The organism is Sphingobacterium psychroaquaticum (assembly GCF_900177625.1).
Taxonomy (GTDB): Bacteria; Bacteroidota; Bacteroidia; order Sphingobacteriales; family Sphingobacteriaceae; genus Sphingobacterium; species Sphingobacterium psychroaquaticum.
Genome location: NZ_FXAU01000001.1, coordinates 1,193,686 through 1,251,356, shown reverse-complemented (window position 1 = coordinate 1,251,356; position 57,671 = coordinate 1,193,686). Strand labels below are relative to the sequence as shown.

51 protein-coding genes (2 of these 51 only partly in view) are annotated in these 57,671 nt (G+C 40.4%); 39 read left to right on the top strand and 12 right to left on the bottom strand.

Annotated features, from left to right (window positions below; genetic code table 11):
* Window positions 1–2,084: the 3' portion of a mechanosensitive ion channel family protein gene (locus B9Y69_RS05150; protein WP_085471895.1), read on the top strand. The gene continues 370 nt to the left of window position 1, outside the view; 2,084 of the gene's 2,454 nt are visible here — the last part of the coding sequence; the start codon falls outside the window, past its left edge; it ends in the stop codon at window positions 2,082–2,084.
* A 1-nt stretch (window position 2,085) separates the two neighbouring features.
* On the opposite strand, the gene B9Y69_RS05145 is transcribed toward B9Y69_RS05150, so the two are convergent.
* On the bottom strand, window positions 2,086–2,484 hold the full coding sequence (locus B9Y69_RS05145) for a hypothetical protein (RefSeq protein ID WP_085471894.1): 399 nt from the start codon (window positions 2,482–2,484) through the stop codon (window positions 2,086–2,088).
* A gap of 96 nt (window positions 2,485–2,580) precedes the next feature.
* On the opposite strand from B9Y69_RS05145, the gene B9Y69_RS05140 reads away from it, so the two are divergent.
* Complete coding sequence (locus B9Y69_RS05140; RefSeq protein ID WP_085471893.1) at window positions 2,581–2,937, top strand: PKD domain-containing protein; 357 nt, start codon at window positions 2,581–2,583, stop codon at window positions 2,935–2,937.
* A 29-nt stretch (window positions 2,938–2,966) separates the two neighbouring features.
* Here B9Y69_RS05140 and B9Y69_RS05135 read toward each other — a convergent pair whose 3' ends face one another.
* Complete coding sequence (locus B9Y69_RS05135) at window positions 2,967–4,025, bottom strand: alpha/beta fold hydrolase (RefSeq protein WP_159451817.1); 1,059 nt, start codon at window positions 4,023–4,025, stop codon at window positions 2,967–2,969.
* A 167-nt stretch (window positions 4,026–4,192) separates the two neighbouring features.
* Here B9Y69_RS05135 and B9Y69_RS05130 point away from each other — a divergent pair, with 167 nt between their 5' ends.
* The 13 genes from B9Y69_RS05130 (at window position 4,193) to B9Y69_RS05070 (ending at window position 22,776) form a co-directional block, all read left to right on the top strand.
* Window positions 4,193–4,795: an RNA polymerase sigma-70 factor gene (locus B9Y69_RS05130; protein ID WP_085471891.1), complete on the top strand. Its 603-nt coding sequence runs from the start codon at window positions 4,193–4,195 to the stop codon at window positions 4,793–4,795.
* A 109-nt stretch (window positions 4,796–4,904) separates the two neighbouring features.
* Window positions 4,905–6,071, top strand: coding sequence for a FecR family protein (locus B9Y69_RS05125; protein ID WP_085471890.1), 1,167 nt, complete (start codon window positions 4,905–4,907; stop codon window positions 6,069–6,071).
* Between the two features lie 317 nt (window positions 6,072–6,388).
* Entirely contained in the window at window positions 6,389–9,763 is a 3,375-nt protein-coding gene (locus B9Y69_RS05120; RefSeq protein ID WP_159451816.1) for a SusC/RagA family TonB-linked outer membrane protein, read from the top strand.
* A 28-nt stretch (window positions 9,764–9,791) separates the two neighbouring features.
* Window positions 9,792–11,198 carry a RagB/SusD family nutrient uptake outer membrane protein gene (locus tag B9Y69_RS05115; RefSeq protein ID WP_085471888.1) on the top strand — a complete coding sequence of 469 codons (1,407 nt, stop codon included), beginning with the start codon at window positions 9,792–9,794 and terminating at the stop codon, window positions 11,196–11,198.
* A 14-nt stretch (window positions 11,199–11,212) separates the two neighbouring features.
* Window positions 11,213–11,983 (top strand): DUF4843 domain-containing protein, encoded by a 771-nt coding sequence (locus B9Y69_RS05110; RefSeq protein ID WP_085471887.1) that lies wholly within the window; start codon window positions 11,213–11,215, stop codon window positions 11,981–11,983.
* Window positions 11,984–12,002: 19 nt separating this feature from the next.
* Window positions 12,003–13,496 carry a PKD-like family lipoprotein gene (locus tag B9Y69_RS05105; protein WP_085471886.1) on the top strand — a complete coding sequence of 498 codons (1,494 nt, stop codon included), beginning with the start codon at window positions 12,003–12,005 and terminating at the stop codon, window positions 13,494–13,496.
* Between the two features lie 10 nt (window positions 13,497–13,506).
* Window positions 13,507–14,781: a thioredoxin family protein gene (locus tag B9Y69_RS05100; RefSeq protein WP_085471885.1), complete on the top strand. Its 1,275-nt coding sequence runs from the start codon at window positions 13,507–13,509 to the stop codon at window positions 14,779–14,781.
* Between the two features lies 1 nt (window position 14,782).
* On the top strand, window positions 14,783–15,703 hold the full coding sequence (locus tag B9Y69_RS05095; protein ID WP_085471884.1) for an aspartyl protease family protein: 921 nt from the start codon (window positions 14,783–14,785) through the stop codon (window positions 15,701–15,703).
* A gap of 216 nt (window positions 15,704–15,919) precedes the next feature.
* Window positions 15,920–16,138: a hypothetical protein gene (locus B9Y69_RS05090; protein ID WP_085471883.1), complete on the top strand. Its 219-nt coding sequence runs from the start codon at window positions 15,920–15,922 to the stop codon at window positions 16,136–16,138.
* A gap of 138 nt (window positions 16,139–16,276) precedes the next feature.
* On the top strand, window positions 16,277–16,855 hold the full coding sequence (locus B9Y69_RS05085) for an RNA polymerase sigma-70 factor (RefSeq protein ID WP_317042131.1): 579 nt from the start codon (window positions 16,277–16,279) through the stop codon (window positions 16,853–16,855).
* 68 nt (window positions 16,856–16,923) lie between these two features.
* Window positions 16,924–17,871 carry a FecR domain-containing protein gene (locus B9Y69_RS05080; protein ID WP_159451815.1) on the top strand — a complete coding sequence of 316 codons (948 nt, stop codon included), beginning with the start codon at window positions 16,924–16,926 and terminating at the stop codon, window positions 17,869–17,871.
* A gap of 4 nt (window positions 17,872–17,875) precedes the next feature.
* On the top strand, window positions 17,876–21,223 hold the full coding sequence (locus B9Y69_RS05075) for a SusC/RagA family TonB-linked outer membrane protein (RefSeq protein ID WP_085471881.1): 3,348 nt from the start codon (window positions 17,876–17,878) through the stop codon (window positions 21,221–21,223).
* A gap of 26 nt (window positions 21,224–21,249) precedes the next feature.
* Window positions 21,250–22,776: a SusD/RagB family nutrient-binding outer membrane lipoprotein gene (locus B9Y69_RS05070; protein WP_234991100.1), complete on the top strand. Its 1,527-nt coding sequence runs from the start codon at window positions 21,250–21,252 to the stop codon at window positions 22,774–22,776.
* A 35-nt stretch (window positions 22,777–22,811) separates the two neighbouring features.
* On the opposite strand, the gene B9Y69_RS05065 is transcribed toward B9Y69_RS05070, so the two are convergent.
* Window positions 22,812–23,288, bottom strand: a complete 477-nt coding sequence (locus tag B9Y69_RS05065; RefSeq protein ID WP_085471879.1) for a YdeI/OmpD-associated family protein — start codon at window positions 23,286–23,288, stop codon at window positions 22,812–22,814.
* A 143-nt stretch (window positions 23,289–23,431) separates the two neighbouring features.
* A complete protein-coding gene (locus tag B9Y69_RS05060; protein ID WP_085471878.1) occupies window positions 23,432–24,070 on the bottom strand; it encodes a hypothetical protein in 639 nt (212 codons plus the stop codon).
* A gap of 186 nt (window positions 24,071–24,256) precedes the next feature.
* Here B9Y69_RS05060 and B9Y69_RS05055 point away from each other — a divergent pair, with 186 nt between their 5' ends.
* Complete coding sequence (locus tag B9Y69_RS05055; RefSeq protein ID WP_085471877.1) at window positions 24,257–24,451, top strand: CsbD family protein; 195 nt, start codon at window positions 24,257–24,259, stop codon at window positions 24,449–24,451.
* Between the two features lie 89 nt (window positions 24,452–24,540).
* Here B9Y69_RS05055 and B9Y69_RS05050 read toward each other — a convergent pair whose 3' ends face one another.
* Window positions 24,541–25,134, bottom strand: coding sequence for a Crp/Fnr family transcriptional regulator (locus B9Y69_RS05050; RefSeq protein WP_159451814.1), 594 nt, complete (start codon window positions 25,132–25,134; stop codon window positions 24,541–24,543).
* A 283-nt stretch (window positions 25,135–25,417) separates the two neighbouring features.
* Between B9Y69_RS05050 and B9Y69_RS05045 the strand changes: the two genes are divergently transcribed.
* The 11 genes from B9Y69_RS05045 (at window position 25,418) to B9Y69_RS04995 (ending at window position 35,293) form a co-directional block, all read left to right on the top strand.
* Window positions 25,418–25,897 carry a c-type cytochrome gene (locus B9Y69_RS05045; RefSeq protein ID WP_085471875.1) on the top strand — a complete coding sequence of 160 codons (480 nt, stop codon included), beginning with the start codon at window positions 25,418–25,420 and terminating at the stop codon, window positions 25,895–25,897.
* Window positions 25,898–25,954: 57 nt separating this feature from the next.
* Window positions 25,955–27,934 carry a Sec-dependent nitrous-oxide reductase gene (gene nosZ / locus B9Y69_RS05040; protein ID WP_085471874.1) on the top strand — a complete coding sequence of 660 codons (1,980 nt, stop codon included), beginning with the start codon at window positions 25,955–25,957 and terminating at the stop codon, window positions 27,932–27,934.
* A 7-nt stretch (window positions 27,935–27,941) separates the two neighbouring features.
* Window positions 27,942–28,535: a hypothetical protein gene (locus B9Y69_RS05035; RefSeq protein WP_085471873.1), complete on the top strand. Its 594-nt coding sequence runs from the start codon at window positions 27,942–27,944 to the stop codon at window positions 28,533–28,535.
* A 2-nt stretch (window positions 28,536–28,537) separates the two neighbouring features.
* Complete coding sequence (locus B9Y69_RS05030; protein ID WP_159451813.1) at window positions 28,538–28,981, top strand: nitrous oxide reductase accessory protein NosL; 444 nt, start codon at window positions 28,538–28,540, stop codon at window positions 28,979–28,981.
* Between the two features lie 5 nt (window positions 28,982–28,986).
* Window positions 28,987–30,237 carry a nitrous oxide reductase family maturation protein NosD gene (locus B9Y69_RS05025; RefSeq protein ID WP_085471871.1) on the top strand — a complete coding sequence of 417 codons (1,251 nt, stop codon included), beginning with the start codon at window positions 28,987–28,989 and terminating at the stop codon, window positions 30,235–30,237.
* Complete coding sequence (locus B9Y69_RS05020) at window positions 30,234–30,959, top strand: ABC transporter ATP-binding protein (RefSeq protein ID WP_085471870.1); 726 nt, start codon at window positions 30,234–30,236, stop codon at window positions 30,957–30,959. The genes B9Y69_RS05025 and B9Y69_RS05020 overlap by 4 nt, the downstream gene beginning before the upstream one ends.
* Complete coding sequence (locus B9Y69_RS05015) at window positions 30,952–31,719, top strand: ABC transporter permease (protein ID WP_085471869.1); 768 nt, start codon at window positions 30,952–30,954, stop codon at window positions 31,717–31,719. Before B9Y69_RS05020 ends, B9Y69_RS05015 begins: the two co-directional genes overlap by 8 nt.
* A gap of 155 nt (window positions 31,720–31,874) precedes the next feature.
* Window positions 31,875–32,795: an iron-sulfur cluster repair di-iron protein gene (ric, locus tag B9Y69_RS05010; protein WP_085471868.1), complete on the top strand. Its 921-nt coding sequence runs from the start codon at window positions 31,875–31,877 to the stop codon at window positions 32,793–32,795.
* Window positions 32,796–32,806: 11 nt separating this feature from the next.
* Complete coding sequence (locus tag B9Y69_RS05005) at window positions 32,807–33,691, top strand: DUF2249 domain-containing protein (RefSeq protein ID WP_085471867.1); 885 nt, start codon at window positions 32,807–32,809, stop codon at window positions 33,689–33,691.
* Between the two features lie 10 nt (window positions 33,692–33,701).
* The gene (locus tag B9Y69_RS05000) at window positions 33,702–34,967 is read left to right on the top strand and encodes a hypothetical protein (RefSeq protein ID WP_134432646.1); all 1,266 of its coding nucleotides are present in this window, start codon (window positions 33,702–33,704) and stop codon (window positions 34,965–34,967) included.
* Window positions 34,964–35,293 (top strand): metal-sulfur cluster assembly factor, encoded by a 330-nt coding sequence (locus B9Y69_RS04995; RefSeq protein ID WP_085471865.1) that lies wholly within the window; start codon window positions 34,964–34,966, stop codon window positions 35,291–35,293. The genes B9Y69_RS05000 and B9Y69_RS04995 overlap by 4 nt, the downstream gene beginning before the upstream one ends.
* Window positions 35,294–35,319: 26 nt before the next feature.
* Here B9Y69_RS04995 and B9Y69_RS04990 read toward each other — a convergent pair whose 3' ends face one another.
* From B9Y69_RS04990 to B9Y69_RS04970, 5 genes are all read right to left on the bottom strand, one after another.
* On the bottom strand, window positions 35,320–36,342 hold the full coding sequence (locus tag B9Y69_RS04990) for a cytochrome-c peroxidase (RefSeq protein WP_085471864.1): 1,023 nt from the start codon (window positions 36,340–36,342) through the stop codon (window positions 35,320–35,322).
* Window positions 36,343–36,405: 63 nt separating this feature from the next.
* The gene (locus B9Y69_RS04985; protein ID WP_085471863.1) at window positions 36,406–37,263 is read right to left on the bottom strand and encodes an MbnP family protein; all 858 of its coding nucleotides are present in this window, start codon (window positions 37,261–37,263) and stop codon (window positions 36,406–36,408) included.
* A 39-nt stretch (window positions 37,264–37,302) separates the two neighbouring features.
* Window positions 37,303–39,294: a TonB-dependent receptor plug domain-containing protein gene (locus B9Y69_RS04980; protein ID WP_085471862.1), complete on the bottom strand. Its 1,992-nt coding sequence runs from the start codon at window positions 39,292–39,294 to the stop codon at window positions 37,303–37,305.
* Window positions 39,295–39,299: 5 nt separating this feature from the next.
* A complete protein-coding gene (locus B9Y69_RS04975) occupies window positions 39,300–40,220 on the bottom strand; it encodes a hypothetical protein (RefSeq protein WP_085471861.1) in 921 nt (306 codons plus the stop codon).
* A 392-nt stretch (window positions 40,221–40,612) separates the two neighbouring features.
* The gene (locus B9Y69_RS04970; protein ID WP_085471860.1) at window positions 40,613–40,912 is read right to left on the bottom strand and encodes a hypothetical protein; all 300 of its coding nucleotides are present in this window, start codon (window positions 40,910–40,912) and stop codon (window positions 40,613–40,615) included.
* Between the two features lie 281 nt (window positions 40,913–41,193).
* Between B9Y69_RS04970 and B9Y69_RS04965 the strand changes: the two genes are divergently transcribed.
* From B9Y69_RS04965 to B9Y69_RS04955, 3 genes are read left to right on the top strand one after another with little or no spacing between them, the layout of a single operon-like run.
* Window positions 41,194–43,299, top strand: coding sequence for a ribonucleoside triphosphate reductase (locus B9Y69_RS04965; RefSeq protein ID WP_085471859.1), 2,106 nt, complete (start codon window positions 41,194–41,196; stop codon window positions 43,297–43,299).
* The gene (nrdD, locus tag B9Y69_RS19365; protein ID WP_085471858.1) at window positions 43,296–43,481 is read left to right on the top strand and encodes an anaerobic ribonucleoside-triphosphate reductase; all 186 of its coding nucleotides are present in this window, start codon (window positions 43,296–43,298) and stop codon (window positions 43,479–43,481) included. The genes B9Y69_RS04965 and nrdD overlap by 4 nt, the downstream gene beginning before the upstream one ends.
* Window positions 43,456–44,136: an anaerobic ribonucleoside-triphosphate reductase activating protein gene (locus B9Y69_RS04955; protein ID WP_085471857.1), complete on the top strand. Its 681-nt coding sequence runs from the start codon at window positions 43,456–43,458 to the stop codon at window positions 44,134–44,136. Before nrdD ends, B9Y69_RS04955 begins: the two co-directional genes overlap by 26 nt.
* A gap of 70 nt (window positions 44,137–44,206) precedes the next feature.
* Here B9Y69_RS04955 and hmpA read toward each other — a convergent pair whose 3' ends face one another.
* Window positions 44,207–45,409: an NO-inducible flavohemoprotein gene (hmpA, locus tag B9Y69_RS04950; protein ID WP_085471856.1), complete on the bottom strand. Its 1,203-nt coding sequence runs from the start codon at window positions 45,407–45,409 to the stop codon at window positions 44,207–44,209.
* A 31-nt stretch (window positions 45,410–45,440) separates the two neighbouring features.
* Window positions 45,441–46,685 (bottom strand): hypothetical protein, encoded by a 1,245-nt coding sequence (locus B9Y69_RS04945; protein ID WP_085471855.1) that lies wholly within the window; start codon window positions 46,683–46,685, stop codon window positions 45,441–45,443.
* 132 nt (window positions 46,686–46,817) lie between these two features.
* Between B9Y69_RS04945 and pepF the strand changes: the two genes are divergently transcribed.
* The 9 genes from pepF to B9Y69_RS04900 all read left to right on the top strand — a co-directional run.
* Window positions 46,818–48,692 carry an oligoendopeptidase F gene (pepF, locus tag B9Y69_RS04940; RefSeq protein WP_085471854.1) on the top strand — a complete coding sequence of 625 codons (1,875 nt, stop codon included), beginning with the start codon at window positions 46,818–46,820 and terminating at the stop codon, window positions 48,690–48,692.
* A gap of 252 nt (window positions 48,693–48,944) precedes the next feature.
* Window positions 48,945–49,166 (top strand): (4Fe-4S)-binding protein, encoded by a 222-nt coding sequence (locus tag B9Y69_RS04935; RefSeq protein ID WP_085471853.1) that lies wholly within the window; start codon window positions 48,945–48,947, stop codon window positions 49,164–49,166.
* A gap of 87 nt (window positions 49,167–49,253) precedes the next feature.
* On the top strand, window positions 49,254–49,853 hold the full coding sequence (locus tag B9Y69_RS04930) for an RNA polymerase sigma factor (RefSeq protein WP_085471852.1): 600 nt from the start codon (window positions 49,254–49,256) through the stop codon (window positions 49,851–49,853).
* A 65-nt stretch (window positions 49,854–49,918) separates the two neighbouring features.
* Window positions 49,919–50,662 (top strand): helix-turn-helix domain-containing protein, encoded by a 744-nt coding sequence (locus tag B9Y69_RS04925; RefSeq protein ID WP_085471851.1) that lies wholly within the window; start codon window positions 49,919–49,921, stop codon window positions 50,660–50,662.
* A gap of 60 nt (window positions 50,663–50,722) precedes the next feature.
* Window positions 50,723–51,451 (top strand): transglutaminase-like domain-containing protein, encoded by a 729-nt coding sequence (locus B9Y69_RS04920; RefSeq protein WP_085471850.1) that lies wholly within the window; start codon window positions 50,723–50,725, stop codon window positions 51,449–51,451.
* A 61-nt stretch (window positions 51,452–51,512) separates the two neighbouring features.
* A complete protein-coding gene (locus tag B9Y69_RS04915; protein ID WP_085471849.1) occupies window positions 51,513–52,733 on the top strand; it encodes a FecR family protein in 1,221 nt (406 codons plus the stop codon).
* A gap of 91 nt (window positions 52,734–52,824) precedes the next feature.
* Entirely contained in the window at window positions 52,825–56,049 is a 3,225-nt protein-coding gene (locus B9Y69_RS04910) for a SusC/RagA family TonB-linked outer membrane protein (protein WP_159451812.1), read from the top strand.
* 12 nt (window positions 56,050–56,061) lie between these two features.
* Complete coding sequence (locus tag B9Y69_RS04905) at window positions 56,062–57,486, top strand: RagB/SusD family nutrient uptake outer membrane protein (RefSeq protein WP_085471847.1); 1,425 nt, start codon at window positions 56,062–56,064, stop codon at window positions 57,484–57,486.
* Window positions 57,487–57,490: 4 nt separating this feature from the next.
* On the top strand, window positions 57,491–57,671 hold the start of the coding sequence (locus B9Y69_RS04900) for a DUF4843 domain-containing protein (RefSeq protein ID WP_085471846.1). Its footprint extends 536 nt past the window's final position; only the first 181 of its 717 coding nucleotides appear in the window; it begins with the start codon at window positions 57,491–57,493; its stop codon lies beyond the right edge, outside the window.

The following is a 57,671-nucleotide window of genomic DNA, read 5'->3' as shown; positions in this document are numbered from 1 at the left end:
ATACCGCACGAAACCTAACAACGACATATCATATCTTTGAGGCTTTACGAAACCAAGGGATTGTCTATAAAAAAAGAGTCGATGCCTATATGGATCAGCTTGTTAAATACCGTTTTGAAATAGATTCTTTGAGCAATGATAAATCTTTATTTATATTATCAAGTGATTCGTTAGAGATCGCTCAATATGTACATAAATTAAAGGTTCTGGCTATTGAGATAGCTCCCGTAACGCAACAGCTCAAAAATAGTATCAATAGTACACAGTCTTTACAAAATGCGATAAATTTAGAGCTTTTAAAGCTTGAAACGGGGATGGAGGAAATTCTATACCTGCAGGATCAAGTAGGAGATCGAACATTCAAAAAGGAGTTTGCACCACTGTGGCAAGAAAGTGCCTACAATAGGCCATTCAGCGAAATTGTGGCCATTTCGTATACGAAAGCGACATTAGTTCTTAGTTACTACATCAAAGGACATGTCGGAAAACTGTTTGTGGTATTATTGGTATTAGGGCTTGTTGTAGGTTATATCTATAGCTTACGATCAGCGCTCCAAAATAATCATCTCGAATTTCGTGATGCCATGCTCCTGAACAGACCTTTAGTTGCTGGATTAGCAATTAGCATCAGCGTGGCGCAGTTTCTATTTCCTAATCCTCCCTTTATTTTCACTGCAGCGGTATTGATCACGCTTGGGATCCTCGTAACTATCCTTTTGCATGGTTTCATAAAACCCTACTGGATGTCTGTTTGGGTAACGATATTTCTTCTTTTTGTAGCCGCTGCTGTCGATAACCTTATACTTCAAGCTTCGCGTCCTGAGAGATGGTTTATTCTGTGGATTTCAGGTACAGCTTCTGCTGTGGGCCTTTTTGTGTTATTTCATAAAAGGAAGCATGTGGAGCTGCAGGAGCGATGGATTCTTGTGCCTATCGGATTGATGACCTTACTGGTAATCGTATCCACATTTCTCAATATATTGGGCTTGTATAATACGGCCAAGGTGTTGCTGGTATCCGGTTTGTTAAATGTCGTTGTCGCTATTATTTTTCTATGGGTTTTACGTTTAGTCAATGAAGGGTTATCTTTTGCTTCTGAGCTTTATAAAAAACAAGAAAGTAGACTCTTCTATATTAATTATAATCGGGTAGGACAGCGCGCTCCGAGCTTTTTTTATGCTATTCTTATAGTGGGTTGGTTTGTTTTATTCGGACGTAATTTTTACGAATTTAAGTTGCTTTCTGAACCACTGCGCGAGTTCTTTCAAAGTGAACACCAATTGGGAAGTTTCACCTTTTCTATTAACAATATTTTGATCTTCATGCTTATCATGGTGAGTGCGACGGTGCTCTCCAAGATCGTTTCCTATTTTGCAACAGATACACAATGGAATGGACATAGTGAGAAACAAGAACGTAAATTTCGATTGGGAAGTTGGCTACTATTGGTTCGAATAAGCATTATTGTCATTGGCTTTTTCCTGGCTTTTGCAGCCGTCGGTATTCCGATACAACAAATCACGTTGATCATTGGTGCCTTAGGTGTTGGTATTGGTTTTGGACTACAGACATTGGTAAATAACCTCGTAAGTGGTTTAATTATCGCCTTTGAGAAGCCTGTGAATGTAGACGACCTGGTGGATATCGGAGGACAGTCCGGAAAGGTGAAGTCTATTGGTTTTCGGAGCAGTGTTATTGCGACTTTTGATGGGGCTGATTTGATCATGCCCAATGGAGATCTTCTTAATTCTCATGTTATTAATTGGACTACTGGTGGTTTTAAGAAACGATTGAGTGTTCACATCGAGGTCGCATATGGTGCAGATTTGAACGTTGTTAATCAGCTTATTTTAGCCGCTGTTGAAGCCGATAGTCAGATCTTAAACAATCCCACACCTTCGGTACAATATGGAGAGGTTTCTGCCCAATCAGTAGTTGTAATCCTTTATTTCTGGACAAAAACCAATAAAGATGGGGGTGTTGTTCGGAGTGATATAATTCGTGCTATAACTTCGAGCTTGGCGGCAAACAATATTGCATTAGCCTTGCCGAAGCAGGAAGTTATATGGAAAAAAGAAGAGTAAATTACTTGCCTTTTCCGCAGTTTGGTGTGGCTGTAAGTACATCCAAGGAAGCATCCATGGCTTTCTTAGCCCATTTTTTTAATTCGTCCAGTTTGTCCGCTTTTTTAGCATTGTTGCCAAAGGTGACAGCCGAAAGCGCATAGTTTTTTGCTAGAGGACAATTACAGGCGTCCTGTATAGCATACGCGGACGATTCTGTCGCTTGTAAGATGCCATCTTTCAAGTAAGATTGTGCATCCGCGATAGATTTTGCTTTATAGGCCTTCTTGAATTTTGCAAAAGCCATCTCCGCATAGGTTACTGTCATAGCACAACCATTTTGATTGGACGTAGCGCCAGAGGTGGCTGAAGTAAAGAAGAGGCTGCATACAAGCGCTAAAGGGAAGAGTGCTGTTTTCATCGGTACTTGTCTTATTTCGTTTAAACAAAGCTAATTAATTTGTGTAAATACAGATTAATTTATTTATGGCTTTTTGTATTTTTACTAAAAAAATGTATGAAATTAAATATTGTACTTTGCTCTTTGTTAGCACTTACGACATGGTCTTGTAGTAAAAAGGATGCCGATAAGGTGGTGGACTGTTTTGGACAATCCCTTTTGGTTGATGTACATCATAGCCCAGTATCAGGGGAACCTTCACGTATTAACTATAGCGTAAAATATGTGGGAGAACATGAATTAAATACGGTCATTAAGTGGAACTATGGAGATGGTACCCCAGTCCAAAATGTGACAGGTACCACAAGCAGCCATACGTACGCAAAAGCGGGTACTTATACCGCAATTGCTACCGTAAGCCTAGATGGTGCTTCTTGCTCATTTGATATAAAAGAGACGGTGACAATTCCCTAATAACTTGAACCGCTAAGGCTTAAAATTCACTATATGTTGAATTTCTTTAGAAATTCTGTAATCGTTTTTACAAATTCGTCAGGATAAGCAAAGTGAATATTATGATCTACGTTTTCGAATGCCTTTAGTTGAATGTATTTTGGATGAGAGGCTGCAAGTGTCTTATTTTCGGCAAGCACTGGGGTGGGGTCTGTTGTGGAGTTCGCGTCCATAATAAGTACAGGTGTCGATAGGTTCTGGAATATTTTTACCGGGTCAACATTGATTATGGAAGCTGCATATTTACTAATGGTGGACGTTTGAAAAAGTGCTTTCGCCATATGTAAACTATCTTGCATGTAATAATACTCAGGAAGCCCTTTATAGGTAATCCATTTGTTTTTTAGCGGTTTGATATAGCTTAAAATCTCAAACTGATTGGTTTTGGTCTCGGGCTCAAAAAGACTTTTATACGCTTGGAACTTACTGGAGAACTCAGCAAAATATTTATTCTTTATTTCATCTGGCAAATTTACGGACTTCAACTTCGCGGCCAATGCTGTTTTACTAAGCTTTTCATAACTTGTCTTAAAGGCCACCGAGCCCCCATCTTCTAAGATGAGACCACTGACCGAATTGGGATATTGTTTATAGAAGTTGGTTGCCAGAAATGCACCGCGAGAGAATCCGCCAATAACGGCTTTCTTAATTCCCAGATTTTCCATTAAATCTTTGATATCAACGCAAAGATCGTCAAACGAAGCATCGAATGGAGGGAGTGGAGTCTTTCCGGCATTATACTGGTCTATTGCGATAACGTGATAGCCCGCTTGTGCAATGCGCTCCGCAAAAGGCATAAACTCATACGCATTACTCAAGCTGCCATGTAACCATATAAATGCCTTATCCCCGGGCTTTCCCCATTCCAAATAGGCTAGTTTTACATGGGCTGTTTGTTTTCGCTTACGATGCTTTTGCTCGTATAGATTGTACTGCGCGACCGCAGATGCGTAAGACCGAAAGACCGTTGTTTTTTTAACCTCTTGGGCTGCAGTGATGGTTGAAAAAAGAATAAGAAAGAAAAGTAGCAGATTCCTGTAATAACACATATACATAATAGAAAAACGTGTAGATACACTATTTTGATATAGACAAGGCAAAAATAGCCTTTTATTACATACCTAATTGTTAAGATTTGTTATGCTTGCAATTTTGGTAATATTATATTAATATTGGCATTTTATACCAAAACCTGATTTCAATTTAAATGTAAACAATGTTGGTTGTTCCATTACATGATGAAGTATTGCTTTTACAGCAGCTAGCTGTGGGTAATCAACGTGCATTTAAGAAAATATTTGACCACTACCATCAACCCCTTGCTAGTTATGTTTACCAAGTAACGGAATCTGTAACCGTTTCGGAGGAAATTATTCAGGATATCTTTGTGAAGATTTGGCTAAAGCGAGAGGAGATGTCTACGATCGCTAGTCTGAAAGATTATCTCTTTATCTTATGTCGGAATCGTACTATCGATGCCCTGCGTAAAAAAGCAAGACATGCGTTGCAAAAGGCCGAGGTAGATAAGTATCTGTTGGAAGAGGCTGAACTCGCAACACTAGATAATCCGGCAGATGTATATCGACAATGGATTACTGAAGCGGTGGAATTATTGCCACCGCAACAACAAATGGTATACAAGCTTAGCCGCTACGATCGCCTAAAACATGAAGAAATCGCAGCCCAATTAAACGTCTCAAAAGAAACGGTAAAGAAACACATTCAGCTCGCTGTGAAATTCTTGGAATCACAGCTAAAGGAGCGGATGGATCCCCCCATTTTGGCTCTCTTACTTATGCCTATGTTCGCGACGCTTTAGATCGATATGCACTAATTTTTTGTTTTTTTTAAAATCAATTACCCCTTTACCGAAATAGGTACGTCTTTACCGGTAAGAGAACATATTGTGGCTTTGTACCCCTCTATTTATGAGTCAAGATAAATTAGAACTATTATTTGAAAAGTATTTTACGAAAACAGCGACGCCTGCCGAGCGAGCTGCTTTTTTTAGATTGATCGCACAAGATAAGGATGATCAGGAATTAGGGCGGTTGTTGGAAGTATATTACGCGAAATTTGTCGGATCTACAGCAACTGCAGATCTATTTGATTCCGAAGGATTATTTGCCCGGATTCAAGAACAAACAGAAAGAGCAGTCGCGGTTGTGCCATCTCGTTCCCGAAAAATTAAGCGTTGGTATTGGGGAGCTGCAGCAGCCATAGTGGCGATAGCTTCTCTGTTTGCGGTGTGGCGTACTGTCCTTCTACCGGCGGAGGGAGATTCCCAAATAGCACAGCGTATACAACCGGCAGGAGCTGCCGCTTATCTGACATTAAGTAATGGTAAGCGAATTGCTTTGGATAGTTTATCTACAGGATTAGTTGCGATAGAAAATGGCGTTACTATTGAACAGGATGACGAAGGTGGGTTACGCTATCAGATGAATACGGGAGAGGGGATAGCGGAAAATAATATACTCGAAACTTCCAATGGACAATTTATTAAAGTGACACTGCCAGATGGATCTCTGGTATGGCTTAATTCCGGTTCCTCTTTAACGTATCCGTCTCGGTTTTCTAATGAACGAAGGAATGTAACGTTGCGTGGAGAAGCCTATTTTGAGGTGGCTCGAAACGTGAATGCGCCGTTCACTGTGTCCTTTAGCGGACAAAAAGTAACGGTATTGGGAACTAAGTTTAACGTCAAAGCATATAGTGCGACGCGGGCGTCAGCAACCTTACTGGAAGGAAAGGTTCGTGTAGAAAATGCAGAAGGGCAGTCAGCGGTATTGTCGCCTGGCCAGGAAGCGGAGTTGACCGATCTTACTCTACGTGTTCAATCCATAGAAGCAGAGGAATCGATTGCTTGGAAGCAGGGATACTTCTCTTTCAACAATAAGGAGTTGCAGGTAATAATGGAGGATATAGGTAGATGGTATGACTTAGAAATTGTGTACCTGAACCCCGCCGTTAAGTCGGTGAAATTGATTGGTTCGATAAGCCGACATAGTGATATTAACGTTCTACTTCAACGGATGGCCTTGACAAAGGAAGTGAGATTTCGCTTAGATGGACGTAAATTATATGTTCAATAAATCATTAAAAACTAACTAATTAAACGTATTAACTAACCCATTGATATATGCCTATGACGTAGCCTTATTAACAATTTTAACAAGACTTATATCAACGAAAAAAGGGATGCTCGTAACACCCCTTTTTTAAGTTGACTGTCTTTAGAGTCGCTATTAAACAATAGCAGGGAATTATTTTTTAAAAAACAGCTAACCAAATGTATAAAAATTATTTCAATTCTTTATGCGGTGGGATAGGTATGCCAAACGGTGAACATCCGAGCGTAGACCACCTCCCGCATAGACGGATTTTTACAGATGAAAAGAGAAAATGGTTTATGAGAATTAACCTAACTGGGGCTTTGTTGTGCATCTCGCTTATGCAACTGTCAGCATCGACTTATGCCCAGAAAGTAACCATTAAGAATAAGAAAATTACGGTAGAGCAATTGGTACGTGAAATTCGGAAACAAACAAATTTTGACGTCCTGATACCTGGTTCAAAGATGGATTTGAAAGAACGTATATCAGTCAATGTACAGGATATGTCTTTGCCACGTCTATTAGACCTAATCCTAGAAGGAAGGTCCTTAACCTATACGATGGGAAAGGATTTTGTTGTGGTTCAGCCGGTGGAACGGCCTATAACAAAAACCGAACAGGAAGGAATCCCTCTAGAATTGAGTGGGCGTATTGTAGATCGAAATGGTAAACCAATCCATAATGCAACAGTACGGATAAAGGGTGTTCCAAATGTCGCGATTTTAACCTCTGCTTCGGGTGCTTTTAAGATCCGGATGACGGCAGACAATCAGATCCTTTCCATTACGCATGTCGGATACCAAATGAAGGAAGTGACGCTCAAAAAAGGACAACAGACCATAGAGATTGTGTTAGAAGAGGCTGTTCGTAATATGGATGATATTGTTGTAAATGGTATCTCACAAGTGAAAAAGGAAGTTTATACCGGTAGTTCCGCTACATTTTCTGGAGAGGAACTTCGTAGGATGAGTTCAGCAAGTATCCTGCAAGGATTGGGTTTATTAGATCCGTCGTTCCGTATTATTGAAAACAATGCGCTTGGTTCCGATCCAAATGCAATGCCAGAGATCGAGCTTCGCGGGAGCAGCACATTAAATGATAAATATCCTGAAGGAGACCTCCGGACAGCATTTTACGGTAACCCAAACTTGCCGCTTTTCATCCTGGATGGTTTTGAAACCAATCTGGAACGTATTGTTGATCTCGACATGAATCGCATTGAGTCTGTCACGCTCTTGAAAGATGGTTCGGCGGCAGCTATCTATGGAACACGGTCGGCAAATGGGGTTGTGGTGATTGTCACCAAAGCACCTGTTGCCGGTAAGCTGCGTACGACCTATCGGGTAAGTGCCAACGTGGTTACACCTGATTTGCGCGATTATAATATGTTGAAGGCTGGAGAACTACTTGATTTTGAATATCGCGCCGGTGTGTATAATGGTTCATCGGTGGCAGAGCATATTGTGCGACAAGATCTCTATAATGACCGTTTGACGATGGTAAAGAGTGGGGTGGATACGTACTGGTTGTCTCAAGCTATACGCACTGCTGTGGAACAACGACATTCTTTAGGTATTGAGGGGGGAGACCAATCTTTTAAATATAACGTTGGGGTAGCTGCATCGGGGAATCCGGGCGTGATGAAAGGTTCTTCCCGCAATAATTATCAAGGTAATGTAGGTATTCATTACAATGTAGGCAAGTTCTTGTTTCGTAATGATTTACAGATTGCGAATACAAAGTCCGAGGCCAGCCCATATGGTGGTTTTCAATCGTTTGTAAATGCAAAACCATATTTCGCAATTCCAGGTAACAACGGTGCCGATTCACCTTTCCTTTACGAAAATGTAAGTACCTCGGGGCAACGGTCAGCTTACGTTTTAAATCCCTTGTATAATGGCACTATCAATACCCAAGGTAAAAACCAATATACGGAGATCGTTAATAATTTTGCAACCGAATGGCAAGCTTCTAGTGCTTTCAGGTTCCGTGGATCATTTGGCTTTTCTAAACGATTTGCTGACAGTAAAGATTTTCGACCGGCTACCCATACCAAGTTCATTAATATAACACCAGCCATGGAGACCTACGCACTCCGGGGTGAGATGGATGTTTCGACGACACGTTCCACACAGTACGAAGGTGCTGTGTATGCGATATATTCTAAATTGTTCGGACAGAAACATAATCTGTATACGCAAGTTGGAGGAAATATTCGGGAGTCGATTGCAAATGTCGATCGTGTGCAGGCCCAAGGTTTCCCGAATCCAAATATGGATGATCTCGCATTTGCCAAGCAATATATGCAAAATACAAGACCGGGCGGATTAGACAATACGAATCGACTGATGGGCATGCTTGCTATGGTGAATTATGCTTATGACAACCGGTATTATGGAGATTTTTCTTTTAAGTATGATGGTTCTTCCCAGTTTGGCTCAAATCAGAAATATGCACCTATTTGGTCTGCCGGACTAGGTTGGAACTTGCATCGGGAATCTTTTATACAGTCCTTGGGCATATTTAATTCCCTACGTCTTACGGCAGCCTTAGCAGAAACGGCGAGTCAAAATTTTGCGCCTTACCAAGCCATGAATAAATATCTATATATGACGGATAATATTTATGATGTCGATTTTGGAGCAATTTTACAAGGAATGGGGAATGCTGATTTGAAATGGCAGACGACACGGCAGAAAAAGATCGCACTGGATATGGGGTTGTTCCGGGCTCGCATTAATATTACAGCGGAATACTACTGGAAAAATACGTCCAATCTCTTACAAAGTATTACGCTTGCGCCTTCCACGGGGTTCCCAAGCTTTACCGATAATATTGGTGAGCTGACGAACGATGGTTTTGATGTGAAGTTAAATGTGGTCGTACTGAATGGGATGAACAATAAACCGCGCTTAACTATCTGGGGAAATATTGGAGCGAACAAGAATGTAATATCGAAGATTTCTGACGCTATGAAGCAGCGTAACCAAGAGATATTGGCGGCGATGCAATATACCTATGATGGCGACCGCTTATCGACGTTACCACCGAACATATTTACTGAAGGTGCTTCTCGATCGACCATCTATGCGTTACCATCGTTGGGTATCGATCCTGTAACCGGTCGGGAGGTATATCAATATCGAGACGGTTCGGTAGGTACGGAATGGCGGGCCGCGGAATTAGTAGCGATTGCCGATGAAAGACCTAAGTTTCATGGCGCTGTGGGAATGACCTTTGCCTATAAGGGATGGGATGCCGTCGTTGCTGGAAGCTATTCATCTGGCGGATATATGTATAACCAAACTTTAGTTGATAAAGTAGAAGACATTGATATTCGGGAATATAATGTAGATGGACGTACGCTGACCGATAAATGGATCCGTCCGGGAGATGAAGCGCGCTACCGTGCCTTTTCATTCGTAAACGGAGAAAGTCGGGTCGGGACTACCTCCCGGTTTGTTCAGAAGAATAGCTATTTCAATATATCAAGTGTCACACTGGGATATACCTTGTACAATCGGGAGACACTTAAGAAGTTACGCCTGGAGAACTTAAGACTTAATGTAACATTGAACGATCTGATGCGCTTTTCTACGATTGAAATAGAACGAGGGACACAATATCCTTTTGCGCGACGTATTGCTTTCGGAGCGAGCGTAACCTTCTAGGTATCCAGTTAGACTAAAAATTGAAAAAATGAAGAATTACAAAAATATAGTATATGCGGCGATGTCTATGCTTCTCTGGAGTACATCGTGTAACGACTGGTTGGATGTACAGCCCAAAACAGAACTTAAGGAATCGGAGTTGTTTTCCACTGAACAAGGCTTTAAGGAAGCTCTAACTGGCGTGTATGTTTCTATGACTAACGGTACGACCTATGGCCGTGAACTGACGTTCGGGATGCTTTCTGTAATGGCCTCTGATTATTCGGTCAACAGTTCTTCGGAACAGGCTGTGCTATCACTAAAGGCGATTGAGGAATATGATTATACCAAGAACCAAGTAAAAGGCATCATCGATCAAGTGTGGCTAAATCAGTATAATTCCATTGCGTTAACTAATAATATATTAGGAAATATTGAGGCGAAAAGGTCTGTTTTTTCGGATCAGGGATACAATCTGGTAAAGGGAGAAGCCCTGGCACTTCGCGCTTTTGTGCATTTTGACCTGATGCGTATGTTTGCTCCAGCCTACATAACGAAAGACAACGCTAAGTATATGCCTTATGTAACGCGTTATACACGGGAGAACACACCTTTATCGACGGTCGATGAGCTTGTAGAGTATATCTTGAATGATATCAAGGAAGCAGAAATGTTGCTGAAAGATGATGTTGTTAACAAGCTCGGCACAGCAGATCGGAAGATTCGAATGAACCGTTTAGCCGTAAAAGGCTTAAAGGCACGCGTACTACTATATATCGGTAATCATGCTGGTGCTTACCAAGCGGCAAAAGAGGTGATCGATGCCCGACAGGTCGTTTTACGTCCGGAGAGTCAAGAGATCAACCTCGATAGATCCATTCATTCGGAACATCTTTTCTCCCTCTTTAGTGATGGGTTTGAGGAGCGCGTAACGAAACTTGTAACACCCGAATCGGGAACGTTGGCTTCTGTGCCGTACTATTTTACGGATGAAGATAAACTTCGTACGCGCATTTTTGAAAATGTGGCCACGGATATACGTTTTAAAGTTCCTGTTTTTCAGATGTATAGAGGTTTGTTGACGCCTCATAAATTTATGTATGTCGATATTCCAGTGGGCACACCAAATGTAAACCGGCACTATATCCCTTTGATGCGGCTTGGTGAAATGTATTTAATAGCGGCGGAAGCTGCACCAACAAAAGACGAAGGGGTCGCGTTACTCAATGCCTTATGTACCAACAGGGGGATGCTCGCTTTTGCAAACGATATAGACCTTGTGGAAAAAATAAAACAGGAATATCGGAAGGAATTCTTCTCGGAGGGGCAGACCTTCTACTATTACAAGCGCCTTGGTGCGAAAAAGGTAGACGATAGTCCGGTCAATGATATGTCCAATGCACAGTATGTTTTTCCGATGCCGGAGAATGAAAAAATCTATGGCGGACGAAACTAATTAGATAATAGATTATGAAAATATTTAAGCTCTTGATTTTGCTTCTAGCGGTGGTTTCGCTGGGTGCATGTAAGAAGGAAGAAGTAGGTTTTTACGAAGGTGGGGACCGCGTTCATTTTAAAAAATTGACGACAAACACAAACGCCAGCTATAACGAGAATCGCGCATATACCTTTGCAGGTAAAGGAAGTTTAATGACGTATGACTTTGTGCTTCCTGTAAATTTAATGGGTCGTGTGGCAGCAACAGACCGTCCGATACAGGTAGAGGTAGATAAAGAAAAGACAAATGCGATCGAAGGTGTAGACTTTAAAATAGGTCCTGCAATGATTCCTGCAAATGCTAATGAAGGGTATATCACGATTACCTTGCTCAATACGGAGGCACTCGAAACCGTGGTTAAGACCGTTCGTGTTAAGGTTGCTGAATCGGCTGATTTTAAACTCGGCATTGCAAGCCAACTTTATACGACGATATCGTTCTACAATTTTATGGTGAAGCCGGTTGATTGGGAAACCCGCATGCGTATTTATTTTGGAGATTATTCAAAGGTAAAACATGAGTTTATCCTGTTTCAATTGGGAATTCCAGAAATCAATATTGCCAACGGTGTTCCCGAGGATAAGGACAATCATATCTATTCGGGCTCTACCTTAGCCTATTTTCAATTGCGTTTGCGATCCAAGTTAGACGATCTAAACAATAAAGTAATTGCTCCAGCGCCAAGTGACCCATTTACCTATCCATTGAAAGATGAAAAAGGTAATACTGTGGTTTTTCCGTAAATCAATTAATGTGTAAACGATGAAGTTATTAAAACAATATGGCTTTTATATCATGCTTATCCTTTTGCAGTTTTCCTGCTACAAGGATAAAGGAAACTATGATATTACACCAGTGGATAAGATTTCCATTGGTGGCCCTGCCTATAATCAAGAAAATTTTCAGGTCCAGCAACAAGATACGCTGAAAATAGATCCTGTATATACATTTACGGGAGATAGTACGAAGCTAAAGTTTAAGTGGTATATCATGCGCCCTACTGTACGCCCCACGGATACGACAATACGCCTGATCTCTACCGAACCTACGCTGCGCTATAAAGTGCAGAACCCGACTGGCGGGTATACGGTACAACTCAGTATTGAAGATCCAAGTACGGAAATTGTTCGTAGTCGTACGTATGGTGTAAGTGTTCGTCTACGTGGCGCTCAGGGCTTTATGGTTCTCAATACCAAAGTGGATAACAGCCAGGATATCGATGTTATTATCGATAATACTAAGCCAGATATCTACTTTGGTTTGTTTTCGTCCAATAATACCTTTAAGCTGACGGATGCGACAAAGCTTACCCATTTAATTCCGTTGACTAACCCAACGGGGTTGGTGTATGTGATGCGCAAAAATGGTGGATATACATTACGTCCCAATTTTGAGTTACTTCAATCCGCTGAATACTGGTTCTTTGATGCGCCAGAAAAAATACAACCGACACGGATCTATCAAGATGCTTTTGGGATGAACAACTACATGTTGAACAATGGCAAGATTCATTCGACGCGCGCTAATAATGCTCCGCTTATTTTTACGTATCATGCATCGGGCGATTATGCGGCATCACATGCATTACTGATGTCTACGTATGCCTTTCTCTTTGATGCTAAAAACAAACAGTTTTTACGTTATAACAAAGCCGCTGGCCGTGTGATGTCTATTATCAAGAACCCGGAAGATAAATTTGATATCAGTAATATTGGCGACCGGAGTGTATTTCTTTTTGACCACACCATGCAACCAAGTACAGCGCCGTCTGCGGCTAATTTTGCACAGGTTAAACCGATCGCCTATGCGAAAGATAATGTGACAAAGCGTGTATATGCGTATAAAATAGGTTTCTTCCGTTCGTTGGCGACCTATGCCGAGAGTGTGACAGAGGTAACCGCACCAAGTTTCGCAGAAGGTACCGTGTATGTGAACTCCTCTCGGAGCCCGTTAACCTACTATGCACATAAAAATAGCTTGTATGTGTACGACATCCAGAATAACGCCGTACGTGAGATCTATAAATTTCCACGGACAGACATCTCCATCGACCTCTTAAAAACGAACGGAGACCAATTACTGGTTGGTGTAAATACGCTCGGTAAAAATGAAGGAGAGGTATACTTTTTTAGATTAAATGCAGCGGGATCTATCGCAAACGATACCTATCTATCAAAGTACGCCGGCTTTGGTAAGGTCGTTGATGTGGAATACAAATACAATACCGTGAATATGTCAGGGGTAGCCTGGAAATAAAGGAAAACAGATGAAAAAAATAATATTCGTATGTGTAGGCTTCTGCCTACACATCTCTTTGTATGCTCAAGGAATTGTGTTTGAGCAGGATAAGTCGTGGAAGGAAGTCCTAGCGCTAGCGAAAAAACAAGGGAAATCGATCTTTGTGGATGCTTACACCACATGGTGTGGCCCCTGTATCCAGATGGATAAGGAAGTGTTTCCATTGCCCGAAGTTGGGTCTTTCTATAATAGTAAGTTTATTAATTATAAGCTGCAGATGGATAAAACGAAGAAGGATACCGAAGCTATTCGGGGTCGTTATGTCGATGCCGCTTGGTTTGAGCAAACGTTCCAGATACGCTCTTATCCCTGTTATCTCTTTTTCGATAGCAATGGAAATCTAATACATCAATCGGGAGGCGGGAATCTAAGTGGAGAAGCTTTTGTTACTATTGGTAAGGAGGCGTTAGATCCGGCAAATACCGTCGTAAATATGCACAAGCTTTACCAGGAAGGGAACCGTTCGGCAACATTTATAAAGAACTATATTCAGAAAATGGCTGCGGCAAATGATCCTCAGGTAGAAACGATTGCACAAGCATTTATTGATAGTCAAACGAACCGTTTTTCAGCAGATGCGGTAGATATCATGATGTATCTGACTTATGGTAGTGATAGTCCTTATTTTAAGCAGTTACTGGCGAACAAGGAACAATTCATCGCTGCAAAGGGAAAAGAAAAGGTAGATCGATATTTTTCGCGTGTTATCGATGCGGGGATCACGGCTCGTGCCATAAAAACTAGTGCAGATGCGACTAGTGGAAAGATGATAACGCAGGTTGATGAAGCGGGATTATATAGTTATTTCTTACAGTTTTACAGACCCGAAGAAGCACGCTTACAAACCGATTTTAATGTAGCAAAGTTTGCGAAGCTTTTTGATCCAGAACGTTCTTACCGTAAGGCAAAAGAGTTGTTGCAACAGGATCTTCGTCAAAAACTGACGCTCTCACAGCTTCACCAATTAGGTAATATGGTGCTTCGTGATGGTGTGGATAAGGCGGATGTAGAATTGGTTTTTGATGCGGTTAAGGCGTATAAGGAGACGGATGAACTACAGAACTTGCAGCTGTTTTGTAAGCTGTACCACTTTAAGGGCGAGCAGGCACGGAGCTTACAGTATGCAGAGCGAGCTATGGATAAATTGGAAAAATCAAGACCTGACTATGTACGTGTTCCGGCGACGGAGTTTGTGCAGAAGATTATTGTTGTGATGCCGACACCTAAACTTGTTACCAACTAAAATGAGAAGAAGCAAACTAAAATATGGTATAAGGATGTTGTTTATCACATTTTTATCCGTAATGACGGTGCAGGCGCAAACCCTGGAGCTGCCATCAAAGCTGGAGAGTTCATTTCGGTTTATGGGTGGGTTAATGTTTGTTGAGGCGCAGGTAAATGGGCAGACCGGGTGGTTTATGATGGATACAGGAAGTAACAGTTCTTTTGTTTTGAATAGTGTGTATTTTAAAGGAAACGAAACCGGACAGGAAGTTAAAGGTATGTCTGGCAGCCAACGTATTTTGAATGTTCAGGTAGACTCGTTAGTTTGGGGTGGTTTGCGTTTGGACCATATTATCTTGCCCGCCATGAATTTTTCAAGTATGGTAGCGGAGCCTGGTAAACCTATTTTGGGCTTGATTGGTAGCGGGTTTCTCCGTAATTATCAAATGCTGATGAATTTTGCGAGTCGGAAAATATGGTTAAACAAGCACAGCACGACAATTACCGAGGTTGAAGGGTTAACACCGACCTTGAAGCTTCCTTTTTCGCTGGTAGGTGGCTTTCCTGTAGCTGAAGCCACTGTGAATGGGCGTGCGTACCGTTTTGTAATGGATACGGGAGCGACAGATAATATCCTAGATTCTTCCTTGGAAGATTCCATTCGAACTATTTGGCGAGAGAAGGCTGCGGTTACCATGCAAGATGCGGGTGCGGCGGGTCAAACGGTACGTCGCGGTAATCTACAGCGCTTAACGGTCGGTGGTCTCCAAATGGATGGGATTGAAATGTCGATCAGTAAATTGCCCCGGTTTGATATCGAAAACAATATCTATGGTATCCTAGGTTTTCAGTTTTTTAAGTATTTCTTTGTGGACTTTAATTATATAGAAGGTTCCATCACTTGCTTTGATATGAAGGAGGTTATGCCTAGAATGAAGTAGGTATTGTCTTTGCACAACGTACGTAAAAATTTGACTTGTATGGCGTCTCCTATAAAACGAAGACGCCATCGTTTTTTAATGGATTTTTATATTCTTTACAAATGCTTCATTTTAGTTAGTTTTGCCTAACTGTACTTATAGAAGGACAAAAACTAAAAACCAATAAACCACAAATACAATGATCCATGGCAATTAAGAAACCAAGTGAAATGAGCGATGCAGAGTTGGAAAAAAAAAGAGTCTACACTGAAAGGAATTATAATTGCCTTCGCAATCCTATCTCTGGTAACGCTTATCGTCGGGATATATTTGACTGTTTCTCAAAAGAAATTTAATGCTGTTTTATCTGCCGGTATTTCTATTAATGTCTTTTACATCATATTTAGCACGCAGCTTTCTGCCCTTAAAAAGGAAAAGAAATCTCGTGGCTTATAATGAAAATGTGCTTGCATAAAAACTTCATGTTAAGTTTACATTAACATCATGCTGCAATAATATTAGGTGCCTTTTTTTGTATCGTGCCGAAGAAAGTTTTTTTTGTGACAAATATTGTTGTTAATTTGTGGAATATTAATGGAACCAGCCGGGGAGGAGTTCATGTTAGTTAAGAAAAATATAAACCTAGATTTCAAAACCTTTTTCATGTCCTATAAAGATAAGGTATACAAGTATGCCTATCTGCACTTTAGGGATGAAGATACTGCGTCTGACATTGTGCAAGAGGCCTTCTCCAAGATATGGATGAAGTGGGATCAAATGGATATAAATCAAAATTATACAGCATACCTCTACAGTATTACGCGTAATCTTGTTTTCGATGAACTCCGAAAAAGGCAAGTACGTCACCATTATGCGACACTCAAGCAACTCGGTGTGGAACCAGAAGATAATTCAAATGAAGAACAAGTAGCCTTCAAGGATTTGGAAAAACTATATAAGGAAGCGATTTCCAAGCTTCCAAAATCCAGCTTGCAGGTGTACCGGATGAGTAAGGAAGATTTTTTAAAAAATAAAGAGATAGCCGATGAGTTGGGGATTTCCGTAAATACAGTACGCGAGCATATCGTGAAGGCAAATAAGTTCGTACGAAGCTATATTTTGGAACGTATGGGCATGTCACTTGCCGTTTTAATATTTTTTGATCTTTTTTAAAAAAACAACCGTCTTATAGGTGAGCTCAGCCGTATATAGTATATATGGCGAGTGAAAATAACAGTAACATGGATTTCAATCAACTGTACAAGAAGTACCTGTTGAACGAATTGTCCGACGCGGAACTTCAAACCTTTATGGATTTGTTGGCCGATGTAGATGAGGAGTGTGTATGGGAACTGGAAGAGGTGCTGGCATGCAGTGAAGGAGAAGAGTTGCTATCTCCGGAAAAAACAAACCTAATCTATGAACAAATAACAGGGGAGTCCTTGGTGTCTTCTCGTGTAAGCTTATGGCGTCGTTATAAATATTTATCCGTAGCGGCCATTTTTATTGCTTTTTTATTTTCATCTCTTTATTTCTGGAGACAGCAACAAGAGAATACATATGCTCCACAACAAGAGTTGCTGTCTATCCATAACCCCACTAAATTTGTAAAGTCTATTTTCTTGAAAGATGGTACAAAGGTCTTGTTAAAACAAGGATCACGTCTTGCCGTTTTATCAGACTTTGATAGTGATACGCTACGTCAGGTGAAGGTAGAAGGTGAAGCTTACTTTGAAGTGGCTAAAAATCAGGGTAAACCGTTCTGCATCGTAGAGTCAGGTGCTTTTGATGTACGTGTTCTAGGAACTGCATTTAACTTTACTAATTCCACGGATCAAAATAAACTCGTTTTAAACCATGGTAAAGTTCGTGTCGCACATGGGGAGAAACAAAGTCTTGTGCATCCTGGCGAAGAAATCTCTTACAATGCGAAAACATTAGATTTTGATAAGCATTTGGTCGATACTGTTGCCTCTAATTTGTGGACATACTCCTTATTAACATTTGAAAAAGAACCACTCATCCATATTTTTGATGATCTTAATAGCCTATATCCGGAAGCTAAACTGCAATTAAAAGAAGCCTATAAAGGCGAAATTTTTACTGGATATTTGCCGGCCAATGACCTCGATAAATCCCTTGTAATCTTAAACAAAGCATTCAATATCACCATTATTTCTAAACGCTGATTTTATGAAAAGAAGCAAACATTATTACAAAGCCATGGGAGGGGCTTTCCTCTCGTTATTTTTGGGAAGCCAGGCTATGGCCAATTCCTCCTTGCAGATTGACGGTATTGGTACTGTGATTGCGAAAATGGAAAAGAAGCTGAATGTAAAATTCGGTTACGATGCCTCTATTTTCAATCAAAAAGTAAACGGTAATGTCAACCTCAATGAGCTCAACACGGGGAATGTTGAGCAATTCGTGCGTACCATTTCCAACAATGAACTTACGGTAAACAAAATTGATGAAAAGCTCTATGTAATAGCCAAACGTACGGGTAAGTCTACAGCTTCTGCTGGTACAGCATCAAAAGTAGTGAGCCAGCAGGAGATTCGCGGAAAAGTTGTAGATCAGCAAACAGGGACAGCCATTGCTGGTGTAAATGTACGTGTTCTGGGTACGACAAACGTAACTAATACTGACGCAGATGGTAGCTATGTTTTGCGTAATGTAGGACAGGATGTAATGCTTCAGTTTTCGATCGTCGGATACAATGCTGTTGTTGTGAAAGCTACAGAAGCATCTACTGTACGTTTAGAAAGTTCATCCGCTGCATTAGAAGAGGTGGTTGTAACAGCTTTAGGTATTAAACGGGAAAAGAAAGCGCTCGGTTATGCGACGCAGAATATTAGTGGAAGCGAGCTGGCAAAGGTGAAAGGTGTCGATGTAGGAACAACCTTGACGGGTAGAATCTCTGGCGTACGTGTTCGTAACAGTACGGAGTTTAATGCCGTGCCTGAAATTCTATCACGAGGCTTAGCGCCTATTCTCGTAATTGATGGGGTGTTGTATGAAAATATGACGCTTCGTGAAGTACCGGTAGATAACATTTCGGATATGAACATTCTGAAAGGAGCTGCTGCTGCTGCCCTTTATGGTGAGCGTGGTCGTGGTGGTGCAATTATGATTACCACGAAGAAAGGACTGGCTGAGAAAGGAACTGAAGTGAGTGTGAGTACCAATAATATGTTCTTCTCCGGATACCTGGCGTTACCTAAAGTACAACAATCTTACTCTTCTGGTGAAGGAGGTAAGTTTAATAATAATGACTTTGTCTGGGGAGATCGACTCGATATCGGAAAGGTTTATTCGCAATGGAATCCTATTACGAAACAACGCGAAGATATGCCTTTGGTATCTGCCGGTAAAGATAACTTTAAGAACTTTTTGGTCCCTGGGTTTATAAGCAATAACTCCGTTAGTTTTACCAATCAAGGTGAACATGGTAGTATTCGTACCGCTATTAACCACATCATTAACAAAGGGCAGTATCCAAATCAGAAGCTTAATCTAACGAACATCACCGTTACGGGAACAACGAAGCTAGGCGAAAAATTAGATATAGAGACAAGTATCGGTTACAATAGAAATGCATCTAGTACGAATTTTGGACAGGGATACAACGATCAGGGTTATATCTATAATCTTTTGGTGTGGACGGGACCGGAGTACGATGTACGTGATTACAAAGACTATTGGTTAGTAAAGGATCAATCCCAAAATTGGATGTATAATGGCTGGTATGATAATCCGTATCTCATAGCATACGAAAAAATTACACCCGAAACGATTAATAAAATCAATGCCGCAGTAACCTTAAATTATAAAGTGACAGATTGGGGTAAGTTTATTGTCCGTACAGGTTATGATTATTTTGGTTCGGAGAAAATTCAGCGCAACCCAATCGGGATCTACGGTACACGGGGTGGTTTTAAAGACTATGGTGGATTTAGCAGTAGAGGAAAGTACCAAAATGGTAAAGACGATGGCTTTAGCTCCAATACAGACGTGATCTTTACAGCAAACAAGAAATGGGGTGATTTTGCAGTAGATGGTTTAGTAGGGGGGGCTATGCTGTATAGTTTGCGTAAAGGATCAGTATTTTCGACAACCAACGGTTTGTCTATTCCAGGTTTTTATTCCTTAACAAACTCGGTCGATCCCATTAGTACGCTACAGACGCGAAGAGAGTTAATGACAAGCTCGTTATATAGCCGTTTGTCCTTCTCTTGGAGAAATGCGATATTCTTGGAGGCAACTGGCCGTAATGAATGGTCATCGGCTTTGTCGAAAGAGCAACGTTCTTACTTCTATCCATCCTTGTCTGCGAGTGCGACATTGACCGATCTATTTGATTTTAATTTATCGTGGTTAGACCAGTTAAAGGTTCGTGGCGCTTGGGTGCGCACGAAACGTACCCCTGATCCTTATGAAATTAACCAAGCTTATGTCATTAAGAATAATGTTTGGGATGGTCTGCCGCAGGCAACATACGGAACTGGTATTAAGGACTTTTCGATATCGCCGACACAAGATGATTCTTACGAGTTTGGTTTAGATTTTGCCCTTCTTAAGAATCGTATTTATGGTAATTATACCCGCTATTATCGCTTACGCATTAATGAAGTTACTTATGCGAAAATTTCGCAAATGACGGGGTTTGAAACGCGTTTGATCAATACGGAAGGACAAACGATGACTCGTGGACATGAGATTACGGTGGGTGGAGTACCGGTTAAGAAGGCGCACTTCAAATGGGATGTGATTGCTAACCTTTCGCAAAACTTGAATTATTTCCACAAACTTGATCCACAATATTCACTGGATGCCCTCTATGTGAAAAAAGGAATGCGCACCGATTATATTACCTCTAGCGATTGGGAAAGATCACCTTCGGGAGAGATTGTACACAACAGCTCAGGTATGCCGGTAACAGGTAAATATGCCGCACACTTAGTGGGGTATTCCGACCCAAAATGGTTTTGGGGATTGACCAATCAGTTTCAATACCGGGACTTTAACTTCTCTTTCAGTATCGATGGACGTATAAAAGGAATGTCCTCATCGGGCATCAACGCGCGCTTATGGCAGACGGGAGCTCACCCGGATTCGGATAATGAATACCGTTATGAAGAAGTCGTAAATGGTAAGAAGACCTTTATTGGACAAGGTGTGAAAATCTTATCGGGTGCAGTGTCTTATGATAAGTACGGTCAAATTCTAGAAGATACGCGTGTATTTGCGGCGAATGATCAAACCGTATCCTATGAAGCGTATTGGAAGTCAGCATACGGTGGTCGTAGAAACCTATGGGACGAAACGTTTGTTAAGCTTCGTGAGGTCGCGGTCAGTTATACTGTTCCACAAACGATCACGTCACGCCTGAAAGCGTCTAAAGCAAGTGTTGGCTTGACAGGACAAAACTTATTCTTATGGACGAAGGAATATAAATTCTCAGATCCAGATACAGGTAAAGAAGATTTGAACTCGCCATCTATGCGTTACGTAGGTTTCAATATTAATTTGACATTTTAATTCAGTTAGCATATTTCTATATGAAAATGAAAAAAAGATATTTAGCAATCGCTTTCTTGGCTGCACTACAATCCGTAGGATGCTCTAAGTTTGATGAAATAAATAAGAATCCGGAGACTCCAGAGAAAGTAAAATCTTCGATGATTGCGACACGCGTTATTATCCATATCGCGAATCAGCCGGGCCAAAAGGATTTTATGCGTCCTTATTTTCTGACCAAAGCAATCACTTGGGGAGAGATGGCGGATCAGAACTATCAGTTTAATTCCCTTGGTACACAGACTATGTCTCTTGTAGGCTTGAATGATGTGCAGTATATGGTGGATTATGCCGGAACAGAGAAGTTAAAGAGCTCTTATAAAGCTTTGATGCATTTTGCTCGTGCTTTTCGCTTTTATGAACTGACCATGGCATTAGGGGATATTCCATATAAAGATGCATTGGTAGGAGAATCTGACAAGGTTTATTTTCCAAAGTATGACACCCAAAAAGATGTCTTTTTAGGAATCCTTAACGAATTGGAACAAGCTGATGCACTTTTTGCGGCCGGTGATAAATTTGAGGGAGACCCTATGTTTGCGGGTGATCTTACTAAATGGCGTAAGTTAACCAATAGCTTTGCATTGAGTATTTTAATACAATTGAGCAAGAAGGCTGATGATGCCGATCTTAAAGTCAAGGAACGCTTTAATACGATTTTTACCTCGAAGCCGATATTTGCATCGAATGCGGATAACTTCCAGTTAATCCGTTCGGATAAAAGCGGACAGGCATATCCATTTTATAAAGTGGGGAATAACAACCTGATCTACCCCATTGTGTCAGACGAGATTATAGATCGCTTGAAAGCAACGAAAGATCGCCGTTTATTTTACTACGCAAAACCTTCTCCAGTTAAAATTTCTGGAGGTATGAACGCGACAAACTATGACGCGTATGTGGGGGTAAGTCCTTCGTTGACTTACGGTGATCTCGCAACAGTTCGAGCAAGTAACGATTATTCGAAGCTGAACGATCGTTATACGGAAATCCCGACGGGTGAACCGACACAGCAGTATTCGTATGCACATATGTGTTTTGTCATTGCGGAAGCGGCCACACGTGGCTGGGTTGCACAATCGGATGTAGAATGGTACAAAAAAGGAATAGAGGCAGGTATGAAGTTTATTGTTGATAATACGCCAAATACAAGCCAGTTCCATCAAGGGATGCCGATGGATCAGAGCTATATTACGACTGCTGTTAATGCGTATGGGGCAACTTTTCCAACTGCACTAGATAAGAAGATCGAGGCTATTATTACGCAGAAGTTCTTGGCTAGCTTTCTACAAGGACGTATTACACCGTATTATGATTACAGACGTACGGGGTACCCGAAATGGAAGATTAACCCTGCGTCAAGTTTAAATGTAGATGCACCGGATAAGATTCCTACGCGCTGGCGCTACCCGGCTGTTGAGTTTGAACAGAACGGCGCTAATGTTGGAGAGGCTTTGCAACGACAATATAGCGGAACTGATGATCCGAATCAGTTGATGTGGATATTAAAGTAACAAAATAAAAGAGGCTGTTAAACAGCCTCTTTTATTTATGCTATAGCGCTTTGGGTAATTTTATCAATGGCTTGTACCATACGCTTCAGTTTCACTTCTTCGGTTTTAGCAAGATAGATCCACTCTAAGATCTCTCTTTTCTCTCGTTCGGAATATCCGAGAAAGCACGCGTAGGCCTGTGGAATATCCCTTAAACAAAGCTCAAGCTCTTCTTGTATTTGTGACGGAATTTTATCTTCGTAGAGCGTAATATGAACCAGATCGCCGATTTGTTTCTTAATTTTCTTTCTGACCTGCGCATTGACAGGAAGAAAAAGTACGCCATTTCCCATAGATTGAAGATTATACTTCTTTATTTCGTGACCTTCGATTGTTCCCGATACCCGGAGCCAACCAAATGCTGTATTCTTCGAAGGTACTAATTCTGGGAGCCGTACATAGGTCCATCCGCATTTGTTCATTTCTTTTTCAAGAACAAATGCTTTATCGACTAAAGGCTTGTCTTTTATCATAACTGTCTTTTTGCGTGCGTTAAGAAATCGCGGTATGATATAACAATCAATACGAGCGACCTCTATTTTAATCTTATTCAAAGATATAGACAGGCCATGACAGCTTTATGTCAGGAGCGTTATGTAAAGAAGACCTGAATGATCTATTTCTTATATTTCCTACTGGTATAGATGATGTATGCCGTTCCCACTATGGTTGGAGCGATCCATACAATGGTGCTTCCAATGTGTAGTCCTGCAACGAGAAATGCGGTAAATGACGCTATAAGTGCACCAACCATCCGGCCGATATGACTTAAGATTCGTGCATTCTTCCGTTCTTTAAATTGTCTATAGATCTTAAAATCATTGGTCGCCATAAAACTTCCCAGAATACCAAAGAAAAGGTAAAGTATTGAATTTTCAATTTTTTGGATCAAACCCAATACACCGAGGCTTAACATAATTAGAGCAATGATAAGCATGCCTACAGATATAATTTTATCAATAGCATGAGCTTTGGTTTTATACTTGGGATTAAAAGTAAGTGCCCTATTTCCTGATAAAATCATGTAAATAGTAAAAATGCCAATCAGCAATAGAAAAGTATTCTCATGGTTGGGCATAAGCGCAATAATCAAAGAAAGTAGGGAGCTTAACAGCATGGAATAGGTAAAGACCTTACCAGCCTTTTTATGTGATGATCCTCCTTTTTTTACAAGAACACTTATAAAACCAGTGAAAAGGCCCAAACCTCCAAAAAAAGCATGGGTATAGATGAGTACGGTGGCAATTTGTTCCATAATATAACTTCAGTTAGTAATTGAAGGCTTCTTTTCTTGTACTAAATAGATTTAATATGGCGACAAAAGTAATATTTTGGATTCGCTTTCTATAACCTTTACCGCTTCGTCTGGAATAAATAAAAAAAATAATGAACGTTTGTTTATTCCTTGTGTTCTCTATATATACACTAAAGATTTAATAATATGGACTCATTAGATTTAAAAGGAAGATGGAACGTTTTGAAAGGTAAGGTAAAACAACAATATGCTGACTGGACAGACGATGATTTACTATATGTTGAAGGTAAGGAAGATGAACTTTATGGACGTCTTCAAAAAAAGACAGGTAAAACACGTGAACAGGTTCAAGATTGGTTAAATGATCTGGACAAGCAATAGCCTTCCCGAGTAAAGAGAAAGAGCAGCCTCAAAGGGTTGCTCTTTTTTTATTTTACGCATACGAAGTGTGCCGCAGTACAAATTGGTTTTTAGAGGCCATCAGCAGGAACAAATACCTTACCTTTTATGATATCTAATCTGTCGTCCTTTTCCATTTGTCGGATTGCGCGAATTACTGTCTCTACCCGAAACCCAATCATGTTAGCCAGCTGCTGGCGGGTCAACATTAATCGACGACACTCTTCGCAAATAAATTGATGATGTAAGTTGAAGTATGTAATGAGCTGCGATACAATGTATACAGGGTCGTTATTGGCGAGTAATTCGGTTAGAAAAAACTTAAACCTTAGTTTCTGAACCACACTTTTTGTAAAAGCAAAATGTAAATCAGGATTCTCTTCTAAAATTTGTCTGAAGTTAGTTAGACCAATCTTTATTACGGTTGCAGGTGTGTCTGCAATTGCGGTAGCTGCATAAGCGTCTCCATCAAATAAAGGCAATTCGCCAAACGCTTCATTGGGTTCGACCACGCTATGAAGGACTTCTTTACCATCATCCAACACATTGCACCAACGGATTCTGCCAGAAACTAATTGATGGTAAAAGACCGCGCGTGTCCCACATTGAAAAATGGTCTCACCCGGTGACAGCTTTTTATAAACAGCTCCCTTTTCTAATAACATCTTTATTGGAATCATGGTCTCAAATTGTCCGTGTTTTCTACCCCATTTGGAATACTAAACAAAGGTATTTTAATAGGATAATACAAATATTGACGTGCGTCACAAATTCCTATAATAACAATCATTAACGTGGTAATATGCTTTAATACAGTTGATTATGTTTTGTTTTTGTAGCTGTTATCACTTTATGATTGCACGCATAAAATGAGGAATATGGTCAAACTACATTTGTATATGAACTAAGAAATAATCAGTAGAATATGAACGATTTAAAAAAGACAAAATGAAAAAGCTTATGTATCTATTCGCCGTCTGCATGTTAATTTATGCATGTTCACAAGGCAACAACAGCGGTCAGGATCAAGCGGCATCCACGGACGCTACAACGAGCGCCAGCCCTGCAGCTACTTCGGGGTACGACCCCAAACGTGGCGAAGGAAAATACGATAAAGTTGAAGTAGGAGACAAATTAGATGCAGCCATGGCGGCCAAAGGTGAAACCGTAGCGAATTTAAAATGTGCGAGCTGCCACAAATACTCCAAAGAGAAGTTGGTAGGACCAGGATGGTCTGGGGTTTCAAAAAAACACAAACCTGAATGGATAATGAACTTTATCACTAATCCCGATGCTATGATCGATAAAGATCCGGAATTACAGGCTCAGTTAGAAATTTGCCTTGTGCGGATGCCCAATCAAAATCTATCGGAGGAAGATGCACGTAACATCTTGGAGTTTATGCGTAAAAATGACGGTGTACAATAAGGTCTTACTTCATGCTTAAGTACGCCAATTATCCTTACAAATTCAGTATAACATATTATGAAGACTAAAAATTTTCTGGTGAGTGCGGCGATAGTACTTGCCGTAACCATGGGCTTTCAAGCCTGCAAACCCAAAGGAACACAAAGTGCTGTAAGCGGTAATGCAGCTGAAAAGACATACGTTGCACCTGGACAGTATGATGAGTTCTACAGCTTTGTATCGGGTGGTTTTAGTGGTCAATTATCGGTATATGGTCTTCCTTCGGGGAGGTTGTTACGTGTTATTCCCGTCTTTTCCTTAGACCCAGAAAAGGGGTGGGGATTTAGCGAAGAAACGAAACCCATGTTAGAAACATCACACGGAAGCGTGCCATGGGATGATCTACACCACGTTCAATTGTCTAAGACAGACGGTGAATATGATGGCAAATGGGTGTTTGTAAATGCTAATAACACACCACGTATTGCTAGGGTTGATCTTACTACGTTTAGGACCGCAGAAATATTGGAATTGCCCAATAGCGGTGGTAATCACTCGTCGCCATTTATTACACAAAACACGGAATATGTAGTAGCAGGTACCCGCTTTAGTGTCCCTCCAGATGGTGAAAAGAGTGATATGTCGATCGAGAAGTTTAAAGAAAACTTTAAAGGTACATTAAGTTTTGTGCGTGTTAACAAAGAAAGTGGCAACATGGATATCGCGTTCCAGATTGAAACGCCAGGTGTTAATTATGACTTAAGTCGTGCCGGTAAAGAGGCTTCTCACGGATGGTTTTTCTTCTCTACGTATAATACAGAACAAGCCAATACATTACAAGAAGTAAACGCATCTAAAAATGATAAGGATTTTATCTTGGCAGTGAATTGGAAAAAGGCTGAAGAGTATTTGAAAGCCGGAAAAGGAAAGAAGGTAAGTAATGTTAAATATGCACACAATGTTTACGATGAGCACTCACATACTTCGAAATCAACCATAAAGAATGAAGTTATCGTATTGAACTCAGCGGAATTGGAAGGTTTGTGTTACTACATTCCTTGTCCGAAGTCTCCACATGGTGTCGATATTGACCCAACTGGCGAGTACATTGTAGGAAGCGGCAAGCTGGCGGCATTAATTCCTGTTTTTTCATTTACGAAGATGCAAAAAGCGATTAAAGACAAAGCTTTTGAAGGCACTTTTGAAGGTATTCCTGTCATTAAATATGAAGCAGCATTACATGGCGAGGTTCAAAAACCTGGTTTAGGGCCATTACATACCGAGTTTGATGGAAAAGGAAATGCAATTACTTCGTTCTTTGTTTCTTCTGAACTCGTAAAATGGAATATTAAGGATCTTAAGGTGCTCGATCGCGTACCCACTTATTACTCTGTGGGACACTTAATGATTCCAGGTGGAGATACAAAATCGCCTGATTCGAAGTATGTCGTTGCTTTCAACAAGATTACAAAGGATAGATTCTTACCTACTGGACCAGAACTGGCACACAGTGCCCAGTTATATGATATTTCGGGGGATAAAATGCAATTGATACTTGATTTCCCAACAATCGGTGAGCCGCATTATGCACAAGCGGTACGGGCGGAAAAAGTAAAAGATAAATCGCTAAAGATCTACAAATTGGAGGCCAACAAGCATCCGCATTTTGCAAATGGAGAAGCTGAAGCACGCGTGGAACGAAAAGGGAATAAGGTACATGTATACCTAACAACTATCCGCTCGCACTTTACACCGGATAAAATTGAAGGTGTACAACTGGGGGATGAGGTATATTTCCATGTTACAAATATTGAACAAGATTGGGATATGCCACATGGATTTGCAATCAAAGGTGCTAATAACGGAGAATTGCTGGTGATGCCAGGCGAGACTCAAACGTTAAAATGGGTACCAGATCGCATAGGAATATTTCCGATGTATTGTACAGATTTTTGTAGTGCGCTACATCAGGAAATGGCGGGCTATGTACGCGTATCTCCAAAAGGTAGTAATGTGCCTTTATCTTTCGGAACCGGAGATAAAATGACAACTAAATAGAAAGATCGTGAAGAACCTACCCATAAAAGCAATCCATCGTGCAATGCTAGTCCTTTCAGGACTAGCATTAGCACTCACGCTTATATTGCCTATTTGGCGAATCGAGCTTGATGCAGCACAATATCCCGAGGGCTTGGAACTGCTCATTTATAGCTATAAGCTTGATGGACAAGTCGACATTATAAATGGTTTGAATCATTACATCGGCATGAAGACCTTGCATGCAGACGATTTCGTCGAGTTCACGGTACTACCGTATATATTGGCGGCTTTTGCCCTTGCCTTTATTGCGGTAGGAGCGCGTGGAAACCGACGGAGCATGCAAGTGTTGTTCATCTGCTTTGTCGTGTTTGGCGTAGTAGCTATGGTCGATTTTTGGGTTTGGGAGTATAATTATGGGCATGATTTGGATCCCAATGCGCCTATCAAAGTGCCCGGAATGGCCTATCAGCCACCACTCATTGGATTTAAGCAGCTCTTAAACTTTGGTGCTTACTCCATTCCTGATAGTGGAGGATGGATTATTGTTGCGACGGGCCTAATACTTCTATACTGTGTTGTTGCAGAGTGGAAAAGAAATAAAACAAAAATATCGATATGATTATGAATGTAATAAAATATACATCACACCTCCTTGTTTGTCTTTTGTTGGTACTGGGCATGCAGGCTTGCAGTGCCAATGGACCAAAACCCATCAAGTACGGTAAAGATCAATGCGTGTACTGTAAAATGACGATCTCCGACGCGCGATTTGGGACACAACTGTTGACGAAGAAAGGTCGCGCTTACAATTTTGATGATGTTTCGTGTATGATCGCTTTTTCAAAAGAAGGTCAGGTGGGGCCGGAAGACATCGCAGACCTCTATGTGCCCGATTATCATACGAAAAAACTATATCCTGTTACAGCGTTGTTTTTCTTAAAAAGCGAACAGTTAAAAAGTCCGATGCGTGGTGATATTGCCGCATTTAAGAACGAGTCAGATCTAAAGCATATGCAGGAAAAGCTCGGAGGCGAACAGCTCACCTGGGAACAAATCTCTAAATAGATGTAATGAAAAGTTTCTATTTGTTAAAACAAGTTGTATTTACCTATCTGATGGTCTGTGGCAGCGTATATGCTGCGACCATCAAGGTAGGAAATGCGCAGGTTATTAAATCCATTACCAAAGCAATTTCTTTGGCACAGCCAGGGGATACCATTCTTGTCGATAAAGGTAGGTACTCGGAAGGTACTATTACAATCGATAAACCGCTTACTTTAATCGGGAAAGCGTACCCTACGATTGATGGAAAAAAGAAATATGAACCTTTTTCGGTTAAGTCCTCGCATGTAACCATTCGGGGCTTTTTGGTAAAATCATCAGGTCATTCCTCGTTAACAGATATCGCTGGCATCAAAGTCTATAATACAACGAATGTCCGCATTGCTGATAACATCTTGGAAGATAATTTTTTCGGCGTTTATTTTCAAGCATCCAAAAACTGTATTGCGGAAAACAATAAGATTAAAGCTTATGGTTCCACCGAACAGTTAAGTGGCAATGGTATACACGCCTGGAAAAGCGATAGCCTAACTATTTTTAATAATACCGTAAAGGGACATAGGGATGGTATTTATCTCGAGTTTGTAACGCATACGAAAGTGGAGAAAAACCAGTCTACTAATAATATTCGCTACGGTTTACATTTTATGTTTTCGCACGATAACGCCTATCTCTATAATGAATTTACACATAATGGTGCAGGGGTGGCTGTTATGTATACCAAACGGGTCCGGATGCTATACAATACATTTAATGAAAATTGGGGCGATTCTGCATATGGGCTTTTGCTGAAAGATATTACAGATAGTGAAATAAGGCATAATAGATTTATTAAGAATACCACGGCAATCTTTATGGAGGGAAGCAACCGTATACATATAGAGAATAATCAATTGGAAAGCAATGGATGGGCGCTTAAGATCCAAGCCAGTTGCATGGATAATACCCTTGTAAGTAATAATTTTATCAATAATACTTTTGACGTCACGACCAATAATATGACATTGGCCGCTAATAATTTTAATCAAAATTATTGGGATAAATATGAGGGGTATGATTTGAATAAAGATGGCTTGGGAGACGTGCCATATCGACCTGTGAGCCTATTTTCAGTCATTGTTGAACAGTACCCTATGGCGATGTTATTGTTTCGCAGCTTTATGTCGAAACTGCTGGATCGTACCGAGCGTGTGATGCCAAGCTTGACACCAGAAAATTTAATGGATGAAAACCCTTACATGAAACCGCTAAATGTATGATAAAGACTGAAAAACTATCCAAGAAATTCGGGAAAATAAAAGTCCTTCAAGAAATCTCACTTCACCTTTGTCGGGGACAATGCGTGGCCTTGATTGGGCCTAATGGTTGTGGGAAAACAACCTTAATCAAGTCTATTCTTGGAATGGTTGTTCCTTCCAGTGGAACAATTATCGTACAGGATAAAAACATCAGCAACGCCTGGGCATATCGTAAAAACATTGGATATATGCCGCAAATAGGTCGCTATCCGGATAACATGACGATTGGTCAGATATTTGACATGATGCAGGATATCCGTGGCGAGAAGGCCGGGCTGTTGGATATGGATTTATATGAATCCTTTCAAATGAAAGAACTGCTTAATAAGCGGATGGGAACGCTATCGGGAGGGACACGCCAAAAGGTCAGCGCTTGTATAGCTTTTATGTTTAAACCTGAAATTTTAATACTCGATGAAGCAACAGCTGGATTGGATCCTATATCGACAGAAATCCTTAAGGAAAAAATACAACGCGAACGTGCGAACAATAAATTAATTATTATTACCTCCCATATCTTGAGCGATCTGGATGAGCTCGTTTCTGAAATTGTATACATGGAAGAAGGGCAACTACGATTCCACAAAACCATTGAGAGCTTGAAAGCAGAGACTGAAACCGATAAGTTGGGAAAGGCTATTGCACACATTATGTTATCTTCAAAAACGACTGTACATGCTTAAAATTATTAAATACGTAATCAGTGATATCCTGCGTAGTCGAACAATAATTGCCTATATGGTTCTTCTCCTGGCCTTAGCATTTAGTGTGTTAGGTATGGAGAGTAATGCGGAGAAAGGTATTGTTAGTTTATTGAATATTGTACTCTTCGTAGTTCCTCTAGTGAGTATTATTTTTGCTACCGTGTACCTGTACAATAGCGCAGAATTTATTGAATTACTGGTAAGCCAACCGTTAAAACGTACAAAGATATGGGGAAGCATTTTTTTGGGATTATCAGGTGCTATCACATTAGCTTTTTTAATTGGAGTAGGGATACCTATCATTATTTTTGCATGGATTCCTTCCGGTATCCTCTTGTTGGTATGTGGGGCGGGTCTTTCAGCAATTTTTGTTTCTATTGCTCTGTGGACGGCCGTACAGATTCGTGATAAAGCGAAGGGTATTGGATTGGCCATCCTGCTGTGGCTATATTTTGCTTTACTATTTGATGCATTGGTCTTGTTTCTGATGTTCCAGTTCTCAGACTACCCGATTGAAAATGGCATGGTGGCATTAACCATGTTGAACCCTATTGATATAACACGTATTATTATCCTATTGGAGGTTGATCTATCGGCTATGATGGGGTACACCGGTGCTATTTTTCAAAATTTTTTCGGTACAGGTGGTGGAATGACTTTAACAGCTATCATCCTCCTATTATGGATTACCTTACCTTTCTTATTCTCTACTTTAAACTTTAAGAAAAAAGACCTTTAAAGATTTTTATCTACAGGATTGACAGCATTCTGACAATTTAAAATAAGCTTATGTGCACGCTCATAAAATACCGAATCCGCTCCTTGTAAATTTGTGTATGTCGGATTAGAAACGACAGAAATAGATTTCTTAACCAAATTCTTTATATAAAAACCATGATAAAGTCAGCAACATTGGATGTTACACAGATTGAACCAAGACTTAAACATCCGACAATTTTCGATCATTTTGATCGCCTGGACCAAGGGGAAGGTTTTGTGATTTTAAACGACCATGACCCCAAACCGCTATATTATCAGTTACTCGGTGAGCGGGGCAATATATTTACATGGGAGTATCTGGAGGATGGTCCGGAGTGGTGGCGTGTTCGAATCTTTAAGCTGGGAACCGTTTCAACAGGGGCGCCAACTGTAGGTGAGGTTGCAGCGAAGGATATCAAAAAAGCGGAGGTACTTAAAAAACTAGGTATTGATTTCTGCTGTGGCGGAAAGAAAACGCTGCGGGAAGCCGCGCAATCGATCGGGATGGCGGAACAACAATTAGTAGAAGCCTTGGAAAATGCACCTTGTGCTAGTTCTGCTTCGGCACAACATAATTTCAATGATTGGGATTTAGGTTTTCTGGCTGATTATATCGTCAATGTACATCACCGTTATATTCGAGAACAGGGACCAATTATAGAGCAATTGGCAGATAAAGTATCCGCAAGGCATGGTGCAGAGCACACGGAATTGTTTGATCTCGCTGAAGGCGTGCATGACTTTATGGGCGGATTGTATCAGCATATTGAACAAGAGGAAAAGAACTTATTTCCTGTTATAAAAAGCTTGGCTGTTGGTGTTCGTCCTCAAACGGAGGAGCTACAGGCCATTATTCGTTATATGGAAAGTGAGCATGAGCATGCTGGCGAGGAACTGCGTGAGTTTCGGCTTTTGACAAAGGATTACGAACTCCCTGAGAACGCCTGCAATTCATATACCTACTTATATACAAAGATTCAGGAATTTGAAAGCGATCTTTTTCAGCATATACACCTGGAAAATAATGTACTCTTTCCTAAAGTCACGGCATTATAGTAACAAACGAAATGATGTTAAAGATAAACCAGCAAACCCGGATATCCACCATCATCAAAGAAAATAAGGCGAGCATAGCGGCTATAGCCGCTATCGCTGTCCCATTTCAAAAGCTTAAAAATCCAATTTTAAGACACCTAATTGCACCCCGTGTGACTGTAGCTGATGCGGCATCGATTGGAGGGTGTACTATAGAAGATTTTAGGCTCGCACTGGAACCGTTGGGTTTTGTGTTTGAGAAAGTGTGTGCCGGTGAGAATATGGTCGGTAGCCTTGTTGAAGGAGTGTACTCTGATGTGGTGCCAAAGCAAAGAGGAGAGAAAGAACCGGAGTGGTTTTCTAGTCTTCGGGACAGCACTGTCGATCGCTTTGATGTGCGGCAGCATATAGCGAGGGGAGACGATCCATTAAAAAGTATTTTGCAGCGCTATCGTGCATTACCGAACGAACATGCGTTATGTATTATTAATACGTTTATTCCTTACCCTTTGTTGCTTGTGCTGGAGCGTCAGGGAGCGTCAAATTATGTGCAATCCAAAGCCGTTGATTTACATTATACGTGGTTTTTTAAAGCTGCAATTCCCGATATGCTGGGACATAGTTCCACTAATAGTCAAATCTGTATGCTCGGTCGTGAAAGCTTTGAACTACTTCTTGCGGAGTATTTGAGCGAACAAATTCTTGTTGTAGATGTTCGCGCATTGCCAATGCCAGAACCTATGGAGCGCCTATTGGAACATCTGTTGATCTTGAAGGAGGGACAGGTCTTGCATGTTTATCATAAGCGTATGCCATTGCATCTTTTGGAAGAGTTGGAACATAGTGGATTCGCTGTTCGAATTTGTGAGTACAATACGGACGATATCCGGCTGATTATTTATCATGATTCCCGTTAAACGAGCTGATATGGCCGATTTATTTATACATAGAGCTCCAAAGACAAGCGCTGTACTTCCGTTTTACGTGACGGCGGCATTATTCTTTTTTGGATGGAGTATCCTATTATTTTTGTCTGCCTCCGAGCTGACTGGTCACCATTTCAATCCACATATTTTAGCTATTGTACATGCTGTTGTATTAGGATGGGGAACTATGATTATTTTTGGAGCAGCCTATCAGTTAATTCCAGTACTATGTGAGCAGGATCTCTTTAGCTATCGTTTGGCTTTTGTGTCTTTTTTATTCCTTACAGCTGGGAGTCTGATCATTGTTTGGTGCTTTTGGAACTTCTGGACTGGCAATCTATTGATTACGGGGGGGAGCTTGGTGGTAATCGCTGGTTGTTGTTACCTGTATAATGTTTGTGTCACGATAATTCGATCCGCCAATAGTACACGGTATCAGTATTTTATCATTAGCTCGGCTATTTGGTTTGTACTTACCGCAACCGCAGGATTATTGCTGGCGATTAATCTAACTTATAATTTTATTCCGCGTAACCACATGGATATGCTTAAGTTGCATGCACATGCAGGTATACTGGGCTGGTTTATGCAATTGATTTGTGGCGTCGGAGCAAAGCTGATTCCTATGTTTGTTCTGGGCAAAGTCAAAAATGATCGATTGCTTCATTTCTCACTCGCTTTCCAGAACTTAGGACTTGTCCTATTTATGGTGCATGGGTATTTTCGACAGATTGATGCAGGGACATGGGGCTATGTATTATTGGTTCTTATAGGCATTGGGCTATGGTTTGTATATATTGGACAAGCTATTCGGACACGCATCAGGAAGAAGATCGATTTGTTAATGAAGCAAGCGATCTATTCGCTGTACATCCCGGTTTTTGCATTGATATCCCTAGGCTTGACTTACCTTCTTAGTGATACGAAATGGGTCACGCTGTATGGCACCTTTGTTTTTCTGGGGTGGATCACGGGGTTAGTGATTGGTAAAACGTTTAAGACACTGCCTTTTATTGTCTGGAACAACCGTTATAAAGATGTGCACGGAGATGCGCGTATACCTTTACCTAAAAATCTATACAAGGAGCATCTTATTCGGTTGCAAACCTACTTTTTTGTATTCGCTTTACTGCTACTCTGCATAGCCATCGTGGTTAATCGAGAGGGGCTATTACAATTTGCAAGTGCTATTTGGGTGATCTTGGCTGCCCTTTACTGTTATAATGTTGGAACCGTTGTATTTCATCAATCAAAAGTGAAACCATGAAAATAGAACTAAACAAAGCGTACGCTAAAGAACAAATGAAGGCTCAGTTGGCCTTAATGCAGGTCATAGATCCGGAACTAGGTGTAAATATTATTGACCTGGGCTTGGTGTATAATGTGGACTGCTCCAGATCCACCATCTTTGTTGTGACGATGACGTTTTCCACGCCACATTGTCCTTTAGGTGATGCCATCCAGCGCGGCGTCCACCATGCCATGTCGCATGCCTTTCCAGATTGTCTGATACAAATTGATATCGTTTGGGAGCCAGAATGGAACTTCGATATGATTACCGAGGCAGGTAAAGAGGCCCTCGGTATTCATTAGGCATTCTTATATTCCTTTGTAGTCAACTACTTTCCGATAAAAGTTGAGTCGCTTAGTGTTTTAATGAAAGCGATTATATCGTCTTTTTCTTGTTCTGAAAGGGGAATTCTATTCCCATTATCTTTTAAAATTGGATCCAGGTTATCAGCCGCTAAGACCCCTTTGTCAAAATAATCCAATACAGCCCGTAAGGTCGGAAATTGCCCAAAACTACCGTAAGGTGCGGTAAATTCTGCATTTCTGAGTGATGGGACCCGAAAGCGCATAAAGTCTTCCGCTTTACCCGTGATCCGTGCACGACCTGCTTCTTCCGTGCTGGGGTTTATGGGGAAGCCTACATTTCTGAAGCTTTGATCCGTAAAGAGGGATGTGCTGTGGCAAGTAGAGCATTTTGCGTTAAATACCGTGTAGCCACGTCTTTCGCTTTCGGTAAACGTAGCCGTTCGATGCTGTATAACGCGGTCGTATTTGCTGTTGGCAGAGATTAAGGTGTACTCATATTGCGCGAGACTCCGATAGATTCGATCGGGTGTTATTTGCATATCACCAAATGCTTTCTGGAAGAGGAATCTATAGGATTCGTCAGCATCTAGTTTAGTCATTACCTCTAGGATAGATGAATTCATTTCCTCGTGGGTAATTATGGGGACTAGAGGTTGGCTTTCTAAAGTGAGCTTGTTACCATCCCAGTTATAAGATTTTATAAAAGCCAGATTTTGGATTGGCGGCGTATTTCGTAGCCCAACACGATCGTAAATCCCAATAGCTTGCTTGTTATTATCTGCAAATGCATGTGCTTGATGGTGACAACTCGCACATGAGATGGTATTGTTACCACTGAATTTCTTTTCATGGAACAATTTCTCGCCTAGCGCTACGCCATATTTTGTAGGTCTATTATCATTTATGGCACTATTTAACGCCGGAAAACCAGGGGGAATATCAAGTTGGATTTCGGGATTTTCGTACGGGATAAGATTTTCATTTTCCTGCGTGCTACAGGAGGTCAGCAGCACAATGAATGCTAGGGTGATCGTTAATTTTAACATGAGATACACGGTTTCGTTTTAACCCTTACCTCAAATTAAGTTCGAGGTAAGGGGGAGGCATTCTTAATTTTCTACACTTCTTGCCGAAAACATTCCAGAAAGATCACTGGAGCCATTGCCACCAAGATTGTCCACAAATAAGACCATATTTGCAGCGGTATGTACACTAGGTATTGCATTTCCTGTCCCTAATTTTATGGTATTAGTTTTACCACTGAGTAACTTATCGAAATCGACCTCTATTACAACACGTGGCGACTGTTTGCCTACTATGGCAACAGCAGGAAGGCTCAATGCAATTTCGCGGTATGCATCGACTCCTTGTTTATACGTGTCCGGTTTATCGATCGTACCTTCAAGGGTGCTTCCAGTATGAATAGAAAGTTTATTGTGCTCAGGACCATAAAACCCCTCTATCTTGGTGAAGCGATATCCCGTTCCCCATTCCCAATGCATCTTGGTATCGTTAGCTCCGGCCTCGGCATAGAAGTTCGGAAATCGAACCTGATCTAGAGTATTTAGTTCCGCTTTCACCCCTAGTCCAAATTTTATCTGCTTGTATTCACCTACAGGTATATTCGTTAGTACGTAATCCAATGTTTGTGGCTTCGCCTGATTGATGACACGCGCGCCATGGTCTAGATCGTTGATATGATACGGTACTTCGCCACCTGCAGCTTTCACTAAACGGATATTACTGATTACATACTTCAATTCCGAAAAGTGATGTATTTGTCCTTCTGCAGAAGTATTTTGGGTTGCTGTTGCGGACGATGCGTCGCCGAGAACGATTGTCGTATTTTTAAATGTATTATTGAAATGTAAGGTTACATTGTTAGCAACAGGGGTGTCGTTTTTACTACACGATAAGAGGCCTACTGAAACAAGGGATAGGAATAGAAAGTTTAATGTTGTTTTCATATTTCTTAAGTATGGTATTTAATTTTATCTATGTTGTTTTTAAAAAATGATTTTTAGGGACGTGAAGAAATTGCGTCCCATTCGCGGAATATTACCCCAATCTGCATACGTGCTATAATAGGTATTGAATACATTTTCTACCCCGACCTGTAAAACAGCTTTGTAGCTTTTGAAAGTCAACGCGTAATCTGTTGAGATATTCCATAATTTATATGCATCTGTGCGGTCTTCTCCATATTCAGGACTATAGTTTGTTTGCGCCAAGTCTCCATTTAATGCGGTTTGGACACTCCAGTCTTTATACATATAATGGAGCGAGGTTTGATACGTTAAAGGCCGGATAAAGGGTAAGTTGCCGTCGTTGTTATCAGTTGCCGTAGCATACGTAAGGCCTCCTTTCCAATGTAGATGTTGCAGGATGTCGTAGCTACCACTTAGTGTCATATTAAATATTCTGGCATAGTCTAACGCAGTATATCCTTTGACACCGACTGACTGGTAATTCATGGGGCTCCCCAAGCTCAGTATTTTACCGACGATATAATCTTGGATATGAAAATAATTCACCTGAGCCTGTATTCGCATTCTTTGCGTTTTAAAACTTGCGCTAGCATGGGTTTCGTAGGAGACCTCATTCTTGAGGTCTGGATTGCCAATGTAATCATACCTATCAAAGCTATTATATATGTAATAGCCATATCCTTCTGATACAGAGGGTGCACGGTGTCCATACCCTGCGCCCAAAGAAAAGTCGAATTGCGCGATATTGATGTCATAGCTAGCATGGATACCGGGTAATATCCTAGTTTTCTGCGAAGATGCATTTGGGTAAAAGATCCGATTGAATTCTCCATATTTAGCCTGGTTATAATGTATTCCGAGGCCCCCCCCCCAATGAATACGGCTTATTTCTGATAGATCCCAACTATTTTTTGTGGACAATCCGGAAAAGCGTGTCCTTACCCAGGGCCACGTATAGGCGAACATGGTTTTATTGGCACGATCTTGTGGATACATGGTCATCTCAGCAATAGATAGGTTGTCGTAGGCGTTCAGCTGAATTTCACCCCGATAGCTCGTGCTTCCTTTGAGGTTTACGTTGGAAAGTAACCCAAAGGTGGTACTCCATCCCGGCATATCCATATGTACTAAATTCTCTGGACGTTTTGTATCATCCATATAATGTTCCACCGCATTGTAATAAAGTTTGGTGTCCCAGGCACGAACAAATCCTTCTTCAAACAATTGTTTGTATGCCACGGAGGTAATAAGGGCGCGAGAAAGCCAGAGGTCCATCGGTAGCGCAGGAAACCCGACATCTTTCGCTTTATCAAAAATTGCATCCAATCGTACAGATGATAGGGCACCTGTTTTATATGCTATACCCAATGAAGCATTGAATTTATTGTATTGCGAATGTTTGACCTCGTTGTTATTTCCATCCGAATAGTTTCCTGCCTGACGGAAGGCTACACTGGCGTCGGCCACAAACTTTTCGCCTGAGTAAGAAAGATTACCCAGATTGAAGTATTGTTTGTTATTAAACTCGAAACCAGTTTGATATGCGCCATTCCATCTTTTTTCTAGACCAAAGGGTGTGCTTTTTCTTTTAAGATCGATACTTCCAGCAACCGTAGCACCATGCATGCTTCCCGCTTGTCCGGACGTAATATCAATGGTTGATAAATTATTGCTCTCAACATAAGAGGTGACGGGGTCCATTTTATCCGTGCAGGCACCAAACACGTGCATACCATCGATCGTCAATATAGAGCGTTCTGTACTCATATTGTTCAGCAAAGGCTCCCACGCATACGCCCCCCGTTTGATGAAGCTGATCTGATCAGAAGAAGCTAAAAATTCATCGACAGAAACAGCCATTTTCATTTCAGTTTCGATCTTTTTCTTTGCTTGAGCCGTAATCTTTACCTCTTGGATCCGTCTGCTACTATCTTGCTTAACGGATGTTTCCTGCGCATTAATCTGTATACTATACAGTAAAATCGTACAAATAGCACTTATATTTCTCATAATTCTTAGAACAATACATCTAGGTATAAATCACTCTTCTTGCCTGCCACGCCGGGGGTAAAATCGGTCGGTACTTCGGTACCTTTCAAAATTTTTCCGTGCTGGTTTTGAAGTATGAAGTTTAATGTCCAGTTACCGGTCATGGTGTAGTTGACGACACCATAGTATAGGCCATCTTTACCTTGAACCAAATCTTTGTTATTTGGGGAAGAGTGATTACCCATGGATGGCTCTGGCATACGCGGATCTAAACGAAGGGTGTAATCTGCGACAGGATTGTAGTTATACTGCGCCGGATCTGGAAATTCTCCTGATGTCGGACTCACGGACGGGCTATATTTGTATATTCCTGCAACGAGTGGGTTTTCACCAACCTTTGGCCTTTGTGGTGCTATTAAGGCAATGTAATATTGCACCTCATCTTTACCTATAAAAGTGGTCATACTACGATTCCTATTTGATTGTTTTTCGACGGTAATTCTCTTTTTGGATGTATGAAGTTGACCATCTACGGTAAACGAAAGGTATAAGTCCCAACTTCCAGTCGCATCAGTTTCTTCGGTAAATACACTGTATCCGATGAAATAATTTCCCTGTGCCTGATATGTCATGTCGTATTGATGGGGACAAGAGCTGGTTTTGGTGCTTGCTTCTGTTCGGATGGGTAAAAATGTAAAGGATGAAACAGGTTGTACGACTGTCCCTTTTTTAACCGTTAAACGAATTTCATTGTACCCTTTATAGAACATACCATGGAGCGATTCAATATGGATGGTATAAGCCCCGTTATTAATGACTGTAGCCTCTTTAAAGGTTTCATTTTCAATAATATCGTTATCTTTTTCTACCTCGTAGTCTGTTTTTTCTTTTGTACAAGACTGCGCAACTAAACCGAATAGCGCGAGGAATAAAATCAAGTTTTTCATCTTTAAGCGATAGTTTACGGACGTAGCGAAACAGTAGTGCCTGCATGCAGCTTTAGTTTCAGTCCGCCTAAAGAGGTGTTTTATAGTACATGTGCTTTCCGTTCGGTATAAGACGCTATCCGTAGAAGTCGTCTCTTGTGATCGCCCAAATCCATCGTACGCTTTATCATTACGACGAGGAATGCTGCGTCAATCTTACAAGCAGCACCAATACTGCAATCCGATAAACACGAACATACTTTTAATACACTCCTTTTCCAGTAAAAAATGTGTTGAAATAATTTGATTAATGGCGCTTAAAAATGTCTATTTATTATTCCAAGGGAACAAGGATGAGACTGGTTATTTTAAACGACGTATAATCTTTAGCGCCTAAGCGCTACAGCTGAAAACTAGCTGAGAGGAGGATGGAATACCGTGTTGTTGTACGCAAAAGAATAATTGACTACATACGAAGAGTAAGGTGCGTCCAATACTGTCATATCCAGTGATGGGGTGAAAAGTATATAGGCCGCATGAACATATAGCGCACTATATTCGTACACCATAAGGTTTTTCTCCGTTTCCTTCTTTTCCTTTTCTTTAATCTTCTTCATCAGCACACACTGGCCGTTACAATGTAACTGCGGACGATCTTTATTGATACACTTCGCCAGATAGTCTGGTAAATGCAACTGATATTCAACAGTCATGATGCTGCGGTAAAACGACTGCAGTGTCAAGGTGACTAATAGAATATATGTAAAAAATCGTTTCAAAACAGGGTTTCTTTCTGCGTAAAAAAGTTCGGTTCGGCAAAGATACATAAGAATACATCATTTTCATTTGTGCAGTTGTATTTTTTTCTCTTTGACTAGAGCAAAGGTAATGGCTAAAATCATTTCCGTTTATGTTTACAGTCATAAAATCCAGCAAAGTTCCTAATTAGCTTTGTCTAAACCCACAGATAAACATCTTCTTATCAACTCGTGCTATGAAAAAAACTGTTATTAAGCGAGACGGACGATTTGAGCCGTTGCAACTGTACAAAATTAAGGATGCTATAGCGAAGGGATTTCAAAGTGCGTCACATCCGATAGATGATCGCGTATTTGATTCCGTCATTGCCTGTTTAGATTCGGCTGATACGTGGTCGGTTGAAGATATCCAAAATTTAATTGAACGCAGCTTTTATCAATATGGATATTTTGAAAGCATGAAATCATTTATGTTGTATCGACATACGAGAAAGATGCAACGGGAACATGTGGAAGGACTGGGGGAAGGTACGACCTATGTGGACAGCACACAGACGGTTGAGGAATACATTCATCAAATCGATTGGCGGATACATGCGAATGCAAATACTTCATTTTCAAATGCAGGCTTAGTCAATAATACCGCAGGCAAGATTATCGCAAACTATTGGTTAGATAAGGTGTACAGTCAAGAAGAAGGATATGCTCACCGGAATGCAGATATACATATCCACGACTTGGATTGCTTGACTGGGTATTGTGCAGGATGGAGTTTGCGGGTACTATTAGATGAAGGCTTCAACGGGGTTCGAGGGCGCGTAGAAAGCCGCCCACCAGCACATTTTAGGGAGGCCCTGGGACAGATGGCAAATTTCCTGGGTATACTTCAAAGTGAGTGGGCAGGCGCACAAGCTTTCAGCTCATTTGATACCTATTTGGCTCCTTACGTATTCAAAGATCAGTTACCGTATAAGGAAGTATTGAAAGCCATACGTAGCTTTGTTTATAATTTGAATGTACCGGCACGCTGGGGACAGTCGCCATTTACCAATATTACACTTGATTGGAATGTTCCGGAAGATTTACGCAATCAAATACCTACCCGAGGCGGTGCGCATCTGTTTGCACAGTACAAAACGGGGCAAGTTATGGAAGAGGCACAGAAGCGTGGTGTAGAAAAGCTGGAAGATTTATGTTATCGTCATTTTCAAAAAGAAATGGATATGATAAATAAGGCCTATTATACGGTGATGACTGAAGGGGATGCACAAGGACAACCTTTTACTTTCCCTATCCCAACAGTTAATATTACGGAGGATTTTGATTGGTACAGCGAGAATGCAAAACTACTATTTGAAAACACGGCAAAGATAGGCTCCTCTTATTTCCAGAATTTTATAGGCAGTCAATACATACAAGATGATCAAGGGAATAAGATCGAGAATCCAGACGCTTATAAGCCTAATGCGGTACGCAGTATGTGCTGTCGGTTGCAATTGGACTTGCGTGAACTGCTTAAGCGCGGTAATGGTCTTTTTGGAAGTGCCGAGATGACGGGTAGTATTGGCGTCGTGACCATCAATATGGCACGTTTGGGGTATGTTTATCGCGGGAAGGAAACTGAACTTTATCAACGGCTTGACCATTGGTTGTATATTGCAAAATCAACCTTGGAAAAGAAGCGTGTCTTTATACAAGAACGATATGATAGTGGGTTGTTTCCTTACACGAAACGTTATTTGCCACATTTTCGAAATCATTTTTCGACTATCGGGGTTAATGGAATGAATGAGATGATCCGTAATTATACCTTCGATAACGAAGATATTTCTACGGAATGGGGCATATCGTTTGCGGAAGAAGTCTTAAACCACATTCGAGGGCGACTACGTGAATTTCAAGAGGAAACAGGGAATTTGTATAACCTGGAAGCAACACCTGCTGAAGGAACAACGTATCGATTCGCCAAAGAAGATAGGAAGCGCTACAGCGATATCCGACAAGCCGGAAGTGGAAAAAATATTTATTACACCAATAGTTCTCAACTTCCGGTTGATTATACTGACGATCCTTTTGAGGCTTTACTGCTTCAGGACAGATTGCAGTGTAAATATACTGGAGGAACGGTATTGCACCTTTATATGAGTGAGCGGATTAGAACACCGGAAGCTTGCTTATCGTTCGTTAGGACTGTGATATCGAATTTCAAATTGCCCTATATTACGGTGACACCTGTTTTCAGTATTTGTCCTGTGCATGGCTACCTCAGTGGGGAGCATGAATATTGCCCGCATTGTGACGACTTCCTAGTTTCTGCTCATCCAAAAATTGATATAATATGATAATCTGTACTGAAGATCGCGAACTGATATTGAAGCAATATCAGCAGCAACGAAGCAAATGTTTAGTGTATACGCGTGTTATGGGCTACCACCGACCGGTGGAAAGCTTTAACATTGGTAAGAAAGGGGAGCATCAGCAACGGACCCATTTTAACTATGGCTATACTAAAACCAATTTATAGTATAACCCCATTCACCATGCTGGATTATCCGGGACATACAGCCTGCATTATTTGGTTTGCAGGCTGTAATATGCGTTGTGGATATTGTCATAATCCGGATATCGTGCTAGGGAAGGGGAAAATATCGGTGGAGGAGACGGTTTCTTTTTTCATGTCTAGACGTGCACTGCTAGAAGGAGTGGTTTTCAGTGGTGGTGAGTGTACCTTACATCCTTTCTTGTTGAACTTGGCCCAAGCCGCACGATCACTAGGCTATCGTATTAAGATTGATACCAATGGTAGCCGTCCTGATAGGCTCAAGAAATTGTTGGATCTGGAACTGGTAGATTATATTGCATTGGATTTTAAGGCTACGCGAGACAAATACCAAGAGATTACACACGCGAATACTTGGTCTGCATTTGTGGAAAGTCTTAACCTTATTCGACATGCTGATGTCGCTTTTGAGGTGCGAACGACCTGGCATCAAGATTTATTATCTCCCAACGATTTAGTAACTATGGTTCACTTTTTGGAAACAAATGGGTATCGGGGAAACTATTATATTCAGCACTTTGTCAACGGAGTACCTACCTTGGGGCGATTAAACGAAAGTTGGGGACGTTTAAAAGCCGATAATCTTTCGACGTCTCACATTCAAGTGGTACTTCGGTAAACACAAGATAAAATACGTTGATTTTAGCGCTATTTGTTTCCTTGGAACCAAATAGCGCTAAATTTAAGTCTTAATTCATTTGCAAGGAGTTCGGCCCAAATTCTTCAAAGTGGATGCGCGTAGCATCGATCCCTTCTGTCACCAGGTAAGTGTAGTGTTTTTGAATAAAAGGTGTTGGTCCGCAGATATAGTAGTCCGTATCGGGTGCTATAATGTCATGCTTTATTGTTGCTAGATCCACCCAACCTCTCCTGATTGTTTCATGCTGTTGCGATACTTCATCATAAAATAGAAACTGTTTTATATTTTGTTGCAGAGAAATCTCTTTCAACCGATCTCTAAAAGCATGAACCTGCTCATTCCGGCAACCATGTACCCATGTCAGGTCTGCAATATATGGCGTATCCTTTTTAATCAGTGCCTCCATCATGGATAGTAGAGGCGTTTGTCCAATTCCGCCACTAATAAATACTTTTGGGGTCTGACTTTGATCCAAGACAAATACACCGGATGGCGCAGTCAGTTCGACCTTATCGCCTTCCGTAACGTGATCATGAAGTCGATTACTAATCAGTCCGTCAGGATGCTGTGTTCCGGCTTCCTTTTTTACGGAAATACGATAGAATAAACCATTAGGGGCTGAGGAAATACTGTACTGTCTGGGTTGTAATATATTAAGCTCGGGTAAAAAAAGACGTAAACTAATATACTGTCCGGGCTTAAAGTCAGCAACGGGGCCACCATCGCTTGGGTAGAGATAGAATGATGTTATTTCGGTCGATTCAGCTACTTTTTTCTGGACAATGAAAGGGCGCCAACCGGTCCAGCCACCTTCTTTTTGCGTCTGTTGTTCGTAAAGCTTCTTTTCGTGTCCGGACATTAAGGCTGCGAGATTATTGTATGCTAAAGTCCATGCTTCGAGGAGTGCCGGAGTAGCTGCTTCCCCCAATACTTCTTGAATAGAGGCGATAAGGTGTTTAGCAACAATGGCATAGTGTTCCGGACGAATGTCTAAGCTTGTGTGTTTATGACCAATATGGTTTACAACAGGTAGCAATACCTCAGGTGTTTCGATATGTTCGGCATATGCTAATACCGCGGTGGCTAAGGCCATTTGTTGCTTCTTGTTTTGTTGATTCCCCATATTGAACATATGTTTTAATTCAGGGTTGTGTTCAAACATTCTTTTGTAAAAGTGAGTGGTTAATAGAACGCCATGCTCACGTAATATCGGAACTGTTGTTTTAATAAGTTGTACTTGATCTGTTGTCATGGTAAATTATACTTTATGGAAATGTAAAATCTTATGTTGCTTTTTCTAAACGATTGTAAGAAGCCTTGATAATCCCTACCAAACCTATCCCAATAAGGGTAGAAGCAATAAGTAGGTATATATGTGCTTGTGGAAGTCCTGCCGTGAACAGGGCTAAGAAGCCTTGCAGTGCCAAAACCAATTCATTTAATAAAACGCCTATAATAAATAGCGTAAAAAACTGCTTTGCGCGTGGGCTGAGTTCGAAGTAACCATATAGGTAGGCGTAACTAATTAAAAAAATAGACACGATAACCAGCAGCACGAGATGTAAGTAGCCTATAATAACAGGTCGGAAGCCATACACATATGCGCTGAGTGCAGGTATTACAGAGAGGGTTTGCAGGAAGAATTTAAAGAACAACGCAAAAGGCGGTAAGGAAAAAATGAGTTTTAAATAGTTGTCCATACATGCAAATTTCTTTCTAGTAGTCGGTGCATATAGGTGGATCATCCAATATCTCCAAATCGCGAGTTGTCCTATGGCGAATATGACGATGGTTAAATATGCGAGTGTGCTCGGTTTTGTCCAGAGGATTGACAAGAAATACAAAGGAGCAGTCGCAATGGAAAGGATGTAAAATAGTTTGTCAGTTTCTCTTAGTAGAGCTTGCTGTTTATTCAATATATGTTGAACCAAACCCATTATAGCAAAGAAAAACCATCCATTGTATTGAAAATGTAAATAGAAGTATAGGGCCGACAAGTGTCCTTTGAGATTGGATTGTTGTGTCACCTTAAGGTAGGCGAGATAGAATGTCCCGAAGGAGGATAATACAAGAAAAACGAGGGATAGATAAAACCAACGCGCAATTTTTGGATCTAAGTTTTGTTGACGTATATCTCGCCACGTAAAAATTGCAAAGACGTAGGATACTAATATGTTACCCGTAGAGAGCGAGATGGAAAGGCTACCGTACCCTTGGTACAAAAAACTAAAAAGCATACCAAGAGAACATAGCAGGTTCGAAAACAAGATTCTGTTTTGATGTGGTGGTAGATTGTCTTTTTTTTGAAGTCGAAAAGTGACTAGGACAAGAAATAACATCAACATATGTGTTACCCATCCGGCAAAAGCAAAATGCGAATGAGCATGTTGTACATGTTTAAGGTCAAGGAAGGGAATCGTTAGAATAAACTTCAATCGCATCAGTATGCCTAGAACAGCAACGAGAAGTAGGTTTAACACGCCTATCCTTATCCATCCTTTAATACTAATCTGTTCTACAAATTTCATGTTGCTAACAAAAGTAATTGGGCTTACGGAAACATTTTATGACTGTACGCACAAAATGGGGTCTGTCCAGGGGTATGCGGTATATTGCTGGAACTTTTTGTAAATTAGGCCTAGTTTTTATATTAATAGCGTATGTTCAAAAAAACACAATTAGTAGCCGCAATGATGATATTCTCTACTTCAGTGGCTGTCAGTCAAATGAAGGTTCGTGATGAAGTCCCCGACAAGTATAAGTGGAATTTATCTGATTTATATGCATCGGATGATACATGGAAAGCAGAGAAGGATCGGATTCAGAAAAAAATACAAAAAACGGCGCAGTATAAAGGGAAGTTAACGCAGTCTGCGTCTACACTATTAGAAGCGCTGACTTTAAATAGCAAGCTTATTAAAGAGTTAGTGAGACTGTCATCTTATGCTTCTATGAAGTCAGATCAGGACACCCGGGTGACAAAATATGCAGGAATGAAGCAAGAAATGCAACAGCTTTTTTCTGAATTTGGTGCATTGACGTCTTTTATGGAACCTGAGTTACTGACGTTGAAAGAAGATCAACTAAACGCTTTCGTCACAAAGGAAAAGGGTTTGCAAACCTATAAATTTTACTTGACGGACTTACTTCGTAAACGTGCCCATAGAGGTAGTGAAGAGGTTGAGAAAGTATTGGCTTATTCTTCGTTAATGTCCGGTAATGCTGAAAACATCTTTAGCACATTTTTTAATGCTGAATTCCCACATGCCGAAGTAGAATTGGATGGTAAATTGGTAAAACTAAATTCCGCCAATTTTAATCTTTATAGAGGTAGCGAAAACAGGGATGTTCGAAAAACTGTTTTTGAAGCGTACTTTAAAAAGCTGAATGAATTTCAGCGGACATTTGGGGCGCAGCTGTATGGAAACATTAACGCAGGTTTGTTTTATACGAAAGCACAGAACTACAATAGTACGCTAGAAAGTGCGTTGGATGCGGGCAACGTTTCTACGGATGTGTACAACAATCTTGTAAAGAATGTGAATACAAATCTTGGAACGTTTCATCGGTATTTGAACCTACGTAAAAGGATGATGGGGGTAGATACACTTCATTATTACGATATGTATGCACCGCTAGTACAGCAAGTGGATCTATCTTACACGGTAGAAGAAGCTATTGATAATATCTTAAAGTCGTTAAAACCGTTAGGTGCAGATTATGTGTCAATCTCGAACAAAGCATTTAGCGAAAGATGGATTGATATGTATCCCAACGAAGGGAAACGATCTGGCGCTTACTCTAATGGATCGGCCTATGATGTACATCCGTATATCTTGATGAATTATAATGGTAAATATACAGATATGTCCACTTTAACACATGAATTGGGGCATACCATGCACAGTTATTTGACCAATAAGAAGCAAGAATTTGCGAATTCGGATTATTCGATTTTTGTGGCAGAAGTAGCGTCTACTTTTAATGAAGAGTTGCTGATCGATTATATTTTGAAGCAGATTAAAGACGACAAAACGAGACTCGCTATTCTAGGAAATTATCTGGAAGGAGCAAAGGGAACGCTATTCCGTCAGACGCAGTTTGCTGAGTTTGAAAAAATGATTCATGAGCGGGTAGGCAAGGGGGAAGCCCTTACCGGTGAGGACTTTGATAGTATGTATTTAGAACTCACTAAACGTTATTATGGGCATGATAAAAATATTTGTGTGGTGGATGATTACGTAAAATCTGAATGGTCTTATATTCCACATTTCTATTACAATTTTTATGTATACCAATATGCAACTTCCTTTACAGCTTCTACCGCATTATCTGAGAAAGTTTTAAAAGGTAACGATACAGATCGTAAAAGATACCTTGATTTTCTATCTGCAGGAAGCACGAAATATCCCGTAGAATTATTAGCCGATGCAGGCGTTGATATGAACACTGCAGAACCGTTTGATCTGACCATTACTAAGATTAACAAGGTAATAGCTGAAATGGAAGCTATCTTAACACGTTTAGGAAAATAAAACAACAAGTTATCGACTAATATCTAGTTCGGTAAGTACCAATAAAACGACGCTGTAGCTGTCGTTTCTGACCTCCATAATGAAATCATCATGGAGGTTTTTTTGTTTTTACTCCCTCAGTGTTTAACTTTAGTATTAAGGGAAACTTCGTGATAAGGAGCATTCCCCGTAGAGTGGGGCATGATTAAGGAAAAACAACTTTTGTAAAACATAATTACAGGTAATCAAGTTATCTATTTTAAATTTTTAATTATGGGAGAGACTAAAAAATATACGGCCAATAAAGACATTACGGTTTTATGGACTCCGTCAAAATGTATACACGCAAGAGTATGTGTTAAATCGCTACCACAGGTGTATAATCCACAAGAACGACCATGGATTGTTCCAGAAAATGCGACGGCTGAGGAATTAAAGAGACAGATTGATCGTTGTCCATCAGGCGCATTGGGTTATGAATTAAATGAAGGGTAGGGAAGCTGCTTGCCGATCAAATAAATTGGGTATTCTCCATTTTTTGCGTTTAATTTGCAAAGAAATGAATATTAGAATAGACCTCTTATGAAAAGTAGCGACCAAGGTATCGAGACGGCTGAACTGGTGAAGAGGGTCGCTTTGGGTGACGAACAGGCATATCGAATAATCTATGATAGGTATAAAACCAGCATTTACTCGACGATACTAAACCTCGGTGATGATGAGTTCTTAGCGGAAGAGGTGCTGCAAGAGTCTTTTATTCGGTTGTGGAACTATCGCGATAAATTGCATGATGTTGAAAAATTTGACGCTTGGATTTACCGAGTAGCAAAAAATGTTTTCCTGACCAAAATAAAAAGCCAATCTATACCAACCGAACCTCTTGATTTAATCTTACATGATATTTACCACGCTCCCATGAGTCACGATAGTACGGATTTTAAGGAGTTAGAGTCTGTCTTTGAGAAGGCGATTTCACATCTTTCACCGAAACAACGAATGACCTACCAGATGATTAAGTTGGAAGGTTTATCTAGAAAAGAAGTAGCACAAATATTAAATGTGTCGCCTGAAACAGTCAAATGGAATCTAGATGAGTCTGTCAAAAAAGTAAGGTCTTATATGTTACAGGCGCTCGATAAGCTCCCTTTGGTTACAGTTTTATATTTTTTGTCAAAGAAGTAGCAAATAGACGGTATGGTTTAAAGAAAGGGCCTTACGGTATTACTTACGATGCAAAAGTATTTTTAATGAATAAAGCGACTGCTAATAAAATCTATATCGGTAGGACGATGGGGGTGTTCGTTGGACAATTTAATGATAATGCCTTACACAAGCATTATGCCCTTCAAATCAGTGTGACAGCGTTCGGAGAGTTCCAAATTACAGACGAAAATAACCAGCACCTATTTTATTCTACTTGTTTTATTAGCAGTAATATAAAACACAGGTTTAGTAGTGATGAAACAACATTGATTATCTTAATTAACCCAATTAGCACGCTTGGACATCAGCTTGCTGCAAGGTACAGGGATAAGAAAATTGTAAATTTAGATCACGAACTGAAACCACTGGTAGATTTCTTGATAGCGTATCTAAACGATGGCAACAAGTTTGACATTTTGATCGATAACCTTACAACTTTTCTTACGAGATTCAAATGTGCGTGTGAAAACCATTTTGAGGACGATAGAATTTATAGTGCGATCACATACCTAGAAAATAATTTCGACCGTATAGTATCTCTTAAAGAAATTGCAGCTCAATCTTTTCTTTCTGAAACGAGATTTCTGCAGCTTTTCAAAGAAAAAACCAATTTGAACTTTAGACGATACCAACTTTGGAATAAATTAGTAAAATCATTACCAGCGTTAGAAGCTCATTCTATCACTGAAACGGCCCATCGATTTGGATTTACTGATAGCTCGCACTATAGTAGAACCTTTAAAGAAACCTTTGGGCTTTCTCCTAAGTTTTTACTCTCGCTTAAATAGCCGATTTATACAAGTTTGTTCAAACAAAGCTTTTCATCTTTGTGGTATAAAAAATGCTTTATGAAAAGATACCTTAAAGAGACCAAAATTCTAAACTATTCTCATCCATCGATTCAACAGTTGATTACGGATAAAAAATGGAATCAACTTGATTCTGTGTCAAGAGTAAAATCTATTTACAATTTTGTGCGCGATGAAATAAAGTTTGGTTATAATACGTCAGATGATATTTCTGCCTCCACGATATTAGCAGATGGATATGGACAATGTAATACAAAATCGACCTTGTTGATGGCTTTGTTGCGGGCCACAGCAATACCAAACCGTATCCATGGCTTTACGATTGACAAAGCACTACAAAAGGGTGCTATTACCGGAATCTGGTATAAGCTTTCACCGAGAAATATTTTGCATAGTTGGGTGGAAGTATTATTGGATGGTGAATGGTATTTTTTGGAGGGTGTTATTTTAGATAAGCCATATTTAACGAAGTTACAAGAGGTAAATAGCGACTGTAAAACAACGTTTTGTGGTTATGGTGTATATACAGATCGTTTTGAAAATCCGCCCATAGAGTGGGATCTCAATAATACTTTTATTCAAGACCAGGGAATCAATCAGGATTTTGGTTTATTTGACACGCCAGATGCGTTTTATGCCCAGCATAAGCAAAAACTAAATTGGGTCGAACAGTTTATTTTTCGAAATGTCGTTCGACATATTATGAATAAAAATGTAAGTAAAATAAGAAATAATAATTCCATTCCCCCCCAAAGTTCAGTGTACTGAAGTCTTTAAAGTATAGGGCTTGCCAAACAGCTTACGAACGTGATCCCTCTAACCATTTTTTATGAATATAAATTACCAGTACATCGATGAGTTGATCATAAAATGTTTACGTCAGGAGGCGTCTCCGGAAGAACGTAAAACATTATTGAATATATTAAAGTACAGCGAGGATCCTGTTTTAAATGAAAAGGTTGCTGCGGCGTTTTCTGCGTCGCAAGTGGAGACCACTCCATCGGATAAGGTGTGGCAACAAATCGTATTATCTACCAGTAAATCCTCGACTAGGTCTACTGTTACCCGCTTAGTGCCGCAGATACTAAAGTATGTGGCGGCAGTTGCTTTATTCTTGAGTTTACCTCTTTACTTGTACAAACAACAGCAAAGTACAAAACAGCATGAAGTTTTGGATAAGCAGGAAATAGTGGAGTTGAACTATGAAAAGGACACTAAAGTATTACCTAGTACGAGTACAGAAATACAACTTGAACTAGCTAGCGGGAAAATAATTGACCTAATGTCTAAAGATACGGCTCGTGTCGTTACTAACGATGGGAACGTTACAGTCGTGAAACAAGGTGATAAATTACAATATATTGCAGCGACTACAGTGTCGAAGAGTGATGATGTGGTTGTTTTTCACCGTGTTAAGGTTCCGTTTGGTAAGCGTTTAACCGTTGAGTTGGTGGACGGCTCTCAAATTGAATTGAATTCAGGATCGGAATTGAAGTATCCTGTTCGAGGAAATTCAAATAGGATGGATCTATATCTTAAAGGAGAAGGTTTCTTTGATGTCGCACATGTTCCAAGTCGATTGTTTAATGTGCATGTTGATGGTTTTGGACGTCGAAGAGATTATAATGTTCAAGTTTTAGGAACACAATTTAATATTAAATCGTTCCCCGAAGATATGTCGAGTAAGACTACTTTGTTTACGGGATCCATTCAACTTACCGGGCTCGGTAAAAATGCAGTACCACTAAAGCCGAACATGGAAGTCGATGTAGAGAAGGGGTATGAAATAGGTTCAGCTGATTTAGAATCGGCTATTGCATGGCGTAAAGGAGATTTTTTCTTTAAAAAAGCAAGTCTCTATGAAGTATGTATGGAACTTGGGCGCTGGTATGGTGTCGATTTTCAATACGATAAATCGCTTGAAAATATTCAGTTTTATTTTAACGTGTCAAGATCCAAACCCTTGGAAGATGTCTTGAAAATGCTAGCTGATAATGAAAGTATTGTAATTACCAAAAGGAAATCCGTGATAGAAATTACCCATAAATAACAAACCAAAATTCAATTATTAACCACTAACGCAAATGAATAAAAAACTTTTAACAAAGATTTTATTCGTCTTTTGGTGTACACTTTTGTCGATGAATTCTTTCGCACAGAGAATCACGATATATAAGCATAGTATACCTTTAGATGAATTGTTTCGAGAAATCAAGAAGCAAACCAGTTATGACATTGTATTAAGCTCGTCACAGATTAATCTCAATCAGCTTGTCGATGCTTACTTTAAAGACGAAAGTTTGGAAACTGTTTTGAAGAGTTACTTTCACCCCAAAACAGGCTTTCAATATAGAATCGACAATAAGTCGATTGTAATTCAGGAAAAGGGCGTGAAGCAAAGCTATATAGCTGGACGTATTTTATCGTCATCCACAAGCCAACCTTTGGCGGGAGCGAGCGTGAGGCTTGGCGCTAATTCTGTTACCAAAACAGATGGAAAGGGCTTCTTCGTCCTTGATTATAAGGATGATGCCAAGCTCCAGATTAATTTCTTGGGATATAAAAGTGTGACACATGCAGTTAATCCCAATTCATTTAGTATAATACGTTTAATCGAGGATGTTGAGACCGTCGAAGAAGTCGTTGTAACGGGTATTTTTAACCGTTCTGCAGAAAGTTTTACAGGAGCTGTGACCAGTATTAGTGGTGCGGAAATTAAGAAGATAAATACCAACTCGGTTCTGGCGGCTATCTCGGCGGTGGAGCCCTCCTTTAGATTGAAGACAGATAATCAATTTGGTGGCGATATTAATCGTTTACCCGATGTGCAGATGCGCGGTGAGAATTCATTCCCTAACCTGAGCGGTGAACTATCGAATAGACCGAATGAACCATTATTTATCCTGGATGGTTTCCAAGTGAGTCTGCAACGCGTCGTAGACTTAGACATGAATCTTATTCAGTCTGTTACTTTATTGAAAGATGCTTCAGCTACCGCTATTTATGGTTCCCGAGGGGCAAATGGCGTTATGGTTATCACTACAATTCCTCCTGCCGCAGGAAAAATTCAGGTAACCTTCACGAACGATTTCAGATTAAATACACCTGAATTAAGTGTCTATAATCTCCTTAATGCACGGGAGAAATTAGATTTTGAAAAACGTGCAGGTTATTATACAGGTACGACCAATCTGCAAAACTATTTCAGGGAGGTACATTACAATTCCCGATATAAGAATGTATTAAAGGGAATAGATACCGATTGGTTGAAAATCCCTACACAGGTGGGCAAAAGCAACAGATCATCATTGCGCCTTCAGGGGGGCGACCATGTTTTTCGTTACGGCCTTCAATTCACGGCTGATTTACAGCAAGGGGTAATGAAAGGACAGGACCGAGACAACTACAGTGGACAGATTGATTTAAGCTACAATGTGAGTAAGTTTAGATTTATGAACTCGCTTCGTGTGTTCCAAAATAAAGCTAACATGTCACCGTATGGAAGCTTCAGTCAATATGTCGGCATGAATCCCTACTTTTCGCCTTATGATGATGAGGGAAATGTTCCACAGTTACTGGAACAGGTTTATTATCATTCCGCATATGAACCTTATGTTACGATCAACCCGTTTTATAACACAACATTGCACTCTGTAAATAAGTCTGAATATTTTGGTGTGACCAATAACTTCTCAGTCCGCTATAATATTTTACCCTCACTTTTTGTTGAATCGAACTTTAGTATCACCAAGCAAACAGAGGGTGCTGATCAATTTTTCTCTGCAAAAGATTCTCGTTTCGCCCGGATATCAGACCCGGGACGTCGCGGATCTTATACCGCACGTACAGGTAAGTCTTTTAATTATGAGAGTATGACTACCATAAACTATAATATAAAGAAGGATAAGCATCAGATATTTTCCATGGCAGGTTTTCACGGCGCAAGTAGTAGCAATGAGTTCTACCAAATTGTTGCGGAGGGATTTCCTTATGATCGACTTGACAACTTATTGTTTGCGAACCAGTATCAAGCCAATGGTAGACCTACTGGTGATGAAAATACATCACGTCGAGTTGGCTTATTATACTCTGGGAACTACAGTTACGATAATCGGTACCTAGTAGACCTTTCAATTAGACGGGATGGCTCTTCACAATTCGGTACTGACAAACGTTTTGGTACATTTTGGTCCGCAGGTTTAGGTTGGAATATCCATAATGAACAGTTCTTGAAGAATAATAGCAATGTAGGCAAATTGAGATTACGAGCGAATTACGGTAGTACAGGATCGCTAAATATCCCTGCGTATGCCGCACAATTTCGCTATAACTTTGGTGTATCCTCCTCGTATTACAATGAGTTAGGTGCTATTTTGAACAATTTAGGAAACTATAACCTGAGTTGGCAGAACGTTTACAAATTGAACGTTGGAATGGACGCTTCCTTGTTTGCGGATCGCCTGGACTTGCGACTAGACCTTTATCGGGACCAGACAAAAGATGCATTGACCTCTGTAACCTTAGCCCCGTCTACCGGATTTAACAATTATTCCGAAAATTTAGGTGAGCTTCAAAATACCGGTATTGAGTTTTCAGCACGATATGCCATTATCAAGCAGCCTACAAAAGGTATCCTTTGGACGGTAAATGTAAACGGTTTTTCGAACAAAAACATGCTTAAGAAGCTCTCCAATAAGCTCAAGTCAGCAAATAATGACTTAGATGCCTCAAATACTACGCAAATTTATCCTAATGTATTATTGCAGGAAGGGCAGTCCATGAACACCATTTATGCGGTACGTTCATTAGGTATTGATCCTGCGACAGGATCAGAAATGTTCTTAACCAAGGATGGACAAAAAACGTACGAATGGAATAGTCGAGATAAAGTCGCATTAGGGGTAGGCCAACCAAAATGGAACGGAAATTTTGGATCAAACGTAATCTATAAAGGTTTTGAACTCAATCTTATTTTCAATTATCAGTTTGGTGGACAGTTATATAACTATACGTTGGTCAATCGTGTAGAAAATATCGATGTAGCCAATAATGTTGACCGTAGAGCTTACGATTTGGGTTGGACAAAACCAGGGGATATTAGTTTATACAAACGTATCACGTCAACGCCAAATGAGACTCGCTCTACATCTCGGTTTGTACAGGATGATAATAACTTAAGGTTGACCTCAGCTTCTCTCGGTTATAATTTTTATGGCAAGAAATTCTTGAAACGTTGGGGGATGAACGGACTGTCTATTACAGCACTAACTAATGATCCATTTTGGTGGAGCTCTATTCAAATAGAGCGTGGTACGGATAATCCGTTCACGCGTAATTATTCTTTGTCGCTACGCGCAAGTTTTTAATTAGGATAAATTATGAAGAAATATTATTCGATTTTATTGTTGTTAAGCTTGATACTTAATAACAGTTGTTCCAAATATCTTGATGTTGCACCGAAGTCTTCCGTGGGGGAAGATCAGATGTTTGCTTCTGAAATAGGGTTCGAGCAAGCTTTAGTAGGGGTGTATTCACAATTGGGTAAACAGGAACTGTATGGTGATCGTCTTTCGCTTGGATTTGTTTCGGCATTGGCACAAAATTACGCCCAGACAAATGTTGCAGCTCCTTATTACAGGACAAGGACTTATGATTATAATACCGATGAGGTCCGTAAGCATTTATTGCAGATTTGGAGTTCAGGTTACAATGCCATTGCTGGTCTGAACAAAATTTTGGAGAAGGCAGAAACCAATCGTTCTGTGCTTTCGGCAAACGGTTATAACACGATTAAGGGGGAAGCACTGGCCCTTCGCGCGTATATTCATTTTGATTTGTTCCGTCTTTTTGGACCGGAATATCAAGGAAGCAAAGAAAATAAGGCAATACCATATGAAACACAGGTGGATGCTTTTGCAAATGTACCGAGTACAGCAAAGGATTTTTGTCAGTTGGTGTTAAACGACGCTAACCAAGCAGCCATTTTGTTGAAAGATGCCGACCCTATTTTTGTGGAAGGGAATGACTTGAATACACGCCGTATTAAGATGAACTATTATGCGGTGAAAGGGTTAGAGGCTAGAGTTAACATTTATATTGGTGAAAAACCGCTCGCATTTGCGGCTGCTAAGGAGGTTGTGGACGCAGCGAGATTTCCTTTTGTGGCCATCTCCGCTGTCAATGCAAATGCTTCCACAAAGGATCGTCTTTTTATGTCTGAATTAGTTTTCGCCTTACGGTCTAGGAATATTTTACAGTGGACAGAGAATTATTTCAAATTTTATATGAGTTCCGGAATGGGACTTACGCGTACTGCAGCAAATTTTAACACAATTTATGAGGCCTCGATAACAGATATTAGACGTTTGTATTTGTTTGAACAAGATCAAAATGTACTGTACCCTTCAAAATATTGGCAAACTTATACACCTTCAGTGACCGAAGGGCTTACCTCAGCATATCGCAAAGATCAACTCCTTCCCTTAATTCGGATATCCGAGATGTATTATATTTTAGCGGAAGCTGCGGCAACACCAACCGAAGGTGTGGTATACCTGAACATGGTTCGTTCCGCAAGAGCTATTAACAAACTCCCCGAAGGATCGACAACGACTCCTGCTTTTTTAGAATCAGAGATCCAAAAAGAGTATCACAAGGAGTTTTATGGAGAGGGACAATACTTCTTTTATTTAAAAAGAAAAAATATAAAGCGTATGCCATTTATGAATGTCGACATCCCATTAACCATCTATAAATTACCTATTCCGGATGTTGAATTAGAGTATAACCCTACTTACCAATAAGAGTATGAAAATTAAAATATTTATAATCGTTATTTTTTCTTTCATGGCATTTGTATCATGTAAGAAACAAGAGACCATGTACTATGAAGGGGGCGAGCTGATCACTTTCTATAGAGGGCGATATGATGTCGATTCGACGACATATACCTTTGCTTTTCATCCGAAACCTAAAGAACGAGACACCA

Coding starts and splice junctions, on each gene's coding strand:
- B9Y69_RS05145 (WP_085471894.1), bottom strand. CDS start 2,484: ATGAAAACAGCACTCTTCCCTTTAGCGCTTGTATGCAGCCTCTTCTTT.
- B9Y69_RS05140 (WP_085471893.1), top strand. CDS start 2,581: ATGAAATTAAATATTGTACTTTGCTCTTTGTTAGCACTTACGACATGG.
- B9Y69_RS05135 (WP_159451817.1), bottom strand. CDS start 4,025: ATGTGTTATTACAGGAATCTGCTACTTTTCTTTCTTATTCTTTTTTCA.
- B9Y69_RS05130 (WP_085471891.1), top strand. CDS start 4,193: ATGTTGGTTGTTCCATTACATGATGAAGTATTGCTTTTACAGCAGCTA.
- B9Y69_RS05125 (WP_085471890.1), top strand. CDS start 4,905: ATGAGTCAAGATAAATTAGAACTATTATTTGAAAAGTATTTTACGAAA.
- B9Y69_RS05120 (WP_159451816.1), top strand. CDS start 6,389: ATGAGAATTAACCTAACTGGGGCTTTGTTGTGCATCTCGCTTATGCAA.
- B9Y69_RS05115 (WP_085471888.1), top strand. CDS start 9,792: ATGAAGAATTACAAAAATATAGTATATGCGGCGATGTCTATGCTTCTC.
- B9Y69_RS05110 (WP_085471887.1), top strand. CDS start 11,213: ATGAAAATATTTAAGCTCTTGATTTTGCTTCTAGCGGTGGTTTCGCTG.
- B9Y69_RS05105 (WP_085471886.1), top strand. CDS start 12,003: ATGAAGTTATTAAAACAATATGGCTTTTATATCATGCTTATCCTTTTG.
- B9Y69_RS05100 (WP_085471885.1), top strand. CDS start 13,507: ATGAAAAAAATAATATTCGTATGTGTAGGCTTCTGCCTACACATCTCT.
- B9Y69_RS05095 (WP_085471884.1), top strand. CDS start 14,783: ATGAGAAGAAGCAAACTAAAATATGGTATAAGGATGTTGTTTATCACA.
- B9Y69_RS05090 (WP_085471883.1), top strand. CDS start 15,920: ATGCAGAGTTGGAAAAAAAAAGAGTCTACACTGAAAGGAATTATAATT.
- B9Y69_RS05085 (WP_317042131.1), top strand. CDS start 16,277: ATGGAACCAGCCGGGGAGGAGTTCATGTTAGTTAAGAAAAATATAAAC.
- B9Y69_RS05080 (WP_159451815.1), top strand. CDS start 16,924: ATGGATTTCAATCAACTGTACAAGAAGTACCTGTTGAACGAATTGTCC.
- B9Y69_RS05075 (WP_085471881.1), top strand. CDS start 17,876: ATGAAAAGAAGCAAACATTATTACAAAGCCATGGGAGGGGCTTTCCTC.
- B9Y69_RS05070 (WP_234991100.1), top strand. CDS start 21,250: ATGAAAAAAAGATATTTAGCAATCGCTTTCTTGGCTGCACTACAATCC.
- B9Y69_RS05065 (WP_085471879.1), bottom strand. CDS start 23,288: ATGATAAAAGACAAGCCTTTAGTCGATAAAGCATTTGTTCTTGAAAAA.
- B9Y69_RS05060 (WP_085471878.1), bottom strand. CDS start 24,070: ATGGAACAAATTGCCACCGTACTCATCTATACCCATGCTTTTTTTGGA.
- B9Y69_RS05055 (WP_085471877.1), top strand. CDS start 24,257: ATGGACTCATTAGATTTAAAAGGAAGATGGAACGTTTTGAAAGGTAAG.
- B9Y69_RS05050 (WP_159451814.1), bottom strand. CDS start 25,134: ATGTTATTAGAAAAGGGAGCTGTTTATAAAAAGCTGTCACCGGGTGAG.
- B9Y69_RS05045 (WP_085471875.1), top strand. CDS start 25,418: ATGAAAAAGCTTATGTATCTATTCGCCGTCTGCATGTTAATTTATGCA.
- nosZ (WP_085471874.1), top strand. CDS start 25,955: ATGAAGACTAAAAATTTTCTGGTGAGTGCGGCGATAGTACTTGCCGTA.
- B9Y69_RS05030 (WP_159451813.1), top strand. CDS start 28,538: ATGAATGTAATAAAATATACATCACACCTCCTTGTTTGTCTTTTGTTG.
- B9Y69_RS05025 (WP_085471871.1), top strand. CDS start 28,987: ATGAAAAGTTTCTATTTGTTAAAACAAGTTGTATTTACCTATCTGATG.
- B9Y69_RS05020 (WP_085471870.1), top strand. CDS start 30,234: ATGATAAAGACTGAAAAACTATCCAAGAAATTCGGGAAAATAAAAGTC.
- B9Y69_RS05015 (WP_085471869.1), top strand. CDS start 30,952: ATGCTTAAAATTATTAAATACGTAATCAGTGATATCCTGCGTAGTCGA.
- ric (WP_085471868.1), top strand. CDS start 31,875: ATGATAAAGTCAGCAACATTGGATGTTACACAGATTGAACCAAGACTT.
- B9Y69_RS05005 (WP_085471867.1), top strand. CDS start 32,807: ATGATGTTAAAGATAAACCAGCAAACCCGGATATCCACCATCATCAAA.
- B9Y69_RS05000 (WP_134432646.1), top strand. CDS start 33,702: ATGGCCGATTTATTTATACATAGAGCTCCAAAGACAAGCGCTGTACTT.
- B9Y69_RS04995 (WP_085471865.1), top strand. CDS start 34,964: ATGAAAATAGAACTAAACAAAGCGTACGCTAAAGAACAAATGAAGGCT.
- B9Y69_RS04990 (WP_085471864.1), bottom strand. CDS start 36,342: ATGTTAAAATTAACGATCACCCTAGCATTCATTGTGCTGCTGACCTCC.
- B9Y69_RS04985 (WP_085471863.1), bottom strand. CDS start 37,263: ATGAAAACAACATTAAACTTTCTATTCCTATCCCTTGTTTCAGTAGGC.
- B9Y69_RS04980 (WP_085471862.1), bottom strand. CDS start 39,294: ATGAGAAATATAAGTGCTATTTGTACGATTTTACTGTATAGTATACAG.
- B9Y69_RS04975 (WP_085471861.1), bottom strand. CDS start 40,220: ATGAAAAACTTGATTTTATTCCTCGCGCTATTCGGTTTAGTTGCGCAG.
- B9Y69_RS04970 (WP_085471860.1), bottom strand. CDS start 40,912: ATGACTGTTGAATATCAGTTGCATTTACCAGACTATCTGGCGAAGTGT.
- B9Y69_RS04965 (WP_085471859.1), top strand. CDS start 41,194: ATGAAAAAAACTGTTATTAAGCGAGACGGACGATTTGAGCCGTTGCAA.
- nrdD (WP_085471858.1), top strand. CDS start 43,296: ATGATAATCTGTACTGAAGATCGCGAACTGATATTGAAGCAATATCAG.
- B9Y69_RS04955 (WP_085471857.1), top strand. CDS start 43,456: ATGGCTATACTAAAACCAATTTATAGTATAACCCCATTCACCATGCTG.
- hmpA (WP_085471856.1), bottom strand. CDS start 45,409: ATGACAACAGATCAAGTACAACTTATTAAAACAACAGTTCCGATATTA.
- B9Y69_RS04945 (WP_085471855.1), bottom strand. CDS start 46,685: ATGAAATTTGTAGAACAGATTAGTATTAAAGGATGGATAAGGATAGGC.
- pepF (WP_085471854.1), top strand. CDS start 46,818: ATGTTCAAAAAAACACAATTAGTAGCCGCAATGATGATATTCTCTACT.
- B9Y69_RS04935 (WP_085471853.1), top strand. CDS start 48,945: ATGGGAGAGACTAAAAAATATACGGCCAATAAAGACATTACGGTTTTA.
- B9Y69_RS04930 (WP_085471852.1), top strand. CDS start 49,254: ATGAAAAGTAGCGACCAAGGTATCGAGACGGCTGAACTGGTGAAGAGG.
- B9Y69_RS04925 (WP_085471851.1), top strand. CDS start 49,919: ATGAATAAAGCGACTGCTAATAAAATCTATATCGGTAGGACGATGGGG.
- B9Y69_RS04920 (WP_085471850.1), top strand. CDS start 50,723: ATGAAAAGATACCTTAAAGAGACCAAAATTCTAAACTATTCTCATCCA.
- B9Y69_RS04915 (WP_085471849.1), top strand. CDS start 51,513: ATGAATATAAATTACCAGTACATCGATGAGTTGATCATAAAATGTTTA.
- B9Y69_RS04910 (WP_159451812.1), top strand. CDS start 52,825: ATGAATTCTTTCGCACAGAGAATCACGATATATAAGCATAGTATACCT.
- B9Y69_RS04905 (WP_085471847.1), top strand. CDS start 56,062: ATGAAGAAATATTATTCGATTTTATTGTTGTTAAGCTTGATACTTAAT.